This is a genomic window from Sorangium sp. So ce693 (assembly GCF_051521375.1).
Classification (GTDB): Bacteria; Myxococcota_A; Polyangia; order Polyangiales; family Polyangiaceae; genus Sorangium; species Sorangium atrum.
In genome coordinates this window covers 4,787,744-4,845,414 of record NZ_CP150347.1, presented here as the reverse complement: position 1 = coordinate 4,845,414, position 57,671 = coordinate 4,787,744, and the positions used below count along the sequence as shown (strand labels likewise).

35 protein-coding genes (2 of these 35 running past the window's edge) are annotated in these 57,671 nt (G+C 67.2%); 8 read left to right on the top strand and 27 right to left on the bottom strand.

The annotated features are described in order from the left end of the window. Positions 1 to 2,594 carry the 5' portion of a hypothetical protein gene (locus tag WMF14_RS18235; protein ID WP_437802533.1) on the bottom strand. The gene continues 814 nt to the left of window position 1, outside the view, so 2,594 of the gene's 3,408 nt are visible here — the first part of the coding sequence; the start codon lies at positions 2,592 to 2,594; the stop codon falls past the left edge of the window. Between the two features lie 493 nt (positions 2,595 to 3,087). On the opposite strand from WMF14_RS18235, the gene WMF14_RS18230 reads away from it, so the two are divergent. Further along, positions 3,088 to 8,706, top strand: coding sequence for a protein kinase domain-containing protein (locus WMF14_RS18230; RefSeq protein ID WP_437802531.1), 5,619 nt, complete (start codon positions 3,088 to 3,090; stop codon positions 8,704 to 8,706). A gap of 170 nt (positions 8,707 to 8,876) precedes the next feature. Here WMF14_RS18230 and WMF14_RS18225 read toward each other — a convergent pair whose 3' ends face one another. From WMF14_RS18225 to WMF14_RS18185, 9 genes are all read right to left on the bottom strand, one after another. Continuing rightward, positions 8,877 to 10,442 carry a phospholipase D-like domain-containing protein gene (locus WMF14_RS18225; RefSeq protein ID WP_437802529.1) on the bottom strand — a complete coding sequence of 522 codons (1,566 nt, stop codon included), beginning with the start codon at positions 10,440 to 10,442 and terminating at the stop codon, positions 8,877 to 8,879. Continuing rightward, positions 10,435 to 11,754 (bottom strand): hypothetical protein, encoded by a 1,320-nt coding sequence (locus WMF14_RS18220; protein ID WP_437802527.1) that lies wholly within the window; start codon positions 11,752 to 11,754, stop codon positions 10,435 to 10,437. The genes WMF14_RS18225 and WMF14_RS18220 overlap by 8 nt, the downstream gene beginning before the upstream one ends. Continuing rightward, a complete protein-coding gene (locus WMF14_RS18215; protein WP_437802525.1) occupies positions 11,751 to 14,546 on the bottom strand; it encodes an AAA domain-containing protein in 2,796 nt (931 codons plus the stop codon). The genes WMF14_RS18220 and WMF14_RS18215 overlap by 4 nt, the downstream gene beginning before the upstream one ends. An 830-nt stretch (positions 14,547 to 15,376) precedes the next feature. Further along, complete coding sequence (locus WMF14_RS18210; RefSeq protein ID WP_437802523.1) at positions 15,377 to 17,944, bottom strand: hypothetical protein; 2,568 nt, start codon at positions 17,942 to 17,944, stop codon at positions 15,377 to 15,379. Beyond that, the gene (locus tag WMF14_RS18205; protein WP_437802521.1) at positions 17,934 to 19,571 is read right to left on the bottom strand and encodes a hypothetical protein; all 1,638 of its coding nucleotides are present in this window, start codon (positions 19,569 to 19,571) and stop codon (positions 17,934 to 17,936) included. The genes WMF14_RS18210 and WMF14_RS18205 overlap by 11 nt, the downstream gene beginning before the upstream one ends. Positions 19,572 to 19,773: 202 nt before the next feature. Next, complete coding sequence (locus WMF14_RS18200; RefSeq protein ID WP_437802519.1) at positions 19,774 to 20,976, bottom strand: restriction endonuclease subunit S; 1,203 nt, start codon at positions 20,974 to 20,976, stop codon at positions 19,774 to 19,776. Continuing rightward, entirely contained in the window at positions 20,973 to 22,487 is a 1,515-nt protein-coding gene (locus tag WMF14_RS18195) for a type I restriction-modification system subunit M (RefSeq protein WP_437802517.1), read from the bottom strand. Before WMF14_RS18195 ends, WMF14_RS18200 begins: the two co-directional genes overlap by 4 nt. Further along, the gene (locus tag WMF14_RS18190) at positions 22,484 to 25,900 is read right to left on the bottom strand and encodes a DEAD/DEAH box helicase family protein (RefSeq protein ID WP_437802515.1); all 3,417 of its coding nucleotides are present in this window, start codon (positions 25,898 to 25,900) and stop codon (positions 22,484 to 22,486) included. The genes WMF14_RS18195 and WMF14_RS18190 overlap by 4 nt, the downstream gene beginning before the upstream one ends. A 49-nt stretch (positions 25,901 to 25,949) precedes the next feature. After that, entirely contained in the window at positions 25,950 to 27,452 is a 1,503-nt protein-coding gene (locus tag WMF14_RS18185) for a sigma-54 interaction domain-containing protein (RefSeq protein WP_437802513.1), read from the bottom strand. 140 nt (positions 27,453 to 27,592) lie between these two features. Here WMF14_RS18185 and WMF14_RS18180 point away from each other — a divergent pair, with 140 nt between their 5' ends. Next, positions 27,593 to 29,305: a hypothetical protein gene (locus WMF14_RS18180; RefSeq protein ID WP_437802511.1), complete on the top strand. Its 1,713-nt coding sequence runs from the start codon at positions 27,593 to 27,595 to the stop codon at positions 29,303 to 29,305. A 128-nt stretch (positions 29,306 to 29,433) separates the two neighbouring features. On the opposite strand, the gene WMF14_RS18175 is transcribed toward WMF14_RS18180, so the two are convergent. The 16 genes from WMF14_RS18175 to tssI all read right to left on the bottom strand — a co-directional run bounded on the left by WMF14_RS18175 (position 29,434) and on the right by tssI (position 51,341). After that, complete coding sequence (locus WMF14_RS18175; RefSeq protein WP_437802509.1) at positions 29,434 to 30,189, bottom strand: hypothetical protein; 756 nt, start codon at positions 30,187 to 30,189, stop codon at positions 29,434 to 29,436. A gap of 961 nt (positions 30,190 to 31,150) precedes the next feature. Next, positions 31,151 to 31,516 (bottom strand): hypothetical protein, encoded by a 366-nt coding sequence (locus WMF14_RS18170; RefSeq protein WP_437802507.1) that lies wholly within the window; start codon positions 31,514 to 31,516, stop codon positions 31,151 to 31,153. Positions 31,517 to 32,094: 578 nt separating this feature from the next. Then, positions 32,095 to 32,613, bottom strand: a complete 519-nt coding sequence (locus WMF14_RS18165; protein ID WP_437802505.1) for a hypothetical protein — start codon at positions 32,611 to 32,613, stop codon at positions 32,095 to 32,097. Between the two features lie 13 nt (positions 32,614 to 32,626). Then, positions 32,627 to 35,329, bottom strand: coding sequence for a DUF3560 domain-containing protein (locus WMF14_RS18160; protein WP_437802503.1), 2,703 nt, complete (start codon positions 35,327 to 35,329; stop codon positions 32,627 to 32,629). Positions 35,330 to 35,464: 135 nt separating this feature from the next. After that, on the bottom strand, positions 35,465 to 36,001 hold the full coding sequence (locus tag WMF14_RS18155; protein ID WP_437802501.1) for a hypothetical protein: 537 nt from the start codon (positions 35,999 to 36,001) through the stop codon (positions 35,465 to 35,467). Between the two features lie 82 nt (positions 36,002 to 36,083). After that, positions 36,084 to 37,451, bottom strand: a complete 1,368-nt coding sequence (locus WMF14_RS18150; protein WP_437802499.1) for a hypothetical protein — start codon at positions 37,449 to 37,451, stop codon at positions 36,084 to 36,086. Between the two features lie 273 nt (positions 37,452 to 37,724). Continuing rightward, entirely contained in the window at positions 37,725 to 38,180 is a 456-nt protein-coding gene (locus tag WMF14_RS18145; protein ID WP_437802497.1) for a hypothetical protein, read from the bottom strand. A gap of 155 nt (positions 38,181 to 38,335) precedes the next feature. After that, a complete protein-coding gene (locus WMF14_RS18140; protein WP_437802495.1) occupies positions 38,336 to 39,304 on the bottom strand; it encodes a hypothetical protein in 969 nt (322 codons plus the stop codon). 943 nt (positions 39,305 to 40,247) lie between these two features. Beyond that, on the bottom strand, positions 40,248 to 40,919 hold the full coding sequence (locus tag WMF14_RS18135) for a hypothetical protein (RefSeq protein WP_437802493.1): 672 nt from the start codon (positions 40,917 to 40,919) through the stop codon (positions 40,248 to 40,250). Continuing rightward, a complete protein-coding gene (locus WMF14_RS18130) occupies positions 40,919 to 41,467 on the bottom strand; it encodes a hypothetical protein (protein WP_437802491.1) in 549 nt (182 codons plus the stop codon). The genes WMF14_RS18135 and WMF14_RS18130 overlap by 1 nt, the downstream gene beginning before the upstream one ends. A gap of 37 nt (positions 41,468 to 41,504) precedes the next feature. After that, entirely contained in the window at positions 41,505 to 41,906 is a 402-nt protein-coding gene (locus tag WMF14_RS18125) for a hypothetical protein (protein ID WP_437802489.1), read from the bottom strand. Between the two features lie 1,506 nt (positions 41,907 to 43,412). Continuing rightward, complete coding sequence (locus WMF14_RS18120; protein WP_437802487.1) at positions 43,413 to 45,188, bottom strand: hypothetical protein; 1,776 nt, start codon at positions 45,186 to 45,188, stop codon at positions 43,413 to 43,415. A gap of 10 nt (positions 45,189 to 45,198) precedes the next feature. Further along, entirely contained in the window at positions 45,199 to 45,615 is a 417-nt protein-coding gene (locus tag WMF14_RS18115; protein WP_437802485.1) for a PAAR domain-containing protein, read from the bottom strand. A gap of 142 nt (positions 45,616 to 45,757) precedes the next feature. Further along, positions 45,758 to 47,044, bottom strand: coding sequence for a hypothetical protein (locus WMF14_RS18110; RefSeq protein WP_437802483.1), 1,287 nt, complete (start codon positions 47,042 to 47,044; stop codon positions 45,758 to 45,760). A gap of 187 nt (positions 47,045 to 47,231) precedes the next feature. Then, positions 47,232 to 48,362 (bottom strand): hypothetical protein, encoded by a 1,131-nt coding sequence (locus WMF14_RS18105; RefSeq protein ID WP_437802481.1) that lies wholly within the window; start codon positions 48,360 to 48,362, stop codon positions 47,232 to 47,234. Positions 48,363 to 48,740: 378 nt separating this feature from the next. Next, the gene (gene tssI / locus WMF14_RS18100; RefSeq protein WP_437802480.1) at positions 48,741 to 51,341 is read right to left on the bottom strand and encodes a type VI secretion system tip protein TssI/VgrG; all 2,601 of its coding nucleotides are present in this window, start codon (positions 51,339 to 51,341) and stop codon (positions 48,741 to 48,743) included. Between the two features lie 1,002 nt (positions 51,342 to 52,343). Between tssI and WMF14_RS18095 the strand changes: the two genes are divergently transcribed. The 5 genes from WMF14_RS18095 to WMF14_RS18075 all read left to right on the top strand — a co-directional run bounded on the left by WMF14_RS18095 (position 52,344) and on the right by WMF14_RS18075 (position 55,279). Next, a complete protein-coding gene (locus tag WMF14_RS18095) occupies positions 52,344 to 52,496 on the top strand; it encodes a hypothetical protein (RefSeq protein WP_437802478.1) in 153 nt (50 codons plus the stop codon). A 358-nt stretch (positions 52,497 to 52,854) separates the two neighbouring features. Then, positions 52,855 to 53,307 (top strand): hypothetical protein, encoded by a 453-nt coding sequence (locus WMF14_RS18090; protein ID WP_437802476.1) that lies wholly within the window; start codon positions 52,855 to 52,857, stop codon positions 53,305 to 53,307. Between the two features lie 17 nt (positions 53,308 to 53,324). Further along, entirely contained in the window at positions 53,325 to 53,915 is a 591-nt protein-coding gene (locus WMF14_RS18085; protein ID WP_437802474.1) for a hypothetical protein, read from the top strand. A 360-nt stretch (positions 53,916 to 54,275) separates the two neighbouring features. Beyond that, entirely contained in the window at positions 54,276 to 55,097 is an 822-nt protein-coding gene (locus WMF14_RS18080) for a hypothetical protein (RefSeq protein ID WP_437802472.1), read from the top strand. A 35-nt stretch (positions 55,098 to 55,132) separates the two neighbouring features. After that, positions 55,133 to 55,279, top strand: a complete 147-nt coding sequence (locus WMF14_RS18075) for a hypothetical protein (protein ID WP_437802471.1) — start codon at positions 55,133 to 55,135, stop codon at positions 55,277 to 55,279. Between the two features lie 246 nt (positions 55,280 to 55,525). On the opposite strand, the gene WMF14_RS18070 is transcribed toward WMF14_RS18075, so the two are convergent. Further along, the gene (locus WMF14_RS18070) at positions 55,526 to 56,224 is read right to left on the bottom strand and encodes a hypothetical protein (RefSeq protein ID WP_437802469.1); all 699 of its coding nucleotides are present in this window, start codon (positions 56,222 to 56,224) and stop codon (positions 55,526 to 55,528) included. 826 nt (positions 56,225 to 57,050) lie between these two features. Here WMF14_RS18070 and WMF14_RS18065 point away from each other — a divergent pair. Then, on the top strand, positions 57,051 to 57,671 hold the beginning of the coding sequence (locus WMF14_RS18065; protein ID WP_437802467.1) for a hypothetical protein. The gene runs 717 nt beyond the window's last position; the window shows 621 of its 1,338 coding nt (coding positions 1-621); its start codon is at positions 57,051 to 57,053; the stop codon falls past the right edge of the window.

Below are 57,671 nucleotides of genomic sequence, written 5' to 3'. Positions count from 1 at the left end.
ACGAAGCGGTCCAGCCACACCTCGAACGCCGGCGGATCGGTCGTCATGTCCTCCAGCGCGCGGAGGATCTGCGGCTCCTCCTTGGACCACAACCCCTCGTCAAGCGACGAGAGCGCGCGCGGCGGGACCGCCTCCATGTCGAGGGGTATCTCCACCAGCACGCCGCCCGAATGGCTCCTCACGGGCGAGCGCGCCGCGTCCGCCAGGAACACGATCCACCGGCCGCGCGACGTCGGCAGCGCGCTCGCGGCCGCTGCCGCCTCGAAGCGCTGGGGCTCGACGCTCTCAAGCCCGCAGGCGACGATCGCCGGCTCATCGAACGGCCGCAGGACATCGAAGCAGGCCAGCGCGGGCTTCTCCGGTAAATCGCGTTCGTCAAGCAGCAGCTTGAGTACGAGCTGCCCCGGGCGCGCGACACGCGAGGGGTGGTGCATCCGGGGAACGACTACCTGGAAGCGGTAGGCCGCCGGATCGCCGTCGACGCGGGCGGCGACGACGATCGAGCTCTTGTCTGGCCGGAGCTTCTGCCGCACCACATCGCGCAGCGGGACCAGCGCGCGCCCGAAGCGATCGGTGCGGCTCGTGACGAGGCGCGCCCCACCCTCGTCCTCCAGCCACACCTCGCGATCGGGCTCGGAGCGCACTTCCACGCAGGCGTGCGTGAAGACCATGCGCTCGGTGAGGATCGCCGTCCCGTCGAGCGGCGCTTCCTCCCTGGACACGACGTCCTTCCACAAGCGCACGTAGCGCCGCGCTAGCGGCACGCAGGCACGGAGGATCTCCCCCGAGTTGAGCCCCAGCGCCGTCGCGACCTCCTGCGCGTCCGCGGGGGCCTGGACCTCGAAGCGGCCTGGACCGAGCGCCGTGACCACCCCGTGCCGGCTGGTCACATGGGCCAGGAGCTTCGATCCGAAGACGACCCGCCGCGCCTCGACGAGCTCCACGAAGTGCGACGGGATCACCGTCCAGCGGGCGTGGAAGCTCCGCCCGTCGCGCGCCGTGAGGCGCACCCGTACGGTGCCGCACGCGCCTCGGAGCTGCGGGATCCCGCTGAGACGGATACGCCCCGCCGCATCGCGCGCCACCGTTTCGAAGGGCGCGTGCGGCCCGGCGCTTACGACCACGTCGACCCCATCCCGGGCGTCGTTCACGGTCAGATCGGGCAAGCGCTCGAAGGCGCTGGTTGCGCGCGAGAACTGGGACGGCAAGCCGCCCTCGATGCTCACGGAGAGGACCCGATGCCGGCACTCGATCACCGTGATCTCGCCTCCCGCGGTGAGCACGCGGACCTCCCCTTCCGTGGCGGCGTCGATCGCCCAGGCGGCGGCTGCTCCCCCGGACAGCTCCGCGGCGGTGACGCCTCCCGAGGTCTCGATCACGATCTCTTCGCGCGCCAAGAGGAGGCGGCGCTCGCCGGCGGCGATGATCTCCTGATCCGCGCGGAGCATCCGGCCCTCCCCGTCGAACCACCACAGCGCCTGGTCCGGGAGCACCAGCGTCTCGACGGGCACCACCTGCGCCGCGCCGCCCCTCGCCGCGTAGCGCGCCACCACGATCGCGGTCGGGCTCCCCATGCCGAGGAGCCACTCCAGACGCCCCTTGACGGCGTCGTCGCTCTCGAACCGCCTCTCCCCTTCCGACCACGCGATCAAGCGCGCCCCGTGCGTCCCGGGCTCCAGGGCCACGGTCGCATACGTCACGTCCGCCGGGATGCGCCCACGGAGCGCTGGATGCGCCAGATCCAAGCTCGCGCGGAGCTCGATTCGACGATCCGGTAGCAGGATCGCGCGCAGCTCCAGCGCCGCGCCGAAGGACGCCGCCGGCGCTCCGCGCGGCGACTGCGCCGCGTCCCGGAACGAGGCCAGCATGGCCGCTAGCAAGCGGGGATTCCTCGTCGCCGGCAGCTCGATCCCGTGTTGATCCAGCGCGCACCGGACATCGTCCGCGCTGCCGAGCGAGGTCGGATCCACCCCGCACCGCGCCAGCCGCTGGCGCGTCGCCGCGGCGTCTGCGAGGATGTCTTCCAGCGCCTCGGCGGCCTCGCTCGCGTCGAGCAACTCTCGGAGCCGCCCCTGCGCGAGCAACTTGATACGAGCCACGGCGAAGCGCCGGGCGGCCATGCCGTCCTGGCCTGCGAGCGCCTCCCAGCCAATCTCCCGGCCCAGCGCCCCCACCAGCTCGGGGAGGTTGCCGATGTGCACGGGGAGCCCGCCTTCCCGGAGCAACGTCGCGAGAAAGCGCCTGCGGCCCTGGCGCGTCACGACCTGCCGATCGAAAGAGCGCAAAGCGTCGACCACGGCCTCGTACAGCTCGGGATACCGCGGCGCCTCCTCGGCGCTCACCCCGATCGAGCCGAGGATGGGCCGCCACTCCAGCGCGTGCCCCTCCTGGCATAGGAACTCGGCGGCGTAGACCACGAACATGCGGGCGCGGTCCGATGCCCGCAACGCCGCGATCCCCGTGCTTCGGACTCCTTCCGCAAGCTCCTCCCGCAGTGCGGAGAGCTCGGCCGCCGACATGTTGAGCGTGAAGAGCGGGCGCCCGCCGTGGTGCCGGCGCAGCGCAGCGTTCACCGTCCGTCCTCGCACGCTCACCAACGCACCTCGCACAGGAAGTACCGGACCGCGGTTCGCTTCATCGAGACTTCCCCTTCTCATCGGATTTGGGCACGCCGATAACTTTGCGAAGTGGTCAACCTTCCTCCCACGACGACGCGAGCCTCATCCTCGCGCCAAGGCGCGCTCATGTAAACGCCGCCCCGGAAGCAGCTCCAGAACAGGTCCGCGTATATCACCTACAGCTTCAGCGGCGAACACCAGCCACGGCGTAGGTCCCCCCGCCACCATGGAGGGAGATGTCCGTCGGCCCAGCTCTCGCTCCGGCGCGTGCCGCCTGCCGCCTGCCGCTGCGCGGCGCTGGGCCCCTCATCCCGTCTACCAGGCACCCGCGCAACCATGTACGCTGACGCCTTCCGTCCGTAGGCAGCGCCCGTCGGGAAGCCGGAAGAGCTCCCAGAGGGTTCCATGATACGAAGCGCAGCTTCTTCTCGAGTAGCGGCGCTATCGCCCAGCCCGAGCAACGCACGCGATGACGACTCACTATCTTCAGCTGACCGGAAACGCCGTCCGCAGAGAGCCAGAGTTCCGCGGGCCCCAGGGCCTCCGCTCCGGCCAGCACGTCTTCGACGAGCTGACCCATCGGTGGGCCAAATCGGGGGGTAAGAACTACGTCATCGTGGCGCGTGGGACGGAGGCACAAGAGCTGGTCTTGTTCTCCGATCTCTGCAGGGCTACGGCGAGGATCTCACCGCGCGGTGATGCGCTGCTCATCACGGACCTCCTCGCGCCCGTTCCGGCCCCGCCAGAGGCCGTCCGCTTCCAGGCGTCGTTCAAGCGCGTCGATCCGAATGCAGGCCCACCGCCCGCTGATCAGCTCGACGGCTTGCTGCTCCTCCTCGCCGCGCCGGCGGCGCGCGTCGCGTCCACGTCGCTGCATGCGAAGCCTGTCGCGCCCCCGCCGCCGAAGCCGGAGACGCCCACGCTCCCTCCGCTCCGCCACATTGCCGACGAGGATCTCCTCGTGACCGCGAAGCCCTCCGGCGATGCGTCACTGCATGCGAAGCCTGTCGCGCCTCCGCCGCCGAAGCCGGAGACGCCCACGCTCCCTCCGCGCCGCCGCATCGCCGACGAGGATCTCCTCATGACCGCGCAGGCCCTCAGCGAGGACGTGAGGCGCCGGCTCTCGGGGGTGCCCCCCGCCACGCGGAGGCGCTTCTTGCCACGGAAGGCCCCCCCTATAACGGACGTCCTCACGCCCGCTCGAGAGTTCCTGAACGCGCAGGGCGTCCGGACGCGCGCGTTTCTGCCCGAAAAGCTCCGGGCACTCGTGGCTGGCCCTCTGCCCGGTGATGTCGAGATAGACGAGCGCGTGCACCAAGCCCTGCGGCGCGCGCTCGGCGTGCCGCTGCTGAACACGGTGTGCAACCCCGCGTCGTTCGGCAACCAGAAGCTCCAAGCGTTCCTCGCCGCGCTCTCTCAGCTGCCTTTGCTCGACGAGGATCGCGCGCAGATCTGGCTGGCCATGGCGAGCGGAGTTCGAGCTCGGGACCGACTGGTCGAGCTCGAGGAGAGCGCGAAGGACCTGAGCCACGCGGCCAACGCCCCGGAGGCCGCCTTCGCCTGGCGTCGCGCCGTTCTCACGTGGCTACGCGACGGCCTCGGCCACCTGACCGGCGACGACGCGTTCCTGGAATCGCCCGTGGAGCGCCTGTTGGACGCGGAGCGCGAGGCGAACGCCGCCGCAGTCCTCCTCCGCTGGAAGGACTACCGTGCACCAACCTCAAAGCACCGTGCCGCCCCGCCGGAACTTACGCCGTCGGGGGAGACGCCCGCGGATACGGCGCCGCCTCCGCGCTCGGGGCGAGTGCCGAGCCTTGGCGTCGTCTCGCCCACGCCGTACATCGGCTCGCCTATTGTCAAGCTCAAGGCGAAGGGCAGCGAGGCCACACAGAAAGCGGGCGAAGCCGCGCCCTACCCTCGCGAAACTGCGCAGGGCGCCAGCCAGGAGGCGTTTGTCACAGGCGTGGATGCCGTGGGTGCCAGCGAGGGCTCGCAAGGCACCGGCGAGGATGCGCCGGGGGCCGGCGACGCTGCGCAGCGCGCCGCCGAGACCGCACAGGGTGCCCTCCATTCCACGCAGCAGATCAACCCCCACATCAGTTCGCCGACCGGCATGCCAGACCGTTCGGAGCAGCGCGTGGGCGGGACGCAGCCACCGTGTGTCCGCACCCTTCTGGACGCGGCGCGCGCACGCCTTTGCACGGGGGTGAGCGAGGTCCTCCGCACGCTCGAAGCCCTGCGTGAAGTCGAGGAAGGGTGGATCGGGGCGCCCCTCAACCCGGCGCGTCCACTCCAGGTAGCGGCCACGCTGAGTCAGGCCATCGCCGCCCTAAACGCCCAGCTCGCACGGCTGCCAGAGCAGAACGAGGTCGCCGCCGTCGCGACCTCGGTCGACGAGATCGCAACCTGGCTCGGCACCAGCATCGAAGCCCCCCTCGACGACAGGCTCGTGGGCCTGCTCGGCCGGCCGGAGAGCCTCGATCAACTCCAGAGCGCGCGCGCCCTCGCGACCCGCATCGAGGCACATCTCCCCGACTGGGTCTGGCGAGGGGTGACGGACCGCGCCGCGCGTGCCAGCCAGGTCATCGATGCTGGTGCGTTCGTCGACGAGGTCCAGGCGTGCTTGCGTTGGGTGGAGGAGCTCCCGGCGGCGGAGCAGGAGCACGTCCGCGATCTCCCCGACCTGGGTGCCGGCACGCTGGCGGAGCGACTCCGGCAAGCGTTTGAAGAGCGGGCCGCACAGAACGAACGTGAGGGTCGACTCGTGCGGATCGCAGAGATCACCACCGACCAGGATCGTGCCCGCCTGTCGGCCGGGTGGCCTGACACCGAGGCCGAGGTCCTCGAGCGAGAGGGGATCCTGCAGCGGTTCAGGGAACTCTCGGACTCGCTCGGTAAGGAGACGCTCGACGCCGTCCGGGAACACCTGCGAACAGCATCCCTCGACGACTGCAGCAGCACGCTGCGCGACATCGACCTGGTCCGCGCTCTGCTCAACACGATCTCCAACCTCACCTTCCAGCAAATCCGGGAGATCGCCCGGCGTTTCTTGCCCACGTCTCCTGACGTGCGCTCGACCCCCGCATTCTGGTTCGATCCCCCGCTGTCCTCGAAAAGCGACGGCAGCGCAAGCGCCGCAGTGCACCATGCGCGAGGCGTCTACAAGCAAATCGACACGCTCGACTACGGGACCGTCTGCCTCCCGGTGCAGGTGCGCTTCAAGTCACCGCTCCCAGCGGCCATCCAGCTCCGCGTCAAGCTAACGAAGCTGCTCGTGAGCTTCGTGACCCCACAAGCGCATGCGTACCGCGAAGAGATCGAGCCGCTCAAGCTCACGGCGGGAACCATCCAGCACGACTTCGAGATCACGGTGGTCCTCTCCCGACGCTTCGCCGAGGACATGGCGGCGCGCAAGAAGGAGCTGCAAGTGTCGATCACGGGCACCGCGCCGGACGGCAAGAGCGAGAAGACCACGCTGACCTGGAAGGTGCTGGCGTTGACAATGCCGGATCTGCGCGATCCCATCCCCCAGAACGTGGAGCCGGAGGACATGCTGCTCTGCCGGCTCGGCGTCGAGCGCCGCTACGACGCCTTGCTGAGCATCTTGCGCCAGGGGACATCGTCCTTTTTCGTCTACGGACCCCGGAGGTTTGGCAAGACGAGCTTGCTCCGTGGCGTACAGAAGTTCATCGGCGCCGGCGACGTCGTCCTGCTGAACCGCGTCGCGGCCAGCCAGCGCACGCTGACAGGCCTGTGGGAGGATATCGCGAAGCAGTTCGAGACCAAGTTCAGCCCCAGGAAAGTATACCGGGATCTGGAGGATGGGCTCCTGCCCGTGGCGCATGCATACGATTCCGTCCGCGAAGAGGCGGCAGAGCGCGGGATTCGCGCCATCTACGTCCTCGTTGACGAGGCGCAGGCAATGTTCGCGCAGTCGCGACGCGAGCAGCTCGCGGAGCGGCTCAAGGAGCGGATGGAGGACTCGTGGGCGGTGGTCAAACGCGACGGGAAGGTGCAGCGCGCGGCGGTGCTCTTCGGGTTCGTCGGTCAGGGGCATCTGCCGAAGCTGATCAGCACCAACCTGCGCGCCTCGCTCAAGGAGTTCCACCGTTTCGAGTTCAGCGATGACGAGATCATCGACCTGCTCCAGCGCACCAGCAGCGGCGGTGGCCTGCAGAGCTCCCGCGAGGCGCGCGAGCACCTCGCGAAGCTCTCCGGGAACCTGTTCATCCTCGGCAAGCTCCTGGCGGAGATCCTCACGCTCTGCCGGGAATCGCATCGAACGTGGTTCATCCGCGCCGACGTCGACGGGGCGAGCGCGAAGATCGAGACGGACTTCCGCAACGGCGACACGGCGATCTGGGACTGGGTACGTGATCCGCTCAACGAGAGCGACAACCTCAACGACTGGAAGCCGAGCACCGTCTACCCGCTGGCGCTCGCCTGGGCTGGTGCGCGCGCGCAGGGACCAGCCGGAGGGAGCGCCGGCCGTGCCGAAGCCAGGGCGCTGCTCCGCAAGCTCTGCCCCGGCGCGGAGCCTCTCGATGAGCGGCTGAACGAAGCCGAGGGAGAGCTCGAGACCCTGCGCGTCCTCAACGAGCACGGCGAGTTCAAGCTGCCGATGCTGGAGCGCCTGCTCGCGATTCGTGCGCTCAGTCCGCGCCCGCTCCATGACGATGCCGAGCGCGAAGCCGCGCAGCGCCTCGGGCTCCACCGGGTGCGACGGCCGCCGCGCGTGAGCAGCGACGCCGACGAGGCCCCTGATTTCCAGGGCAGCCAGGCCCGGATCTGGCGCGCAGAACGGAACAACCGCGCTGTCGCGGTGAGGGCCATCTCCCTCCGTGAGACACGGGCGAGGGCGCGGTTCATCCACGAGGTCGCGCTCCTCCGGAAGATCGGCGAAGCGGGCGACCAGCGGGCTCGGGAGCATCTGCCCCGTATCCTGGAGATGGGCATCGCGGACGATGACCCTCAGCAGGGGCTCGTGGTCTACGAGTGGATCCCGGGCTACCCACTCCCCGAGGGCAGCATGATGGAGCCCACGGTCGCCGAAGTGGGCCTGCAGATGGCAGAAGTTCTGGCAGTGCTGGAGCGTTCGGGCGTGGTTCACCGCGACATCCGGCCCGCGAATGTCCTCCTTCGCGTCCCGCAGGACGACGATGCTCGTAAGGTAGAGATCAACGTCGTCCTGATCGACTTCGGGCTGGCGCGGGCGGTCGAGCAGCTCCGTGGCGGGCCAGTTTCCATCGTCGAAGGCGTGGCGGAGTTCATTCCTCCCGAGGTGCTCAACACGAGCGATTCGTCGGCTTGGTCGACGGCCGGTGACGTGTACTCCACCGGCACCATGCTGCGGAAGCTTCTGAAGACGGACCTGGGCGCCGCCACGAGCTCGTCCGCAGCCTCCCACCAGCTCCAGGATCTCCTGGGCCGGATGGTGGTATCTCGATCCGATGATCGCCCGAGGGCTGGAGAGCTTCGAGAGCGCTTTCGCGCCATCGTGCAGAGCATGCGGGACGAGCACCGATCGACCGGACTGGCGGATATCGCGGCAGCGCTCAAAAAGCGGATGTTCGGCCTCCCGGACCCGGTGCAACAGGCGGCCCAGGACTCGATGAGAAGCCTGACCTTCATCCGTGCCGGGATGCTCCAAGGCACACGCCGCTACGCAGCCGTGGCCGCCATGCTCGAGGTCGCGTTCCGGAGGATCGTGAAGGCGCGGCTCCCCCGCGGCTATGCCGCCCCCACGAGCGTGTACCTGCGGAGCGCTCGTTCACTGCTCGACAATGCGAGGCTCCGAGCTCCCCAGTGGCTCGACGACACGCTGATGGACGTCGCGGGCAGGCTGCGCAACGCCGAGCATCACCCCGACGCGTTCAACGAGATCGTCGACCGTGCTCTCCAGATGGTGGGCACGACGCTCGCGGCGCGGGATGCGGACACCAAGCTGATCGATGCGCTGGACCACGCCGCGCGACTTCTTGACGAGCTCACGCAGAGCAAGGCGGTCGCCCCTTTCATCAAAGAGACCCTCCACGCCGGCGCGCCCAACGGCGGCCCGGAGCGCGCATCCTGGGTGCGCCATCCTTGAGGCGGAGGCCGGGGCCGAGTGGTTGTCGTGTACGCGTCTGTCCAGCAAAGTCTGGCCTGCGATAACTATCCGACTGCTGCGGCGTCAAACAGCCCGTCGGTATCCCGATCTGTCAGAAAGGCATCTACCAGGGGACAGTAACTTTTACTGTTGCTCTACCCCCTCGGCCATTAACCTCTGTCTCTTCGCCTGCTCTTTCGTTTCTCGGGCCTCGCCGTCTCCCTCCCCCCACCCGTCACGGTTAGGCGGCATCCCCGGAGGTACCCGTCGAAATGCGCTCCGTTGCTTGACCTATCGGACGAACGTTCTACACGAAGGGTGCGCCGCTGCACGTCAACGCTGGTAATCAACTCTGCGGCCTCGCCGATGCGAACGATCAGCTCGGAACTACGGCGGGTGAACGTGACCGGTACTGAGCGAAGAAGCTCTATCAGGGTGGCAGGGGACCAGAGCGAGCCGGGTGGGAGGACGAGGGTCCACTCGCCGGCGAGAGGGCTCGGGTCACCGTATGCGCCGGCGAGGGTGTCAAGTGTAGGGTTGAAGACGGCGCGGTGGCTCGCGGCGAGGGCGAGCGCAATCACGTAGGCGCGCGCGGCGCTGGCGACGTCGGGGCGGGATGTTGCGAGGCCGACCTCGAAGCCGTCCTGGTAACCGTGCCGTCCATCGAGGTTGCCGGTCCACACAAGGGTATGCGACCCATCGGCAATCATAGCTTTCGCGTGGGTCCGGGGACAGCCTGCTACCGTGACGGCGCCGTCTGGCGCGTCACCGAAGAGCCAGGCACCGGTCTCGCGGCGATCGGAGCGGCGATCGTCGGGCGGGAAAACGGCAAGAATGCGAACCTTGCGCGCAATGGCGGCGCGCAAGGCGAGCCCGACGGGGTGATCGCGGAGGTCAACTGCGCTGAAAGCGGTGAGGATCAGTTCGTGGCGGGCACGGTCGATGAGTTGCAGCGTGGCATGCAGGAGAGACGATTCGTCACGGCCGATGGTGGCGACGACAGTATCTGGACTGCGGAGGACCATCGGTCTCCAGGGTGGGCCGGGGTCGGGATGCAGCTTCTTCACATCGAGGTCAGCGGCTGGCGGCGACTGATGCGTGAAGCGGTGGAGGAAGACGCGGGCAAAGGCGCGACCGAGTTCCCGTGCGAGCGTGGGCTCGCGTACAAGCAGACCGTTCTCGGGATTCTTCTGGTAGGCCGCCTCCGTGGCGTTCGCGGACGTAACAAGGGCGACGCGATCATCGACGACGCAGAGCTTCGCGTGCAGGTCGGCTGCGCTGCGGAGCCATGCGCCTGCCCTGGCAAGCGTACGAAGGTTGTCAAAGTGCTGCAACCGCCGGTTGCGGTCGATCTGCTCGCGCTTTCCCGGCTCATCATCGTCGGGTTCGCCGACGTCCATAGGGAAACTGCGATCGAGCGCGGTGAGCACGTACACGCCTCCCCGAAGACGCTCGGCCTTACGGGCGAGCGCTTCCGCGACGGCGCGATCGGCAAACAGGAAGCTGGCGAGGAAGACTTTCTCCTCGGCGCGCTCGATGAGATCGAGCAGCGCAGCGCGCAGGGGCGCGTTTGGGTCCGGGCCGGTGGTCGCGACGTGCGCGATCGGACCTGCCGCCGTCGGACCGGGCAGCGGATCTGGTTCGATCCACGCCGGGAGCATGGGCGCCCCTGGCACGAAGAACATGCCCGCGAGGCGCTCAGCGCCGAGCGCGACGGTGCGAGCGGCGTCAATCATGCAACACCTCGCCGAGGTACGGGGCGACGAGGTCCCGCTCGAGGCGGCCAGCACAGAGGACTCCCCGCAAGGCAAGGTGCGCCCAGAGGCGCTCATGGACCGTAGCGATGTCGGGCGGTGCCGCGTCGCTCCATGACCAGAACGAGCAGAGTTTTTCCCAGGTCATCGCGAGGGCGCGCCTGAGGCCCGTGCGTAGAGCGTTCGGACGGCGGCTGAGAAAGGTGAAAAGGGCCTCATGGGCCGCTTCGGTCGACGCCGGGATCGCTCGCAGGTGGACGCGCGCAAGGAAGCCAGCTCCGGGATTCGGTAGCGACCGCCACACCGGCGCAGGCTCGTCTCCCGGACCGAGAAGCTCGATGAACTGCGCGCCGTCAGCGAGGACTGGAAACGGAGACAAGGGTGCAGGAGAATGAAGGCGCATCCCGGCATCGTGGAGGATCTTGTCAACATCGCGAAGAGTCTGAAGCCACGAAGGGAGAGCAGCAAACGGGTGAATGTGAACGAGCGGGCGGAGATCGGTGTCACCGCGCCGAAAGACCGCCGTGTGGAGCCGGGGTGTCAACGGTTCCGTTGGCGACGTATGCACAGCGATCAAGAGCCAAGCTTCCAGGTTCTCCGACGCCAAGCGAACCTCGTAGGGTGCTCCTAGCGAGCAGCCGAGAAGGCGCCCCTCAATGCGCTCGCCACCTGGAATGTCCGTGAGCGTATCTGCGAGTCCGATCGCCTCGAAGCGGGCTTGCCGTGAGGCACGAAGGGCCTCATCCAGCGCTTGAAGCGGCTTTGGAACCTCCGTCGGAGGCAGCGGAAGAGCACGCCGTGCGGGCGCGTGCATCGGTCGCGAGAGAACGCTCACCACGACGAGAGGATCGGCGCTCATCAGAAGACGAAGGGAACGCTGGCGAATGACAACGCGAGCGCCGGCGGCAAGCGCTTCAGCGCCCGCCTCCGTCAGCGAGAGGCCGGGCTCGCGATCGACCTGTACAGGCTCGACCTGGCGCGCGGAGGTACCCCGCGCGGTGATGCTGCTCGCTCGCAGCAGGCCGTTCTTCGTGAGGCGCGCGACGATGTGCGGGGACAGCTCTGGGCCGAGGCCGAGATAGGCCCTGACATGGCCCGCAGTGACCGTGCCAAGCGCCCGAGCGAGCTGCAGAACGGCACGGTCGGCTGGCGGGAGTTTCTCCTCTACCGCGAGGTCTACCGAAGACAGCTCGACCTCGTAGAGCTTGAGTGCGCGCCCGAGAACCAACGCCGGAGCATCGGGTCGCTCCTCGAGCACACGTGCAGCGGTGATGAATTGAGCCGGATCCATCATTGCCTCTCGGCGCCAGGCCGCCGGCCGATCCGCTTACCCCATGCCTGTTTATGCTCGCAGTCGGCGAGAAGCTCGCGAAGTAGATCGCCCGGCGGACGCTCCTTGTTGCCTCGCCTTGCGAGCGTGGAGGTGTCGCCGACCACGATCCGCTTGTGGTGGGCGCGAGTTACCGCGACGTTGAGCCGGTTGAGGTTGTTGACGTGACCTCGGCGGTGCATCGGGTTGCTGCGCGTTCCCGAGAGGATGATCACATGCTTCTCCTGTCCCTGAAAGCGGTCCACCAGGCTCACGTGAACATCAATAACCCCGCCGGCCGCTGTGCGACGGTGAGCGGGCCCGCGCCACTGCGACTTTCCAGGCCGATACAGCGAAGAGAGCGCGTCGATGAGCTTGCGGGCTTGTGAGAGGTAGAAGGTGATGACACCGATCTCGAACGGATCGTCGTAGCGGCGCTCGCCACGGTAACTCCGCTCAGCCCAGGCGATACATCTCTCGACGACTTCGGCGGCGACATCGGCCTCCAAAGGGTTTACATACTCGCCGCTGTCCCATTGGTTGTCTCGCGGATGCTCGTAGCGATCGGCGGCCTCGGCCCAAGCCGTATCGATCCAGATCGCCGGAGCTTCCAGCCCAGGAATTGGCAATCCGAGGCTTGCAGTGTGGCTGGCAGACTTGTAGCCGAGGTTCTGTGGCCCGTAGACGCAACGTCGAGAAAATTCGGCGAGCTGCGGATGCATGCGGTGCTGACAGTCGAGGCTCACACGTCGCGAGGCGAGCTCCGGAATGCCGCGAATGAGCTCGAAGGCGCTGCGCATGGCAACGTCTTGCATGTCCAGCATCTCCGCGAGAAGGCGAGCGCGTGGGTAGAAGGCGGCCTCGTCGGTCAGAGGCGCCCCCTCCAGTGCGGCTGGGAGTTCCCCTGACTGGAGATGGGAGTCAGCCAGGTCGCGCCATTGGTCATCCGGAACGGTGGCGAGGCGGGTGATGACGTTCTCCGCTTCCCCCGGGAATGCGGCCGCCAGCAGATCTTCGCGTACTCGCTGCCGGATACGATCGCTGGGATGCATTCGCTGCTCGAAGTGCCTGCGCAGCGTCCACGCGAGGTCCTCGATCTGTTCGTCATCTGCGTCGGCCTCGCCCCGCTCGGCACGTTGAGCGGCGATCGCACGTATCTCCGCGAGATCGGAATACGGAGCGAGCTGGAGGTGGTCGCCAACGACGATCCAGCGGCGCGCTCGGGTCGCGGGCACGAGCAACTCGGGGACCGTCGCCTTGCTGGCCTCGTCCATGATAAGCGCGTCGAAGATCGGCTCCGGGTCGCGGAACGCGGGCACCATGGCGATGCCGATGGGGGTCGCGCAAACGAGGTTCGCGTTCAACAGAAGCATATCGCCAAGCTTCGCGTCGTGCTCGATGGCGTCGTGCCACCCCCGCTGCGCCGCGACGACCGGATCGGCGGGGTCGGTCCCATCAAGTGCCACGTCGAGGCTTCCGCGCAACCGCTCGCAGAGCGACGCTCCGCGGCGGTCGACGAGGAAGCGGTGAGCTCGCTCGTCGACGGTATCCGGCCAGCCGAGACGCAGCGCGAAAATCCCAGCCTCGTCACCGATGCGCTGGAGCACGTGGTCGAGAGCCACGTGGGTCGGGGCAACGAGCAGGACGCGCTCTCTGCGAGCGACCAGGTTGCGGATGATCTCGCAGATGACCGTGGTCTTGCCTGTGCCGGGTGGCCCGTCAATCACACACAGGTCCGGGCTCGCGAGCGCAAGCGCGACGGCGCGGTGCTGCGCGTCGTTCTCGGGTCCCCGGGCGCCCAGCCGGGGAAATGCAGCTGCCGCCAGCTCGAACGCCGGCAATTCATCGGGGCGGACGAGTGTGTCGAGCAGCTGCACGTGCTCAGCGTGACGTCCTTCGGCCAGCGCTTCGAGTGCTTCGAGCATGCGCCGAAGCGGGCCGAGCGCGCTGGCGAGCCTTGCGTGCCCTTGCTCCGCGATCGGCTCGTCTCGGTCGTCCTCCCCGTGAAGCGTGAGCACGAGCCGCTCGTCGTCGACCTCGGCCACGTCAAGGCGGCACATCCCGCCGCCCAACCGCGGCAGATCGACCTGCGCACGCGGCAGGGAGAAAGGAAGAGGCCACCCTTCGTCCTCCCCGCGGACTTCGAGCCGGATCGGCTTCCTGGAGACGAGCTCGTACGCGACGGTCGACGACAGGTTCCGGAGCCGATCGCGCAGGGCCTCCAGGTAGCGCTGGTACGGCAGAAGAAACGCGCGGTCCGCCCGCTCGATCGGGTCAACCCGCCGCGCGAGCCCCATGACCTGCACACGGGCGGCGACAGCCCGGAGGATGGTGTCCCCGTCAAATCCCGCGATGGTCCCGTGCCGGAACCGGGCGTAGAGGAGCGGTTCCGGTAGAGGTGCCTCAGCGCCGGCGTTCTGGTAGAGCGCCTCGATCACAAGGAAGCCGCCCTTCACCGGGAGCATCACAAATCGCCATGAGGGCGTCGTCAGCACCAGGGCGCACCTGGGCGGTCGCGCCGCCCCACGCGCGAATGCCCTCACCGCCTCCCAGTGGCCGTCGCCAGGGCGCACCCCCGCACGAATCTGCCCACCGAGCAGCGCGCCCACATCCAGGCCTGGCCCAAGCCTGCCCTGGATGTCGGAGCGCACCAGAAACGGGATCTCGGGCTCGATGCGCAACGTGCCCGCCAAGCCCTCACGCACATGGTTGTCGGTGAGCACCGGCAGGGAGATCCCATGAGCAGCGGCGTAGCGAGTGATCCGTTGGGTCAGCATGCAGCACCTCCGCCCGAGTGACGCGCTTTCGCCGTCTGACGCGGGCGACCTTCCGATCGCGCCGATGGTCGCCCGGACTTCCGGCGGACGAAGCGAACAGCGCGCCTCCGCCGGTAGCAGGTGATGAGGGCGCCGCCGTCGCCCACCACGAGGATCCAATCGCGTGCAAGTCGTGCTGCTTCCGTGCCGCGCAGGTCGACCGGGAGCCGCCGCTCCATCACGACAAGGTGGGTGGCTCCCGCCGCGCGGATATCCACGCCGTGGCGAAGGATGAAGTCGCGCACATTGTCGCGGAGATGTCGGTGGGAGGCGCGATCGAGGTAGTGACGTGTTGAACGCAGGGGGAACGATGCGGTGGATCGAGATGAGTTTTTCATGCTCGACCGTATTGCAGCGGGTGTGCCGAGCATCTTCCCCTCGACCGCGTGCCGGCTTGATCGAGCCGGTGGGCCCCTCCGGGGCATCCCGTTCGCCTTCTTGAGCCTGCGCGGCGTATGAACCGAGGTCCCTGCCGGGCTCCTCCTCCTGCCGGAGATCACCCTAAGCGGGCTTATGCCGCCAGAAAGATCCTTCTGCCGCACGGACCGGCGGCTACGCATCGCGAGGGTCCGCCCCCCGATCGACCGTCTCGAGCGCCGTGTCCCGCGGCATGTACGGGTCCCGCAGGCCGGCGCGAGCATCCAACCATGCCTCCACCACACGCCCAGCCGCCAGGCGGCTCGCGAACCAGCGGAGCGTCTCCCGAGGCGCTCGCCGCACACGAGCGCTTCGACCGCTCTATGCCTCCGCAACGCGACGCAGCAAATCGTGTTCACGAGGCCCTTGCCCCGCTACGCCGATGCGGCAACACGACCGCCGCGCTCGGGCTCCCACGGGAGGCTCGCGACCTTCGACGCCAGGAACTCGCGCCGGCCGCTCTCGTCGCCGGCATCGAAGAGCACCGCCTTCGCGTCGCCGACGATCGCGTTGACGTCGAGCACGACGCGGACGCGCGGGGAGAACCGCTCGGCCAGCACGACCAGATCTCCGGGACGCGGCCGGCGGGCGGGCCTGGCCGCGCGCGCGGGGTCGACGAGGACCTCTGCCAGGCGCTCGGCGAGGTCGAGGTGTACGATGAACCACCGATCGCTGTCGACCCGGGGCTTGGGTGTGCGGGCAACGCTCTCCTCGAGGATCGAGATCGCTTCTGGGTCAGCCGCGAGCCAGGGCGCGAGCAAGGCGTAGAGCTGCGCCGTGACCCAGGAATCGTCCTCGACGCCCCGCTGCCCTCCCCGCTCCGAGGACACCTCGACATCGAGGCCGACCTCCCAGGCAAGCCAGCCGAGGAGGCCGATCACCATCGAAAGCTCCTCGAACATCTCGCCGTCTGCTTCGGTGAGCGCACGTTGCGCCACCGGTTCAGCGCCCCACACGAGCGCGAGCGCCGCCGCCTCGTAGAGCCGCCATGCGTCATCCCGATCGACCAGTTCAAGTCGCTTCCGGCGCCATTCCGGCCGCTGCTCGATCAGGCGCAGGGCGCGGAGCACCCCGAGGACGGCGGCTAGCTGAACTACCGCTCGCCGGGCTCGGTCCGGTCCGGCTGCGAGCTCGAGCTGCTCTTCCATCCGCTTGATCAGCCGGCGCACCTTCCCGCGGCAAGCTTTCGCGAGGGCCTCGTGGTCGGGGGCCTCGCGCGCGAGCTCGCCGCCATCCTCCTCATCCACGCCGATCTGCTCCTGGTCGCTTGGCGGGCGCGGGCCGGGCGCGGCCGATAGGCCTTCGCCAAGGCGCCGCATGAGCGCGTCGAGCAACACCAGGACGTCGCCGCTCGCGAGCCGGCGCCGGCGTCTGCCAGCCTTCGGCCCGGCGGCATCCACGGCCAGAGAGGCCGGTCCCATGGACGGCTCCGTCGTGGCGGACGCCCCTCCGGCGGACCCCGATGGCGTCGTACGCACGACGTCATCGGAATCGAAGATCACCTTCTCGGTGAGCTTCAGGAGGGTCTCGAGCTGACCGGGGTCCTCCTCGAGCGCGCCGAGCGCCTGCCGCAGCGCCTTGCGCGTGTCGCCGCCGAGGTTCTTCGCGATCTCTTCGGTCCGGTGGACGATGACCAGCATCGGGTCACCGGGCGATCGCGCCTCGAGGAAGTGAGCCCCGTCACGTACGCCCTCAGGCGCCTCGATCGAGGTCCCGCTTCTCTCCCCCCGGACGACGGCCTGGCCGAGGACTGCGCCCTCCTCGCCGATGCCGTGCAAGACGACGCCCGCGCGGATCGGCGCCTGCGCCAGGAAGCCGTGGGCGGTTGGCGTGGCGATCCACACCTTCCGCCCAGGAGCATCGATTCGCGCCTGCTGGTTCGCCCGCCGCTCTGCGATGACCGACCAGTCGGCGTCCGTGATCGGCGGCGCTGCGCGCAGGACCTCGACGCCAAGCGCAGTGCCCGCGCCGACCCGCCTGTCGGCCACCACGGCCTCGGCGTTGCGGCTGGCCGGTGGCGCGAGGAACGCCGCGACGCTGGGGTTCGCGCTCCCGACCACCAGGAGCTCGCCGCCCGCCCCCTGGAACCAGAGCACCTTCGCGTGCAGGTAAGGCACAACGCCGTCGCGGCGGTGTGGGAGCTTCGGGACGCCGGCCACGTTGACGAACCGGACGCCGGGGAGCCTCGCCGCCTCCTCCGGATCGATTTCGACCGACGCGGGGTCGATCCCGATCACGGCCTCACGCGGCCGGACATCCGCGAGCAGCCGGCGCGCGAAGGCGAGCTTCGGATCGAAGAACGGTCCGCAGACGAACACGGTCGCGACGTCGCGCGGCATGCGGGGCGCGATCTGCGACCAGAGATCGGCGCCCGTCGCCGAGGACGTCAAGATCACGCGGTCGCCCGCGTCGGCGGCGACCGGGCCCTCCAGCCACGGAACGCCGAGCTTGAGGCCCTCGTAGGCCTCGACCACGTCGGGCAATCCGGAGGGGACGTGTCCGGCGAGGAACTCGAACGCCCGGCGGAACGGGGCCGCGGCGCCGCGGATCGAGGCGCCCTGGGCGCGGAACACGGCGGTCACCTCGTCGTTCAGCCCGAAGCCGGACAGCGTCAGGTTGTGGCTGCCGACGAACAGCGCCCCCTTCGACTTGCCGACGCGCAGCAGGATCTTCGGGTGGAAGGCGCCGCCGACCTCGACGGGGATCAGCGTATAGTCCCTCCCCGCGCGGCGCGGGCGGAGGTCCTCGCTCGCGAACGCCTCCGCGCACCGGGCGCCATCCATCATGAGGACGTTGTGCGTGCACCCCGCGGCGATCAGGCGCCGGAGCACGACCTCCTCGTAGAACGGGAAGTAGCAGTTGTAGGTCGCGATGACCGAGGCCCGGAATCCCGGCTCGGAGAGGTGTTCCATCAAGGAGATGGATGCGAGCTCATCCTCCACGGCACACCTCCAGCGCGGCGCGGCCGCGCTCGGTCAGCACGAGCCCATCGTCCTCGAGGTCGATCAGGTCGAGGTCCCTGAGGATCTGCACTGCCCTGGTGACGCGGGGGAGCGTGAACGTCGGCGCCGGCGCCTCGACGACGCGCAGCTCGCCTTCGAGCGGCCGGATGCGGAAGGTGTCGCGGCGCTCCGCGCGGAGCTTGCGGAGGGCGACCCGGAGATGGCGACCGACGCACCAGTGCACCGCGAGCCATCGGATCCACGCGCCGAGGCTCATCGCGGCCCACGTCGTGCGCGACGCCTGCCGGAGCGAGAGCAGGTGGACTTCTTGGGGGTCGAAGTACTCCGGGTCGAGCTCGAAGTCGGCGTACGGGTACTCGTCGACGCCGCGGGCGAGCAGGGCCAGCAGGATCTCGATGCTTTTCTCGGCGACCTCTCCAAGCTGATCGTCCTCGAGACCGAGGTCCAGGAGCTCCCATCCGAGCTGCAGCTCGTGCTCGGCAGCAGTCCAGTTGGCGAGCGGCGGCAGCTCGCCTCGCACCTGCGCGATCTCGTCGACAAGCGGCCTGGTGAGCCTCGCGCCGAACGACGAGAGCAGGCGTTCGCCCACGTCCGCGGCGTCGGCGGATTCGCGGAGAACGCCCCGGTGGTCGCGCTCGATGGCGCGGAGGATCGCCGCGAAGAGGCCCTGGACGGCGATCGAGAGGAGCTCGTTGCGCTGGTACGTCCCCCACCCTCCTCGCGCGCGAAGCAGCGCCCCGTCCAGCTCCCATGGCGAACCATCGGACAGCGCTCCGGCGTAGGAGGCGCCGCGCAGCAGCGCTTCGTAGTTGTACGTTGGGTTCTTTCCCTCGCGATGGACGAGGTCGAGCATCAGTCCGAGCGACGCCCGGCGCGCGGGGCCTCCATCGACCTCGTACGCGGCGGTCCTGGTCAGGAACAGGTTGAGCAGCAGCTCGTGCTCTCCAGGGCTTCCGTGGAGCCCGCAGGGGCAGAACGAGGCGAGCTCGTCGAGATCCGACCAGGTGATCGCGGATGCCTCCAGGAGGCGGAAGAACGCATCCTCCGCGACGCCCTTGGCGAAGGCCTCGGCGAGCTCGCGCCCTCGCTCGCGGTCGTACCCGGGTGGGTAGTCGTTCCCCTCCGGCGAGTGGTCGAGGATGCGGAGGTCGCGGAGTGGCCCGAAGTAGTACTGTCCGAGCCCGCCGAGCTTGTTCTTGAAGTAGCGCCTTGGTCCTTCGAAGGCCGCGTACTCGTCCAGCGAGATCTCCTCGACGTCGTCGCCGATCCGGAGCAGCTCGAACCGGCCGACCATTCCGATGCCGTGGCGCCTATCGTCGGCGTCGTCGAGCTCACGAGCGTGTCGGATGGCGATGAGCGCGAAGAGGCACTCCGCCCGGCGCAGCACGCGCCGGAACTCAGCGAGCGAGTGGTCGTCGTACCGGCGCTCGAAGGACCAGAGCAGCCATGGGTAGAAGGCGTAGTACCGCGCCCGGTCGGTGACGTTGGTGATGCCGGGAAGGAGCTGGGTGTAGAGGGTCGTGCACGGCGCCTGGACGCCGAGGTGATCGAGGCCGCGGATCGGCTCCGGTGGACACACCCAGGCGATGTTCTCCACAACCGTCATCCGTCCCCTCCCCCGACCTCGTGGTCAATAGTCACCCTGTCATCGGTAAGGCGACATAACATCGAAACATGCGCGACAGAAGCACCTGAGCACTGCACGCAGCACAGCGATTCAAGCCGGTTGCTCGCCGAGCTCCGCATCATCGACTACCCATGGATCGCCGCAGACGACGGCCGCGTGACGCAACCGCGCTCTTGGGCCGTCACCTGGATCCCGTCTCGGCAAACAGCTGCATCTGCCCAGCTTTCGAATCGATCCTTCGAGCGAGATCTCCCTGAAATGCGTGCCGAACAAGGGAGTCAAACAACTCCTCGCCAACTCGACTCGCATCAATCTGTCTGGCACGTGCCTCGTAGACGCGCCACACCAGGCTGGAGAATCGTCGCTGAAGCAGAAGAGGCGGGGCTGGCATCGCCACTGAACGAACCTTCTCCATTGAAATATTCAGCATCGAGCCACTCGTCCCGGTTGCTCGCTTCGTGAGCTCGAAACGAAATCCCGGATGGCTTAGCAAGGACTTCAAAAATTCGGCCGTAACCACCTCGCCCTCAGGCACAATCCGCCAGAGTTTGTCGGGTAGGAACAATCTGGGATCGTCCTGCTCTACCAAGCAGCATGCCGCAACGAGTTCTTGCGTGTTGGCGCGGCTAAAAATGAGGTCCCCGCGGCGGGGCGTCACGAGCTCGCGGTCGACATTACCGGAAAAAACTGCCTTATGCTCCTCTGGGCGGAAGTACCCCGAAGTCACAGAGCTCACCTTAAGGACGCCATACTCATCGTCGTTGCGGACGCGCGGTTCGCCGTTAGCGCTCCATCCGGCTTCGAAAGACGAGATCGCGTCACCCATGGCGATCACGGACCATTTCTTCGGGTTCGCCACTGGGTCCCCGAACATCTCCAGGAACGCCGACCGCAGCAGCTCCTCGGTGAGGGCGATGGCCTCCTTCCGCTTGCGTCGAATCGCGTCGGCCTTGTCGAGGATGTCGGCGATGCGACGTTGCTCTGGGATTGGAGGCCATAGAACTTCAACAGGGTGAATATTGTTTCGATTCAGCGTTGGATTTGAAGTACTGGCCTCATAATCACCGATCGGGAACTGCCCAAAGAAATGATACACAAAACGCGGAACATTTCCCTTAAAGTCTTTGACCCAGAGTGTCGTATCGTGTGGCCAGTAAGGACCTTCGACGTAATGGACTGCACCAACCGATCCCTTCCGCCCGAGTAAGACACCCGGACCGTCGGCAATGGAGGTATCATGGTACGCGGTGACACCTCCAGAAGAGACGACCGGAATCGATCCTGGCCGACATGTCGCCTTTGTAATATCCACACCTCTTTGAAGTGTAATTTCATCTCCAAGAAGGCATACTCGCCACCCCTTCGGGATCCGCTCAAGCTTCATCGGAGCATCTCCTCGAGTTCCGCGAGCTCACGGCTGATATCTTGCTCGATTTTGCGCAGCTTTTGAATGACATACCGAGGCGGATCAATCTTAACATCTTCGCGCACCGCTTCCTTGTAGCGGTTGATAGACAAATCAAAGCTCTTGTCTCGGATCTCGTCAAGCGGCACCATGAAGTGCTTAGCCGTTCGCTCAGTATCCTTCTTGGCGCTCCTCTTACGCCATCGCTCCAAAGCTACCGGAAGATCGTTCTCTTTCACGGGATCGCGCTTGTCGTCGAGCGAGAACCCGTCGGCCTCCACGTCGTAGAAAAAAACATGGTCCGTCTTGCCGCCCTTGGTGAACACGAGGATAGCCGTGGAGACGCCGGCATACGGCTTAAACACGCCCGAGGGCAGCGAGATGACCGCCTCGAGCTGATTGTCGTCGACGAGCATCTGCCGGAGCGCCACATGAGCTTTCGACGAGCCGAAGAGTACGCCGTCCGGCACGATCGTCGCGCTATGCCCCCCCTTCTTCAGCATCCGCAGGATTAGCGCCACGAAGAGCAGCTCCGTCTTCTTGGTCTTCACCTTCTGCGTGAGCGACGGGTGTACATCCTCGGCGTCGAGGCTTCCCTTGAACGGCGGGTTCGCCAGGATCACATCGAAGTACCCGTTCGCCTGCTTGCCAAACCTCTCCGGGAAGGAGTTCGAGAGCGTGTCCTGGTAGTGGATATCCGGGTTATCCACCCCATGAAGCATTAGGTTCATCGACGCGATGCGGAGCATCGTGCTGTCGAAATCGAACCCGTGGAACATGTCGTTCTGGATATGGGTGCGGTACTCCTCGAGCAGATCGCCGGTATAAACCTTCTCGCCGCCCGCGCCCTTGAGGATGCCCTTCGGCGAGGTGTACTTCTCTGTGAGGTACTGCATCACCCCCACCAGAAACCCCGCCGTCCCGCAGGCCGGGTCGCCGATGACATCCGTCGGCTTCGGATCCAGCATCTCCACCATGAACCGGATGATGTGCCGCGGCGTCCGGAATTGCCCGTTGATGCCCGCGGTCGTCAGCTTGCTGAGCAGGTACTCGTAGAGGTCTCCCTTCGCGTCCCCCTCGGTGATCGGCAGCTGATCGATCATGTTCACGGCCGAGACCAGGAGGCTCGGCTTCTGGATCATGAGCTGCGCGTCCTGCATGTACTCGGCGAAGGTCGTCCCGCCCTCGAGCGTGCGGAAGTGCGGGAACACCTCGTCGCGCACGATCTTCAGCATCTTCTCGGCCGGCGTCACATGCTTGAGCTGGTTCCAGCGCAGCAGCTGCTGCTTCTCGGAGAAGATCCGCTTAAACGGCTTCTTCGTCCGGGCCGCCTTCTTCTCGTTGAGGGTCTCCGTCACATCGAGCAGGCGGGCGAACATCAAGAACGAGATCTGCTCGATCACCGTGAGCGGGTTCGTGATGCCGCCCGTCCAGAACTCGGTCCAGAGCTTGTCGATGTCGTTCTTTTGCTTCGTGGTCAGGTTGCTCATGAGGCTCGTCGGCTGGCAGGCGGCGGTTCGGAAGGCGCCGCCGCCTTCGTCTGGAAGGTTTCGAGAATGGCGATGATCTGGTCGACCTCGCCGGAGTTCGGAAACACTCCATCCACGCTCTCCGCGTGGACCGTGGTGAACGGCGGCTCGTAGAGCCGCTCCAGTTCGATGCCCCCGTGCTGGGCGATGTGGTTCTGCAACACCTGCAAAAAGCGGAGCTGCTGCGCCGACAACCGCGGGTGGTTGTGCACGAAGCCCGCGAACGCTCGCTCGACCGCCGCCGCATCCAGCCCCACGAGGCTCCGGAACACCGCGAGCAGCGATCGCCGCGCTTCCGGCTGCCGCCCGACGAGGTGCTTGATGTTGGCCTTGTCGTCGACCTGAAGGACGAGCCGGCAGAGCTCGTCGAGCTCCTCCTCGCGCACGGCCTTTCCGCCGCGGATCCGCGCCAGCGTAGGGTTCTCGGCGAAGTGCGCCGCCAGCACCGACTCAACGCGCCGCTTGTATTCGACATAGTCGAGTCCGTCGAGCTTCGGGATGTACGCCTCGCCCGCGACCTCGCCGTCGGAGACGTCGTAGACCAGAGGCCCGACCCGCCCCCTGGGCGCCTGCTGCTGGTACTTCATGATGCCGCGCAGCTCGCGCCGGATCTCCTCGATCTTCGGCACTGTCACCGATTCCCAGAACCCCTTGCTGCGCACGGCGGTGATCTCCGCCGCCTTCGCCTTCACCGGGTTCTGGTTCTTCATCAGGAGCTCGACCTGCTCCTGCACGTGCCCCTTCAGGTCCTGCACCCGCGGCGCGCCGACCCCGCCCTTGAGCAGCTCCAGCTCGAGCCGGCTCGCCAGCAGATCGAAGCGGTAAGCGTCCTCGTCCCCCCGGATGTTCCGCCACTGCATGAGCGGCGCCGCGATCGACAGGAGGTCCGCCTTCGTGGCCGCGGCGAACTGCGCGACCAGCTCGCGGTCGGAGAGGAGCTCGAGCTCCTTCCAGCGGTCACGCACCTCAATGCTGCCGGCGTCCTTGACCGCTCGCACGTCCTCCACGATCAGGTCGACCGTCGCCTGGAAAACGGGCTCGTCCATCCCGTCGAGCGCAGCCTCGGCGATGGCCACGCGGGTCTCGAAGAGCTGCTGCAGGAGCGACTTCTGCGGCGCTGGCTGCTTGTCCGTGTACTTCTCGTCGAAGAACCAGAAATTCGACCAGTGATCGAAGATCAGGAACTCCTTCTTGTCCTTGCCCGGGCCGAACAGGCCTCGGCAGAGGCGCGTGCCGCGGCCGATCATCTGCCAGAACTTCACGTACGACTTCACCGGCTTCGCGAACACCAAGTTCACCACCTCGGGCACGTCGATGCCGGTGTCGAGCATGTCGACCGAAATGGCGATGGTCAGCTCGTTGTCCTTGTTCTTGAAGTCGTCGATGAGCTGCTCGGCGCGCGGCTCTTGGTTGTCGATGACCCGGCAGAACTTCGCGCCGTACTGGGGGTAGATCGCGTAGAAGACCTCGGCGAGGTGGACCGCGTGCTTGTGGTTCCGGGCGAACACGATCGTCTTCCCGACGCGGCTCCCGGTCTCCTCGCGGATGCCCTGCTCCATGAGCCGACGCCAGAGAGAGCGCGTCGTGCCCTTGTTGAAGACGCTCTTCTCGAACACGCCGGACTCATGCTCGACGGCCTCGGGGTTCTCCTCTTGGTCCTCGAGCTCCGCGCGCTGTTGCTCCGTCATTTGGGAGTACTTGAAGCCCTCTTCCCGGAACTTGTTGGGGAAGCTCAGCACGCGGAAGGGCACCAGGTACGGTGGGTTGGACTCGATCGCCTGCTTGAACCCGAAGTGCGAGGTCGGGTCGTTCCCCTCGCACGCGAAGAGGTCGAACGTATCGCGATCGATGAACTTGACCGGCGTCGCCGTGAGGCCGACCTCCAGCGCATCGAAGTACATGAACAGGGCGCGGTACTTCTTGTAAATGCTCCGGTGCGACTCGTCCGCGATGACGAGGTCGAAGAAGCCGACGTCGAAGTCCTCGTAGTGCTTCATCATCGCCGGGTACGTGGCCAGGTAGATCCGCTTGCTCCGATCCGACCACGTCGAGCTGTTCACGATGACGCGGGGCTCGTCCGGCAAGAAGTCCTTGAAGGCGTTATCGGCCTGCTTGCGAAGTTCCCGCCGGTCGCAGAGGAACAGGATGCGCTTCGCACAGCCGGCCCGGAGGAGCACGTCGCACAGCGAGATGGCCACGCGGGTCTTGCCCGTACCCGTCGCTTGCACGAGGAGCGCCTTGCGGAACTTGTTCGTGAACCGCTCGCAGACCCGCTTCACCGCCTCGAGCTGGTACATGCGATCGGCGATCTGGAGGTTCGGCGCCACCGTGGCGAGCGGCACCTTGTTCTTCCTCTGGAGGAGCAGGTATTCGAGGCTGTCTTTCGAGTAGAAGCCGTACACCTTGCGCCATGACGGATCCTGGGCGTCGTCCCACACGAAGAGGTCGAACCCGTTGGTGAAGAACGCGATGGGCCGCTGGCCCGTCTCCTTCTCCAGGCACGCCGCGTAGAGCCGGGCCTGCTCGGCGCCGAGCCGCGCGTCCTTCACCGTCTTCTTCGCCTCCACGACGGCGAGCGGCCTGCCGTCGTCGCCGTAGAGCACATAGTCCGCGCGGCCGTCCCCCGAGGAGGTAGGCATCCCGAAGACCGGGACCTCCTGTCGGACCTGCTCCGTGTCGGCCCCGTTCAGGCCCACGTCCCAACCCGCGTCCAGCAACATCTGATCGATGAGCCGCCGACGGGTCGTGAGCTCGTTGAACTGCAGGACCCTCGCGACCTTCTGCCCCTCGGCCTTGAGCTTCTCCAGCTCCTCGGCCGACTGGCCGGCCACCTGCTCTGCCTCCCGCCGCTTTTTCCGCTCTTCTTCGAGGGAGGCGAGGACCTTCTCGTACTGCGCCTCGGCAAGGCGCAGCTTTTCGAGCGCTTCCTTCTCCTTGGCGCCGTGGGCCTGCGCCCGGACGGGTGGGGTGTAAGTCGGGCAGTCCTTCCGCGCGCCGTGGTCGACCTGCAGGTGAAACCACTGGGCGACTTCGAAGGTCTGGTACAGGCGGTCCAGCGCCACGTCGCTGGTGATGGGCTTGCGCGGATGGGCGGCGTGGTTGCCGGCGACGCGCACCGCGTGGAGCTTCTGCAGCACGACGTCGGGGACGGCTTGCTTGAGCTCCTCGGTGCGGAGCAGGTCGTTGAGGTTGTCGCTGAGCGGCAGGCGAAGGCCGTACCCCTCGTAGATCGCGAGCACCGCCTGTTCGATGAGGCCCCGCTGCTTGATGAGCGAGCCCGCGGGGTCGGAGTGCGCGTACGCCTCCGCGAACGCGCCGAGCTCGGCGAGCTCGGGATGCTTGCGTCGCAAGAATTCAAAGTTCTGGGAGTTCAAGATGGCGTCCTTGGGCAGCATGCCCACGCTATGTGCAGAGCCTGTTCCATCACTCGGCCACCCCGTACTTCTCGAGCCAGTTCTTCAGCGTCTGGTAGTTGGAGAGCCCCACCAGGGAGGCGGCCTTCGTCTTGTTCCCCTGCGCTTCGACCATCGCGCGCGCCAGGTAGTGACGAGCGACGTCGCCGAGGAGGTCCGCCAACCGGAAGCCATCCCCCAAGGGGCGCCCGAGGACTTCTGGTCCTGATCCCGCCGCGGGGACCCCAACGAGCGCTTCGCGCGCTTCGCTCTCCTCGATGGACGGCCCCTTCGACCAGACGAAGGCGCGCAGCAGCGTGGCCTCGAGCTCGCGGACGTTGCCAGGCCAGTGGTGCTGCAGGAGAATGTTTCTTGCGCCGGCAGAAAGTTTTTTGTGCACGCCGGACTGCGCCGCCATGTCCGCGTTGAGCTTATCGAGCAGCCGCTGGAGGAGAAGGCCGATGTCGCCTTCACGTTCGCGGAGCGGCGGCACCTTCAGAACGAGCACGGCCAGCCGGAAGTACAAATCCTCTCTGAAGCGACGCTCGCGAACCTCGTCCAGCAGGTTGCGGTTCGTTGCCGCGATCACGCGGACATCGACGCCGACGTCGGTCTTGCCGCCGATGCGCCGGACCATCTTCTCCTGCAGCGCACGGAGTAGCTTCACCTGCGCGTCGAGCGGCAGCTCTCCTACCTCGTCGAGGAAGAGCGTTCCCCCTTCAGCCTGCTCGAAGTAGCCGGCGTGGTCTGCGGCGCCGGTGAACGCGCCCTTCGTGTGCCCGAAGAACTGCGACTCGACCAGCTCCTTCGGGATCGCGCCGCAGTTCACGGTGACCAGGGGCATGTCCTTACGCGGGCTCTCCTTGTGGATGGCCGCCGCGAGGAGCTCCTTGCCGGTCCCCGACTCGCCTTCGATGAGGATGGCCGCCGAGTATGGCGCAGCCTGACGGGCGCGACGCACCAGGCGCTTCATCGCGTCGCTGCGGTGCAGGATGTCCCCGAACTTCGGCTCCTCGGGGCGAAGCCCGCCGCTCAGACGCTCGAGGTCCTCGTCGGCGCGCCGGATCACCTCCGGGATGAACTCGGCGGCGAGCTCGAACGGCACGTCGGCCGTGCGGACGCCCGCCTCCTTCGACGACTCGATGAGCTCGGCCTCGAAGCGCGTCTTCGCGACGATGATCCAGATGGACGCCATCGCCGGGGTGCCGGGGCTCAGGTGGAAGGTCAGCTTCGCCTTCTTGCCGTACTCGTCGACCGCCCACAGGACCGACGCGGTGACGGCGCGGTAGATGTCCGCGTAGTGCGTCGGGGAGGACAGCTTCTCCTGGCGGACGACGAGGCTCGCCTTCGTCTTCTTCTTGAGCCACCGCTCGACGAGCGCGGCCTCTTCCGCCCGGTAGTTGTTCAGCAGGACGACGTGGTCGAAGTCGCGGTCGACGAGGGCCTGCGCGAGGGGACCATCGCCGACCGAGGCGTCTCCAGAGGCCGCCTTGATGTCGGTCTTCCCGATCCACGCAAGGAGAACGCGCGCCATCGTGACGGGCAGCGTAACAAAACTTCTGGCAGCAGAGACATTCTTCTTCTCCCTCCGGCCTGTTCCTCTCGCAACGCAATCGCGTCGGCCGAGCGTGCGACTCCGCGACGCATGGAACGGGACATGAAGAAGGGTGGCGCATGCACATGCAAGCCCCGCTCACCGTCCTCGTCACCGTGAACACCAGTGCCATCGAGGCCCATATCCACGATCACCGCGACGACGTGCTCGCCGCCTTCGGCCCCCTCAACGATGCCCAGCGTGCGGTCCTCGGCACCGATGCGTGGACCATCGGGCTGCACGCGCTCTTGAACGCGCACCGGCAGGCCGAGGAGTCGCGCCTGTACGACATCAGCAAGACGCTCAAGGAGGACCTCGACCAGCAGCTCGCCGCCTACATCGAGCGCCAGCAGGCGACCCTCGTGCAGGTGCTCGCGCGCTACTTCGACCCCCGCGATGGCCAGGTCATCGCCCGCCTCGAGGGCTTCCTGCGGGACGAGGGCGACCTCGCCCGGACGATGGAGCGCTTTCTTTCGCCGGAGCACGGAGCCCTGGCCCAGACGCTCGCCCGCGAGCTCGGGCAGAACAGCCCGCTGCTCCGCCGGCTGAGCCCGACCGACAGCGAGGGGATCCTCTTCCTGATCGAGTCGAAGCTGCGCGAGGTGCTCGAGAAGAACCAGGCCGAGGTCGCCCGCGCGCTCGATCCTGTTGCCGATGATGGCGCCGTCGCCCGCTTCCTCCGCGCCCTGCGCAAGCAGCTGGAGGATGCGGACGAGGACCGCAGCAAGCAGCTCGCGCTCGCGACGAAGGCTCTCGACGCGAACGACGAGAACTCGCTCCTGAGCCGCCTGGCGCGCGAAACCGCCGCGGCCCGGACCGCCCTCCTGTCGGCGATGAACCCGGAGCTTCCCAGCTCGCCGATGGCGGTTCTGAAGAACTCCCTTTCAGCACTTCTGCGGCAGCACGGGGAGTCACAGCGCGAGGCGATGGCCGCGATGCAGGAGCGCCAGACGAAGCTCGAGCAGGCGATCCGTGAATCGCTCGTCCGCCTCGAGGAGCGCAAGCGGGGCGACGCCAGGTCGGCGCGCGGAGGCTTCAACTACGAGGAGGCCGTGCTCCTCTTCGTTCAGCGCGCCGTGGAGGGGGCGCCGGTCACCGTAGACACGACCGGGAACACGGTCGGCGCGAAGCCGGGCTGCAAGGTCGGCGACCAGGTCATCCGCTTCACCGAGGAGAGCGTCTACGCAGGCGGCTCCATGGTGATCGAGGCGAAGCGTGACGGGGCGTACACGGTGACCAAGGCCCTGCAGGAGCTCGAGCGCGCCCGCGGCAACCGCCTCGCGCACAGCGGCGTCTTCGTCATCGCGCGCAGTCACGCCCCCGCGGCGTTCCCGCGTTTCGCGCGCTACGGCAACGACATCCTCGTGGTGTGGGACGAGGAGGACAAGGAGACCGACCCGTACCTGCACGCCGCGATTCTCCTCGGACTCGCGCTCGCGAGCCGCCAGCGGCGCCCCGAGGACGCGGGCGACATCGAGGCGCTCGCTGACATCGAGCACCGTATCCAGAAGGAGCTCGACCGGCTCGACACGATGCGCAAGCTCAGCGAGTCGATCCGCAGCGATGCCGAGAAGCTGGGCGAAGAGGTGCGCAAGGGCGGCGACGCGCTCGGCAGGCTGCTGCGTAAGGCGAAGGCGACCCTGAAGGCGCTGAACGTGGAGCTCGCCGAGGCCGAGGACGCGAAGAGGGCGCCCGTGGTGTTGCCGGCTGGGTCTCTGGAACAGGCGCGCGCGGCGCTCGCGGAGCACACGGCCGAGCCGGACGGCAAGCTGCCCGTGCGGCGGAGCGCGTAGCTCTGCGGTGCACCTGCGTACACTGTCATCGAAAGCAGCCCCCTTAGGCGTCTCAGTTCAGATTGGCCGCCCGCATAGATCCCGGTGAGCAGGAGCATCGCAAGATTGTCACACATCGGTGCAGGTCACTACAGCGTCACGTCTCCCTCGATCTTCTTCCTGTCCGTAGAGAGCCAGATCACCTTTACGCCTATATCCGCGAGGAACGCACGCGCGGACTCTGTTGGATCTGAGGGGAAAAGCACCGCGAGGTCGACGCCGGCGCGACGACGGAGCCTACGCCGATAGTCGAGGAGCTGCCCCACCGCCATGCGGCAAAATGGTGCAGCGTCATGCGTCTTGGCCTCCACAAGGAGATCACGCTCCGTCCCCCGGTAGCGACGGATAAGCGCGTCGAACATGCACTCTGGGTTGTTACCCTGCTCCACGACTAACCCACGCCCCCTACAGATGGCGAGGAGCGCGTTCGTCATCGTGTTGTGGAGGCGCTGATGCGTAGCCGATAGAGCGAGACGAATTACCTTCACGTCGTGGTCGTCGCGAGGGAGCAGCGGCGTGCTCCCGTGTTTTCTCTGTCGCTCGGGGACTGAGCTCGCGGGAGGCGCATCGAGCGCCTCGCCGAGTTCATCATCATTCGCCGTGTCGAGCGCAAACGCGCCGTCCATGCCAGCCTGGTTCAGAAGGTTGACAAGACCATCGAACTGCTCGACGAGCGTGGAGTGCGCCAGTCCAAGCCTGCCCAGGCGTCGTCTGACCGTCTCTCTCGCGTTGATAACCGGCGAGCGCTCACGAACATCGAGGCACGCGACGACGGGCGTCAGCAGGTTGAACGCGGGCAGATTTCGGCCCCCCGGACGCGGAATCGGCGGAAGCCGCTCGATCATCTCATAAACCTTGCGAGCTGCTGGATCCGACGACGCGCTGCGCGCCCTTCTGAAGACGCTCGCGACCTCACGCCGATGCGCACGAACCCAGTCGAGACTCGTATTGCGAAAAGCCGCATAGAAGTTAACGAACCCGATCTCGAACGAGACTGGTTTGGCAACATCACGGGATACCCGGAGGCCACGAAGCTCCTCTACGAGTGCACCTCGACTCGCAGAAACGAGGTCAACGCGAAGGATCGCAGAGAGCGCGGGAGCAACGACTGTACGTGTATTGTCCGCCGTTACGCCACCATCGAATCCCTTAGTAATCCAACATAGCCGGCAGAGCGCATGAAGCTGTTCCGGAGACGGCCGTGGGGCTGCGAGCTCCCAGCACGCACGAACGAGGGTCGCCGTGTTCCTCTCGCGATCTATCCAGTCCACCGATCCGAGCATCCTTTTTTGACGGATCGAGGTCAAGACCCAAAGATGTGTGTAGCGCCCTCACATGGTGAGGCTGGGTGCGGCGAAAAATCCAGTGAGATCGCCACCACCTGCGCCGTCAGCTCTGCTTTCTGCCTCACGCGCTCGATCGCGGCTCGCAGCGCTGGGTCACGCGGGCGAGGATCTCCTCCCCCGCGAGGTCAAGCAGCGTCCGGAGTGTTAGCAATGACTCCCACGTATTTCAGCCGGTCGCGGCGAGCCGCTTCTTACCACTCGGGGCTTATTGGAAAATGGCCTGATCCAGCTCGCGAGGAGTCAGGCACATCGCCAGATCGTTCTGGGAAATCGGCGCGGCGTTCCGCTCAAGGAGCGTACGCACGCCGTCGCTCGCCCGCAGATCGCTTGACAGCTGGGCCCAGGCGGCCTCACGGAGAGATGGCTTCGGCTGGGCGGCCAGCGTGGCGCTCGCCAACTGCAAGTCCGACATGCCCCCACACGCGAGTTTTCGGAGACGCTGGCCGTAGAGCAGCCGCGTTCACCAGGTCGCATTCGCGCGCATCGCGGCGACAATAGCGCCCACGAGTTTATGAGCATTGCCACCGTACGTGGCCGCGATAGTTGTCGCCGATAACTCCCAACGTGCCGCACCAGTGCTCGGTGCCATGACCCCCTCCGGGCGCGGCTGAGCTCCGAGTGCCTGAGCGACGCTCGCGTCCTTGAACGCGACGGACCCGTCGTGATCGATCACGATCCGCGCCGTCTTCGGATCCCGCGGATCGTGCGAAGGCCCGAATACGTTGACATAGCCGCGGGAACTGGCGCCACGCTTCGAGAAGGCGATGTGATCCTGGCCGTGCTGGCTGTGCTCGATGAATGCGAACAACAGGTCGTTCTGAGACATCCTAACCTCCGTCCGACCGAAAGTTACACTGCGACGGCTACCAGCGGCAACGCCACGGTCGTCATCGCCCCAATGCACCGGGATCGGCGACAGGCTGGGGGCTGGGGCGCCGTGAACAGGCGGCGGGCGACATGCGCCCGGGGGCGCTGTAGACGACCTCAACGCAGGGAAGGGAGACGGCGATGCCACCAGGGTTCGTTCGACGAGCTCATACTGTGCGCGATCCACCCACAAGAGTTTCGCGTACACCAAGCGGAGCCATGCAGTTGACGTCTCGGAGCTCCCGTAGCGGGTCGCCTGCTTCATGATCTTCTGGACGATCCAGTTGTGACCATGGTCGCGAACAGTCGCGAGGCGTATCCACGCGGACGAGCGTTTGCCCTTGCTTCGCAAGCTGAACCTTCAGGTTGTACTCATCGCTGGGTTGGCGTCTGCTCTCCAGAGCTATCACGACCTCGACACCACGACCACGAACCAGCGACCAGGTTGGACGCAAGCGTTGCCGCCGCGCGGCGCTGGATGTAAGGGACGTGAAAGGCGCGGGCGAGGCGCCCTTCACAGAGGCGGGCTCGCGCTGCTCAGGAAGTGCGGTCAGGAACGGTCACGACCCGGGTCAACTCGCCGATCGGGTACATGCCGCCGCACTGCACGCAGGAGAGCCGCGTGCCGTCGTCGGTGCTCGTGATGCAAAACGTCTCGCCGCTGTAGGCGACGCAGTGTGCACGCGGCGGGTAGGACGACCTGCGCGATCCGGCCGACATGGTGGGCTTCCTGAACGTCGGGGCCTCGCGATCGACTACATCACTCGCCCGCCTGGCTGCCGCGTTCCTCGCCTTGGCTTCAATCGCAGGAGCCGACTGCGCGAGCGCAAGCAGGGATCGCACAACGCCCTCGGGCAGGACTTCACGGTAGTACCGGAACACGTCGGGGTGTCCCGCGGCAGCGTGCAGCGAAGCGCCCAGCACGCGCTGCAGGTTGTGAAGCTGCTCCAGCCGTGTACTCCCCGGAGTCGCGTCCAGCAGCGCACGCGCGATAATCGAGAGATCGCACATGCTCTCGTCGTCCTTCGATCGTGTCTGCTCGTCATCCTTGTACATGTTCCTCCCGTCCTCACATGAATCGCAGCCGCGTTTGCGACGGCACGTTTCGTTCGCCTGGAGGAGGAGGCACCGGGCCGGCCGGTCCAAAAAGGCTTCCGGTACGCTCCCAGCTCGTCAGCCGCCAGTCCGGGGTCGTTGTGGGATCCAGCGCCTCCTGCCGATCCGGAGCAGGAGCAGGCGGCACGGGACCACCCGCGCCGAAGAGGCTGGACGTGCGCTCCTGCGCCGTCGACGGCCGCGAGGCCTGGACGGCGGTCCCCTTCGGTGCCGGCGACGTGGGCTCAAGCTTGAGCTCTCCGCCGTCTCCGTGACGTCGCGAGTCCTCGAGCAGCGCCGTGCCCTCGTTCGTCGCCACGGGTGGAGGGTCCCCGCATTCCGCGCAGCACGCCTCAGCGTCCCCGCTTCCTGCCGCGCATGACGCCTTGCCGGCGTGGTCCTTGAGGATCTGACGCGCCCAGTACCATGCGGCCGTCGACGCCTTGCGCTGCCACACCTGGATGCTGGGCGCCCAGCGGAACCCGTGCCCGCCGAGCCGCTCGCGGAGCGCCTTGGGCGGCTTCCCGTCCTCGAAACGGATCCGCACGCGGTTGTCCTCCTCGTAGATCCGCGCGTCGCCGAATTGCGCGGCGGCCGGCCTCGGAGCGGCCGCGCGCTGCTCGAGCTCTTCGATCCGGCGCCTGAGCCGCGTGAGCTCGCCGGTCGTGTTCTGCCGCACGGTCGAGACCGCCCACCTGTCGAGCGGCGGGTCCGGCGTGAGGCGCGTGATGTAGACGGGGGCGAACCCGAGCGCAGCAAGCGCCGCGCGCGCTGCGTTCCGGTCCTTGGACGTCTTCAGGACCTTCTGCGCCTGCGGGAGCAGCGCGCGGACTTCCTCGAGCGCCTCGCGCTTCGCCTTCAGCTTGACGATCGCGTCCGGGTCGTCGCTGGAGATCGCCGTGTTGCGCTCGGCGGCGGCTGCTCGGCGCTCGAGCTCCTCGGCCCGGTTCATCCCCTTGAATGCTTCGTCGTAGGTCCTTCGGATCTTGTCCCGGTACCGCCTGTCGCGACCCTCGCTGTGGTGGCCGACCAGGATCGGCTGCCCCAGCGGGATCACCTCCCCGAGCTGTCGCGCGCGCTGGTAGGTTGACTCGGCGCGCCGCCTCTCCCGGGCGGCCCTGCCCTTCATCCGCTCGATCCGCTCGCGGCGCTTCTCCTCGTGCGCCGACGCCGCGGGTGAGGTCTCAGCGAACGCGCGGGCCTCGGCGATGGCCACTTGTCGGGCGCGGTCGCTCGCGGGCGCTCTCCACGCGCCGTGCTGGTTGCTGATGGTCGCCTCCCACCAGCGGAAGCCGGCAGTTTTGAGGCGCTCCCTGATGGCCACGCAGGGCTTCTCGCGGAATCGAAGCAGGATCCAACCATCCACCTCCTCGATATGGGTTCCTGCAACTTCGACGTCCTCGTTGACCTCATCGAGCGCGCGCAGAGCGCTTTCCTCGTCCGCGCGCGCGTCCGCTAAAGGGCGGGCCGGTTCCTCCGGCATGTGCGCGGGCAGCGCCAGGACACGGAGCGGCGGCGGAAGCTGGAGGATGCGCACCGGCGGCGGCGTGGATGTGCGGCCGCGTGCACCCCTGCCCTTGCGGGGCTGCTTCGGAGACTTCGGCTGCTTCGACGGCTTGGGCTGCGCAGCCTTTGCCGCCGCCTCCTTCGCCTTCAGCCACCCCTCGACGGCCTGGCGCGTGGTGCGCCCACCCATCTCGAAGGTCTCGACCGGACCGCCGGCCTGCGACACGTGGATGACGCTGGAGCCAGGACCAGCGAGCTGCTCCTGCAGGATCTCCAACTCGCCCACGCGCCACGCCAACCAAAGGCGATCCTCCAGGGCAGCACGCTCCGCGCGCTCTTCCAGGGAGGGATGCCGGAGGACGTGAACACTTTCGACCTTCTTGCCCTTCACCATCGAGAGCTTCCAGCCGCGCCCCTTGGGCACCGGCGGAGGCCGGCGCTCGTCCTGCTCGATCTCCGCTTCGAGCTCGCGCTGGGCGCGCTCCGTTTCCGCGCGGCGCGCCTGCTCTTCGGCGAGCTCGCGGTCGAGCTGTGCCTGTGTGGATGCCTGACGCTGCGCGTGGAATGTCGCGACCTCGCTCGGATTTGCGTCGACCCAGTCCAGGAACGCTTCCCAGCGGGCCCGATGCCGGTTCGCCCTGAGCGACCCCTTGATCTGGTTCCACAAGCCGTGGAGGTGCTCCGGGATATTCTGCAGCGCGAGGTCGTTCGCCTCGGAAAGACGCTCCCCCGCGGTGCGCCTGGGCCGCTGCTTCGTGTCAGCGACCTTCTCCGCGCGCTGCACTCTGAGCCGGTCCTTCAGATCGACGCTCTTGTCGTGGTGCGCGCGGAACGGCTCCACGGCTCCCCTGAGGTACTCCGGAATGCTCGCCGGATCATGCGGCCCAGCCAGGATCCCGCGGAGAGCGGGCGCGTTGCACGGGCTCTTGATCTGCTTCTTGACGGCTCGGCGGTCGGCACGAAGGCTCTTGACGGTTTCGTTGAAGCGCGCGTCTTGGTCGTCGAGCTGCGGCCGCTTGGACAGCAGGCAGGCCTCTCGTGCCTTCTTGATCTCCTCATTCGCGCCGGCTCTGAGCTGGCGGATCTGGGCCCGGAGGTCCTTGATCGTGTTGCGGTCCTCGCGGGAGATCTGCTGCCGCAGCTCCTTGCGCGAGAACCTGTGTGATCCCATTCGAGGCATGGCTGGTTACTCCCGTTTCTGTGAACCCGCATCCGAACCGGACGACGCCCTCACGGCGACGCCCAGAAGAAGGTCGGAGCCGATGATCAGCCCGGAGATGATGAAGGCGTCCTTGCCGTTGCTCTGTCAGCCATAGGTCACCCTTGGCGCCGTCTTGACGGCGATCGCCACACTGAAGAGGGCCAGCGCGATGCCCAGCCCCATGAGCGTGGGCAGTTGGGCACCGACCTCCTGGAGCAGCGGTTGTGCCGCTTCCTTGAGGTCGTGCCCGGCCTCTTTCACGACTGCGCTCACCTCCCGAGCAGCCTTGTCTGCAACGGCGGCCGTCTGCATGAAGCGGCTTGACCCCTCGATGTCGAACGGCGTTCCAATCGGCAAGGATCGGAAGGTGCCGCCGCGCGCTTTGTCGTAGTCCTCGGCGTAGAGCTCCATGGCCATGACGTCCGCCGATGCCGCGCCGATGGCGGTCACGTCCGGAGAGCGGTCCCACGAGGAGAGGAACTCCTGCACGGCGCGTTGCTGGCCGCGGGTGTTCGGGAGCTTCTCACGAACGCCCCACGCCTGGAGCCTACCCCAGCGTTCGCGGATCTCCGCGACTCTTGCCTTGGACTCGTCGCTCGGTCCGAAGACCCACTCCTCGATGCCGTCGCTCTGCTCGGGCACGCGCGCCACGGGGGGACGGCCCCGTCGTGTCCGGGGCGCTCGGGTCCTCTCTGTCGGCTGTCGCTTGCGCGTGACTCGCTTCTCATTTGTAGACATCAAGCCACCTCCTATCCATGCCTTTGCTTTGCAGATAATCGAGCAGATCCACCGCGTTCCCCTGTCGATCGCGAGCGACGCGCCGCACGAGAACGCACGTTTGGGAGTAGTCGTAGTGCGCAGCGTCGTGGCGCCCGCCGACCGACTGGATCGGCTTGGCGTTGCCTGGTTGGATCCAGCCGTAGTTGACGGCGCCACGCTCCGCGAGGCGCGGGTGCAGGATCCACCCTTTGCCCACATCGCGAATCAGGACACCGTCGCGCGGCTCGTACGCGTCGATGTTGGCGGAATGGTCGACCGCTCGACCGACGCTCGACATCAGCCGATCCGGCGGGAGAGCCTTGGGCTGCACCTTGATCGGCGCGGCCTTCCACGCGCCCTCCCAGAACTCGACCGTGGGCGAGATCGCGCCCAGGGTACGCGCGATCCTCATCTGCTCCTGGTAGCTCACGGGCAGACGCACAGCGGGACAGTGCCGCTCCTCCCTCCCGAGCCGGAGCGTCACCGGCGCACGGAGCGCATCCGCAGTCACCTCGATCACGAGCTCGCCGACGTCGACCGGGACCCACACGGGCGGAAGCACCCGCCCCTCGGCCAGGGCCCGCTCGAGCAGACCGGCCGCTGGCTGCTCGGGCGTGAAGACCCACGGTCCCCCGCCATTCGCCCGGCTGGTAGCCGGGCTGCCGTTCGCGACCGTTGGGGTTGTAGGGGCAGCTGCGGCGGCTCCAGGCGACGCCGCCGCGCCTGGCGAAGGCTCCGCAGCTGCGACAGCCGCGGGCTCTGGAGCAGCCGGAAGGGCTGGGCCGGTCGCACGGGCGATGCCCCCCTCCCCCAGCGCAGCCTCGAGGATCTGCCCGTCGACCGTAATCCGGCGGCCCCTGGCCCCGCGGCAGATCACCGCGGCGACCGCGTACACGTCGCCGATGGTGAAATACCCTTTCTTCTCCCGATCGAAGCCCCGGTTGACCGCGTACACCTTGCCGCGCCAGTCCTTCGGCTTCGTCTTGGCGACCGTCGCCTCCTTGTCCTCGATGCCCAGCTTGAAATCCTCGGGGTTGTTGGCATCCGCTGGGAGGAAATTAAGCATGTACAAGTGGCCCGGATTCGCGCCGCGGGCGGCCTTCATCCGCGCATAATAGGGCTTGATCACGCGCTCGATCTGTTCCTCCGCCGACATGCGAGCCACAGAGAGGATCGCCTCTTTGGTGGTGAACCCATCCAGCTTTGCCCCGGTGGTAAGCTGAATGAGGCCGGCTGCCGGAAGCGGGTTCAAGGCAGCCGGATCGAATCCGATCGACTCGTTGCTGATGATGGCGGCCAACGAGTCGATGGGGATCCCGAGCTCTTCGCACATGTCCAAGAGCATCCCGCGGAACCGTGGGGTCATCTTCTCCAGCCCACGAGCGAGCAGAATCGTGTTCGTCGGCGCGCCCCTTGGTTCGGGCCGTGCCCCATGCCAGCGGAGCCATGAGGCAGGAAGCGGTGCGATCGGCTCGATGCCGGGAGCGTACCGCGCCAGCTCGAGTGAGGAGCTGCTACGGCCTGACTTGCGCCAGGATCGGACGATATCGCGGCCGAGATTGGCCGCAGCAGGTAGTAACGCTAGGAGAGCACCCAACATGGAACTTCATCCCCACCACTCGGAGATCAGAGTGATGCTTGTCGGCGCGAGACCGGAGATCCCGCCGCCGTGAGTAAGGTTGAGCACGGGCTCAGGACCATCGTTCAGGTCCATCACTGCGTCGCCCGTGACGTGAATGGGCGTATGGTCAAGCCTGCCGGCGTTGCCACCTACCCTGAACCGCACACCCGGGTCCGCGCTGCGGACGCGGCTGTGATATGCAGGCACGACGAACCGCGCGCCGGTGACGCGCGTAGTGAGCGGGTGCCACGAGGGGACGGCAGATCCGCACTCACTGAGGGAGGTCGAGAGCTCGTAGGTCTCCTCCGGTGAGCCACCGGTGAGGTAGAGAGAGCCCGGCAAGTTGAGATGGATCTGACCGTTGAGGTCGAACTCCACCTGCATGGACGAGTCCTGTTCCTCCCCGCCAAGGCCGACGACGGCCGGCCTGATCTTGCCCACGTCGGTCACGTACAGCGCGTGAAGATGCCTCCCCGTGCGAGGGTGCGGCCGAGCCGCACCGCGGATCGAGCAGTGGATCTGCACTGGCCTGCACACGTCCAGCAGCTTGATCTGGGCATCGCCCTGACCTCGGATGCGCCACACGGAGAACGCACCTATTCCTCGTCCTCGAGGTCTTCGTCGTCGCCGTCGGCGTCCTCGTCGTCCTCGTCGAGCTCGCACGCGCCAGAGGCGCAACCGCCCGCTCCCTCGTCCTCGTCCTCGTCCTCGTCACCGGCGTCCTCGTCGTCGCCGTCGGCGTCCTCATCACCGTCAGCGTCCTCGTCGTCCTCGTCCTCGTCCTCGTCGCCGTCGGCGTCCTCGTCGTCCTCGTCCTCGTCGCCGTCAGCGTCCTCGTCGTCCTCGTTCTCGTCGCCGTCAGCGTCCTCGTCGTCGCCGTCCTCGCCGCCGTCAGCGTCCTCGTCGTCCTCGTCCTCGTCCTCGTCCTCGTCGCCGTCAGCGTCCTCGTCCTCGTCGCCGTCGTCCTCGTCGCCGTCAGCGTCCTCGTCGTCGCCGTCCTCGTCCTCGTCCTCGTCGGCGTCCTCGTCCTCGTCGCCGTCGGCGTCCTCGTCGCCCTCGTCCTCGTCGTCCTCGTCGCCGTCGCCGTCGCCGTCGGCGTCCTCGTCCTCGTCGCCGTCGCCGTCCTCGTCCTCGTCGCCGTCGGCGTCCTCGTCGCCGTCGCCGTCGGCGTCCTCGTCCTCGTCGCCGTCGCCGTCGCCGTCGCCGTCCTCGTCCTCGTCGCCGTCGCCGTCCTCGTCGCCGTCAGCGCCCTCGTCGTCCTCGTCCTCGTCGTCGCCGTCGGCATCCTCGTCTCCGGTGCCGTGCGCTTGGCTCGCGCGCCTGGCCTTGCCGCTGGCGCACACCGCGCAGCAGGCGCCGCCGCTGCCCAGCTCCTCGGGCTCCTCGTCGGCCTCCTCCGAAGCGCTGACGAGCTCGTCCTCGCTGGCGTGCGGCTGCTCGATGGCTGCGCGTGCAACGGCCGGATGAATCGGCAGACCCGGAGAGAGGGCCACCTGGGCGAGCGCGAGGCGGATCGCCACCAGCGTTTCATTGGGCGCGCCGTTCTTGTCCTCGAGCGGCTGCATGAGAGCCGAGGCAACCGCCTGCTGGGCCTTGGGCGAGCCGGCTTGCATCGCCGCGACCAAGGCGAGCGCGGCCTGCGCCTTCGAGATCGCTGCGTCGTCCGTCTGCTGTGCGAGCTGCGGATCCCGTTTGGCGAGCACCTTCCGGAGCCGGCTCGCCTTGGCCGCGAGGATTCGCGCCGTGGCCCTGCGGCGGGCCGCCGGGCGAGCGGGGGCTTTGGCCTGCGCCGCCGGCTGCACCGGGGCGCGCTGGACCTTCGCGGCGCGTCGGTCCTGCTCCGGGCCAGGCGGCGGGGCGCGCCGGGCCTGAGCTTTCCTGGCGTCGGCCTCGGCGGCGCTGCCGAACAGCCCTCCGATGGCACCGAGGCCTACGGAGAGCGCGCCGGCGATCGCGCCAGCGGGCGGGTAGACAGCGACGAGCGCGCCGGCGGCTGCGCCCGATACCTGAGCCGCCGTGCCAAATCCTTGTGCAGCCTGTGCGTTGGAAATCCCACCAGAGCCGAGCTCCGGGCGGTCAAACATATCGGGTGTGATGAGCACTGAATAGGCCTCCGCGTTGTATTTATGTGGATTCATGGGCTCCATTCCCGCGCGTACGGACGGGTCATTGATGGTGCCGTCCGACTCGCGCAGGAAATAGTGCCAGTTCCGCCGACCCGTCCTGGAGATACACAGGTAGATCGGCCGCTTTCTGCCGAGCCAGACGGCCCAGCGGATCGCGAGGTCCTCACAGTCGCCGCGCCGAAGCGCGTCGGTCTGCTCGGGTCGCTGCCACTGGTCGTCGCGGCGGAACCGGCGGTTGCGACGCCGCGAGTCCCGCTCATACCGCAGATCTGCAGGCGGCGCTGCGGTGATGGTGGACGAGACGACCATCCGCCGCATGACGTAGAGAGAGTCTTGTGGCGTGAGCGGGATCGCGGGGTTCAGCATGACATGAGCGCTCCTCTCAGCGCACGACGCCCTTACGGGCAAAGATGTTTCGGAACCCGCTCGAGAGCGAGCGGAACGAGAGAATGGCGGGCGCCGGTTTGCCCTTCTTGGTGCTGCCGCAGTCGGTACTGATCATCCAGGCTGTCAGTCCACGGAACCGCTGCGGCTGGTCGGAGATATTGCGCACGGTGCACTCGATCGTGGTGCCGCCGTCGAACACGCGACCGGTGAGCGGGCCGGGCCGATCAAGCCGGTGGGTGGTCGTCAGGAACGACGCCAGATTGATCGGACTGCCGCCGATGACGTCGTACCCGGCCACTTTCAGCGAGGTGACGACGAAGTTCGCGGCATCCTCAGTGCAAGCGACCCAGTAGACGAGGAAGGCGTCGTTGGGCAGCGTGATCCGGAAAGAGTCGGTCGCTCCTGCGTTGATCGGCGTGGCCGGATCGGCGCCGATCAGCGAGTAGGCCCTGTTTGGCCGGGAGTTTTCCATCGCGGCCATGTTGGCCATCGCGCCCATGTATGCACCGACGCCGCGATCGACGACGGTGGAGGACTGAGCGGCGGTGGTCCGCTTGCCCACTTGGATCGTGCGACGCTTCAGCGCTTTGGGCACGATGCGCTTCAGCTTCTGCTTGGCGACCTTGGCCCTCGACCCCTCGCCGAGTTCATTCAAAATGTCGTGCATTACTTCCTCTCTTCGTCTGGAACGTTGTTGACCTGGATGTGCTCCGTGACTTTCGTCAGGAGCTCAAACACGAGATCGGTGCCTGCCTCGGCCTTGAGCTTCTCGACCGTTTCCGGGGTGAGCCGAGGCCAGATGTCGGCGATCACGGCCTCGACAGACCGCGACGGCTCGGAGTTCGGCTGCGGGAGGGCGCCTCCCCGCTTCTGTCCGATGTAGTGAACGGCGACGGCCCCGCCGACGTCGCGCAGCGTGTTGAGCAGCGCGTGAACGCGCTGCTCCTTGAGCGCGAGTTCGGCGCGACGGAGCTCGAACTCGAGCTCCAGGCGCTTCGTCTCGACGCTCGCGCGGCGCAGCTCACCGATCTCCTCCTGGAGCGAGGCGATCTTGAGGTTCGCATCGGTAAGGAGGCTCTGATAGCCCTCCACGATGCGCTGCTGCGCGCTGAGCCCGCCGTTGAGCTGGGCGATCGTGTCGTTCGCCCCCCGGGTGATCTCGCGCGCCAGGCGCGTGAGCTCCTCGGTCAGCACAGCGGCATCGACAGCGCGCACGCCGCGTTTCTGGCCGTCGCCGTTCACGCGTCACCCTTCAGCGCTTGGCAACGGCGGTGGCGTTGTTCGTGGGGGCCGTACCGGGCGTGGAGACGGCCTTGCGCTCGCCCCACTGCCGTGCGGCCTCGTAGAGCGGGCCGGCGACCAGACCGCGACCGGCGGCGCTGAGCAGCTCGGCGCTCAGGACGTCGTCGACGAGGACGCCGCCGAGGGCAGCGCCGAAGCCGGCCAGGCTAGTGATCTTGGCGGGGCCGATCTTCTCGCTGCTCTTGGCGGTGAGATAGCCGTCGAGGGCGCCGCCGACCATGGCCGCGCCCATGGTGGTCGCGGTGGACAGGCCCATGACGACGCGCCCCTTGGTCGTCTGGACGGTGAGGGAAGCGGAAAGCTGCTGAAGCTGGGCCTCCTTGTCGTTGGCCAGGCGCTTGAGCCCTTCCATATCGCGCCTCATCAGCGCGAGCTTGTTGTCATTCGATGCCTGGACGAGCGCGAGCTGCGCCGACGCAGGCGAGAGAGTCGCTGTTGCCATACCCCAAACCTCCATTGGTGATTGGGTTCGGGAGGAACCCTGAACGAGAGCACGCGAGAACGCCCGAAAGTGTATCTCGGAGAGAAAGGTATCTCGGCGCGAGATACGTTTTTCGCGGTCCGCTCCAAGGACCTTTCGGTTCGCGCACTTAGCCAGTAACGACGGGGCTCTGAAGGCGCCGTTCCGGGCCGTTGGAGAGGGGTGTTTTTTGTATCTCGGAGCGCCCGCTGGACGCCGCGGAAGCGGTTCCTTTCGATCGTCCGGTGGCGCCTCACTCTTTCATGCGGCACCTCAGGTCCTGCCGCGGCTTAGGCGCTCTACATATCGGACTTTAATACGACCTACCAACGCAAGAAGAAGACATCATCGTTTGATACACTCTTTAAAGAGCACAACATCCACATCGGATCGACTTGGCACCTTCGCGCACATGTGCATGATCAGGCGGCATGAGTTCGCCGCGGCGTTGGTACGAGCTCGCCTGTGGGATTGTCCGCGCACCGAGAACGGTGCTGGAAGAGTGCATCCAGGTGAACAGGCAAACCCGGTGCTCCCTCCGGGCCATCGCACGCCTTCATCCCGAGATCGGTAGGCTGGCCGACGACCTGGAGGCGCCCTGGAACGTCATCCGAAAGATAGCGCACGCGCCGGGTGCGGCGGCGCAGTGGGAGCGCGCGGGGCAGCTCCTGGGCGAGCTCGCCGAGCGCCGGGCCGCACGTGCGCCGCGCCGGTCGCGACTCGAAGCGGCCCGCGTCGAGGCGCTTCGGCGCATGGGGCCGCCGGAGGGGGCGATGCTGGGTCGCCGCCAAGAGCGGCGCGCGACCGATCCGGGGTGGCCACGGTCTGCGTGATGCAGTAGGCTGACCGGTTGAACTTTCGGCATTTCCAGGGGTGGGGTCGGAGTCAGAGGGACATGACGAACTGGTCGGACCGCGTCCGAAAACTGCGGCGAGCGCTAGACGTCACCCAGCAGCGCTTCGGGCTGATGTGCGGTGCGTCACTGGTGACGGTGAGCCGATGGGAGGGCGGCCGGGCGCAGCCCGCCCTCAAGGCGCCGGATCTCGCAATGCTCGAGACCGCGGTCCGGCATCACGGTGCGAGCCTCGTGCGGGATCGGATGCTCCGCGTGTGCGGGAACGAGGTGAAGCGCCGGCGCGAGCTCGTGCGCCTGTCGGACGTGGAGCCCCCCTCGTCGTGGGCGAAGAGCTCTCGGGTCCCCGACGCCGCCGGCGCAGGCGCGTCAGGTGCGGCGTCTTCGCCGGCGTCGCGTTCGTCCGCGCGCCCGCCGACGAGCGCCGGCGGATAACTGGCGACGGCAGGGCCGAGAACACGGCCGTGCGGCGGGGGTCTTCAAGGACGTTGAGGAGCTGGCGGAGCACTCCCGTGCTCCGCACCACATCGATCAGGTGGACAAGATCAGCCGGGCGTACCCCGCTTTGCGAAGTGCGCATGGCACCGGCGGAACATCTCCTGCCATCGAGCGTACTCCGTCGGGTGCTCGCGGAGCCGCTCCTTCCAGGCTGTATCGATCGCTGACCGCTTCTCGGCGGAGCCCAGCCCGTATCGCCGGAAGATCTCCTCGGCCGCGTCAGGGAACAAGGCCAGCTCGGCACAGAGCGCGGCGTATCGGGCGAGCGGCAGGACGATGTCGATCGGCTCGGCGAGGTGCGCTGGACCGCTCGTGCCAGCTTTGCTCGACGGCGAGGGAGACAGCGGCGTCGTGGAACTCTGGGAGGTGCCTCCGGTCACCGCAGCCTGCGCGCTCGCGGTTTGCCTCAGCAGCTCACGGGGGATCTCGAGGCTCAGGGACGTCTCTCCGAGCTGAGCCGGAGCTTGCGGAGCCCGTTTCGATGAGGCCGGCGCTCCGGCAGGCCTCGCCGGAGCCGTTTCGGCAACGGGAATCGCCGGGCCTCGCGGGAGCGCCTGCACCGGTGATGTCTCCGCGGCCTCCCGAGGTGCCCGTGGCCGCTGCGGCTGGGCTGTCGGCGTGGGTGGCCGAGGAGCCGCCGATGCCTCGGGCGCGAACGGCAGAGCTGGGCCGCGGGGGACGTCCACGAGCGGCCCGGTCTCCGCGACCACGGGTGGCGGGGGCTTCACCGCCGCCGACACGGTGGACCGCGGGAATGGCAGCGCCGCCCCCCGTGGAATGTCGGGCAGGGGCGCCGTGCCGGTGAGCGACTCCGCAGCGCGCGGAGGCTTCGGTTCGGCCCTCACGATCGCGATCTCGCCTTGCGCGGGCATGAAGGGGATCACCGCTGCTCGGGGCACGTCCAGCAGGGGTCCCGTGCCCTGCAGCGCCTTCGGGGTCGCCGCCCCACCGGAGAACGGCGCGGACGGCGCAGGCAAGACGGCGAGCGGTGCGATCGAGCCCTCGACGTCAGCGACGTCCCGCGCCCGGGCGAGGAGCATCTCCAGCCGGTGCGCGTGGTGCGCCTCCAGCCGCTCGAAGTCCTTCGCCAGCACCACATCGCGCCCCAGCACCGCCCGCCACCCCTGATGAAGCGCGGCGAGCGCCGCCTCGTCCCCTAAGCCGTGGCGCCGCAACACCCCTTCGCGCTGCTCGGGCAGTGCCTCGAGCTCCGCGCACAGCGCCGCGTACTCGGCCAGACCCAGACCGGGCTCGCTGGGCATCACCGCCGCGGTGGGATCGTTTGTGGGCGCGTTCGCCGCTCCCCGTGCGTCGGCCATCCTCGACGGCCTCAGCACACGGGAGCCGACCCGTAGCGGTCCAAGCTTCCCGGGTTTCGCGCGAAGCTCCACGAGGAGCTCGCCGAGCTTCGCATCCTCCTCCACGCGCCGCGCCCAGCGGCGGCGGAGCCGGGAGACGTCGTTCATGCCCAGATCATTCCCGTGCAGCAGCTCGAACGGCGCCGGATGCGCCTCAAAGGCAGCGAGGAAGCTGGCCCAGGCGGCCGCCTCCTCCGCGAGCGGCTCGACCGATCGCTCCAGCCAGTCCTCCGCCTGCGCCAGCTCCAGCTCGTACGCCGCGAGCAGCTCCGGCTCGGCGACCAGCCGCTGCTTCCAGGCGAGATCGGCCCGCGCGAACGCACGCGGCGTCAGCCCCTCGACTGCGAGCACGTCCGCGAGCGGGAACCCCTCGGTCACCGCCGCCGTTACGGCCGCAACCTGCGCCAGCGAGACCCCTCCGCTGGCTTCCTGCGCTCCCGATGCGGGCTTCGTGGCTACCGCCATCCCCTGGCCCCTAATCGCCGACCAGCACGGTGCCGGACGCGAGCACCCTTCCGTTCGGCGCGTCGGCCGGGTCGTTGCAGGTCAGTGCCGGATCGCCGAGGTGCGCGGCCGGCTTGTTGTTGATCAGCACCGTCTTGCTGCCCGCCTGGATCCGAGCTTGGTTCGACGGAGGACGCTGAAAGGCACCTCCAGTGGGCAGGTGCGCGGGCGCATTCGCTGCGGTGCTCCCCTGGACCGCGGCCGGCTTGCCCTCGACGAGGACATCCGCACTCAGCTCGCCGGACAGGTCCCCACTGAACGGCATCGGCGTCGGCGTCGGCACAGGGCCGCCGGGCGAGGGCACCATCACTAGATGCGTGTCGACGCCGATGACCTTGTCGCCTTGCTTCGCGGCGGGTTTGCCTGGCTTGGGGGGCTGCGACCGCATGTTCTCTCCGAGCTATCCTGCGCCGCTTACGGCACTTCGTGGTCGAGTTGAGGAGAAGCCACGAGTGGGAGTGGCTCGCCGGTCTGATTCACCAGAACGGACAGTACGTTGCGCGCTGTCATTGTTCCGCTCTATTCCCCTATCAACGGTACCCGAGGGCCTCCCTGAGCTTGGAGGTGTCGATGAAACCCCGGAGCGGATCTTTCTTTTCATCCGTGCTGCGCTTGTTCTGGGCAACACCCTGCCACTTTCCTTGCGGAAGCTGGATCTTCTTGCGCTCTTCGGGGCTGAGGTTCGCCAGGGCCTCGTTCCACCCGGCCTCGCCGTCGTCGTCACGAAAATCGAAGGATTTCCCGTCCAGCGTCATGAATCGATAATGCGGACGCTGCCGTTGCTTATCAGATGGGGCGTAGAACGCTTCGGGCTCACAGGATGCGATAATGGATATGTGACCTCCGGCTTTACGGTCGGCCATGAAGATATCTCCCGGCTTGGGCGCATACCCGTCCCCCGGAGGATGCCAGACGAGGAGGCCGGTGGGCGTGCCCTTCGCTTTCTGGTTCTGGTGGAATACCTCCAGCGAGAGCCCCTTTGCATAGGCCTCCACCATGTTCAGGTTCTGTCCGAACGTCCACACACCGTTGAGGGCTTCACGGTTAAGGAATTTGCCGAGCTCCACGCGCGTGATCTTGTCCTCCGGACTGCCACGCAAGACCCAGGCCTTCCAGAACACCCATGACACGAAGTCGCCGCACCAGGAGTGAAAGTCATTCGGAACCATGTTCGATTCCTCGCGCGCCTTAGCATTGGCGAGCTTCTCTTCCATTCCCTCTTTCTTCAGCCGCTCGAGCGCTGCGGTGTACTTCGCCTCTCGTGCCGCTGCCCTCGCCTCGTGCGGTCTCTGGCACTTCCCCTTCTCCTTGACCCCAGGGAAGGTGGGCAGCATGCCCGGGCACGCAGCGCCGCTCTGGCTGCCGTGTCGGTTCTCGGTGATCTCGAGGACCAGCGGGCTCCACTCGATGCTGTTGACGGCTTGCCAGGCGATGTCGACGAGCCAGTCCTTGGGGCTGATCACGGTGACCTGCCCTGTCCCCTTGGGCACGTGGCTGCTTCTTCCCGGCTCCTCCGGCCGCTCGGCCAGCGGTCGTGCCTGCGTGGGGGCGGCCCCGTCGGCGGCATCCGCCTCCGGCTCCGGCGCTGGGGCCGGCTCCTTCCTGCGGTCCACGACGTAGGTGGCGTTCACGTTGCTGCCCACCTTCGGGCCTTGCACCTTGGTGAGGATGTAAGCACCGCCGGGGGTGGCGCCGTAGTCGTTGCCGCCGACGAAGGGGTTGTTCCAGTACAGCGTCACCGAGCCGCTCGAGCCGCGGTAGGTCACGCGGCCCTCGGTCCCGGTCATGAAGCCGTCGGACTCGGCCGACCAGACCACTGTCGCTCCGCACGTGGGCGGTGGTTCTTGGCCCGGGGTGAGGATCCCGTGGTCGAGCTGAGGAGGGCCCACGAATGTGAGCGGCTCGCCCGTAGAGTTCATCAGAGTGCACAGTACGCTTCGTGCTGCCATATCCCTGCTCGCTTCCGCCGACGCCCGCCCGGTGCCAGCTCGAAGAGATCGCTGATCAGTGGTGCAGTGTACCAGGAGCCGGGGGGCGGGTTGCAAGGATCGCCGGCACGTGAGTATGCATTGGGCCACCGAATTCTCTGCGGAGCTGGCTACCGGTACCGTGGGTCGGGCTCGCGCCCGGCGCGAGCCCGGTCAGGCGGTGGGAGCGGAAGAGGGCGAGTCGATGATCCTTTTCACTCTTCTCGTGAACGCCTACGACCCAGATCTCGGACAGCGACCGCACCGCGACGCTTTCCGGCATGTACGCTGCCTTCGCCTCTGGATCGACGGGCATCGGTACCTGCATCCAGGCGCCGCCTCGCGGGAGAGCCCAGACCTCCACAGCCTTCCCTCCTCGGGAAGCGTCTCGCGCCAGGCCGAGGATCACCAACGTACCGTCCTGCCCGCGAGCGGCATTTAGGATCCTCCTTGTCGGCGGAGCAGGCATCTCCGCAACAGCGGCCCCGTCGAAATGGAAGAGCATGGGCGGCGGCTTATCCTCCGCTGGGTAGAGCCCATATACCCCATAAGGCGCATCCATCCCGAGCTCATGATTACCGACGACGTAAACGTCGGTCGGACTCTCTCCGAGCAGGCGGATGTCCCATGGGTAGAACTTCCGCTTGTCGCGCTGGATCTCGGACGGCAGTGGGAGGAGAATCTCGGTCCTGTTCGGAGGCCCCGGTCGGGACAGGACGAGCCGGACCGGAACTGGTTCGCCTTCCTTCATTGCAGCGTGCGCCTCGATCGCCAGCACGTCTCCCGAGTGCCAGCCCCGCGCCGCGGTTATCCCGTATTTCTTATCGTTCGTCGCCTTGTACGAAGGACGCGGCACGGGTTGCCCAGGGCAATCGAGCACCTCCTCGTGTGCCGTCCAGGCGTCGGTGGCCTCCTCCTTGTCCACGAGCAAGCCGACCAGGCACCCTCGGCCTTGATCCCACAGGCCCTGGTAGAGGTCATCGGAGTAGTCGCCTTCTGGTACCTGGTGGACCATCTTCCAGCGAGTGCCCCCGAGGCGGAACACGCTCTCATGGTAGAAGGGATAGGTCCGGCTCGAGTTGTCCGCTGTGCGCAAGACCATCCACACCGCATCGGGCCAGCGCCCGACGAGGGTTCTCACCTCTCCCTCTGGTACGGAGGACTCCATAGGCAGACCTTCGACTATCTCTGCCGTCGACCCTACATGATCGCCATCGATCAATGCAAAGGAGGTGCCGTTGCGCTCCAGCAGGATCTGGCCGCCCTCCAGGGGCCACAGACGGGCCGTGCGGCCGGGGAGATCAGCGACCTTGTCAAACGAACTCTCTGGTCGCGAGGAAGATGGCCCCGCGGCGCCCGGTGCACGCTGCGCGACGTCTCCGCCGCGCGCGGGGGTACCAGGCGCAGCGCTCCCTGGCCGGCAGGAAATAAGCGAACATGCCACGATGACAGCGGCTAAACGAGCACCGTTCTCGGATCTCGGCGAACGCATGGGTTGAGTTCCTTCTTCGTGGATTCATGCCGCAGCATCAAATCATCGGTCCGGTCAATGGCCGTGCGCCGCCTCGATCCGCCCGCGCGTCTCGTCGTCGAGGATGCCGGTGGGCTCAAGGCCCTGATCGCGCTGGAACGCCTTGATCGCAGCGACCTCCGCTCGCTCGGTCTGTCCCTCGGTGATCCGGTAGTAGCCGAGGTTCTTCAGCCGCAGCCGGATCCCGTGCGGCGTGTCCATGGGCGGCAGATCGCCGAGCTTCAGCCGCCACTTCAGCGTCGGCTCCTTGTCAGGCTCCTTGAGCCACACCACGAGCTCGCCCGTCTCCGCCGTCGGCGGCAGGTCCTGCTCGACCATCCCGTCGTCGGTCGTCTGGCCCTCGTACTTCACGCCGTCGACCATCAGCCGGTACTTCTTGCGGGCGTACGGCTTCTCGTAGACGTCCGCCACGCGGACGCGGAACGACTTCAGCGGCTCCTTCTCCTGCTCGGGCTCCTCCCCGTCATCCACCGCGTCGCAGTTCAGCTTCACCAGCTTGCCCTGCAGGCTCGCGTCCTCGTCCAGCTTCAGGAACGACTGCGGCGTCTTGATGGTGATCGCCTTGGCGTCGACGAGCGCCTTGTCCGTCAGGTAGAGCGCCGGCCCCTTGCCGAGGAGCGAGACCGAACTGCCGCCCAGGATGGTGATGGCCTTGGCGTCGAGCTTGATCTCGTCCGGGGTCAGCTCGATGGTGCTCGCCCCGCACGAGAGCCGCAGCGACTGGGTGGCCTTGACGCGCACGCTGCCTGTGGTCGCCAACGCGCTGTCGCCATGCACGTCGAGCGTTGCGACGGCCTCGTCCTCTTCAGTGCCGACCGTCGCGCCCAGGCGGCCCTTGATCGCGACGTCCAGATCCCTCCCCACGACGCAGCTCGAATCGCCGTCGACCGCGACGTGCTGCGACCCCTGCACCGCGAGGAGCCGGTTCTGGCCGATCCGTTCGATCGCCGACCCGGCGGCGCTCTCGGTGCGGCTCCCCTGCACGGAGGTCGTCTGGTCCCGGCTCACGGTGACGGTGCGATCGCCCTGCACCGTGATCCGCTGATCGTGACCGACCATCGTGGTGTGGTCGTGCTGGACAACCTCCTCGAGGTTCCGCTCGGCGAAGAGGCAGATGCGCTCCTCGCCCGCACGATCGTCGAAGGACAGCTCGTTCGCCCCGCCTGCGCCGGGCGAACTCTGGGTTCGCAGGCCGCTCTTCAGCTTCTCCGCCGGCAGCGGGAACGGCGGCGGATGGGTCGCGTTGTACAGGCACCCGAGCACCACCGGGCAGTCGGTGTCCCCGCCGAGGAAGCCGACCAGCACCTCCATGCCTACGCGCGGGATGAACTGCGAGCCGAACGACGCTCCCGCCCAGCTCTGAGCGACACGCAGCCAGGCCGAGCTCTTCTCGTTGCGCTGCCCATCAAGGTCCCAGTGAAACTGCACCTTCACGCGCGCATGCTCATCGGTGTGCACCTCGTGCCCTGCCGGCGCAGTGACCACCGCGGTCTCGAGGACTTGCCTCGGCCTGCGCGCCGGCGCACGCGGCCGGAGCAGCGCCGTTGCCGGGACGCACTCGAAGCGGTTGCGGTAGGTGCGCTCCGCGGGGCGCCCGGACAGGTCGGGGGTGTGCCCCTCGTGCACGACGCGGGTCACGGCGTAGGCTCCCTCGATCCCGGGGGAGGCCTCGGCGCTGAGCTCGAAGCGGCGTCCAGGAGCGAGCGCGCGGACCCAGCTCTCGCCGCTGCCCTCGACCGATCGGCGCTGGGTTTGCTCCAGGAAAACCCGCGCGCGGTCTGGCGTGACCTCTGGTGTGTCGTAGTCGGCGTGGTGCTGGTACACGTCCAGCGCAGGCGGCCCGCTCGCCGCGTTCCCAGCCCGCTCCCTCAGGACCAGGTTCGGCCGGCGGAAATCGTAGTCCCGGAGATGCACCGAGCTAGGCTTGAGCGAGCGCTGCACGCCGAAGGCGACGATCTCGAGCCCTGTGGGTGTCAGCCCCTCCTCAGGACGCAGGACGAGGACGCCCGGCCCGTTGTCGAACGCCGCGGGGTAGTGCGCCGGGTCGTCGAGCAAGATCACCGGCGCGCGGGCCACGCTGCCTGGAACCCCGACCGGCGCGTCCGCGAAGCACAAGACGATGCCTTCCTCGGCAGCGAGCCGCCGCACGAACGCGAGGTCGCTCTCGCGGTACTGCACGCAGTAGCTCCGGACCGCGTACGTCCGCGAGAGGCGGAGCTCGACCGGAAGGGAGGCGGCGGCGAGGACGTGCTGGAGGATCTGCGGCACGGTCTCGTCCTGGAAGATGCGGCTCGTGGTTCGGCGCCTGAGCAGCGCGAGCGGGGGGACGAGGCGGATGTGCCAGGTGGGACCGGTTCGCGGGGTGAACGTGGCGTTTGCCCGCACCTGGTCGACAAGGGCCTCGATGCGGCGTTCGGCGCCGCGGCCGTCGCGCAGGATGAAACAGGCGAGGCGGCCAAGCAGCTCGGCGTCGCGGCCCTCGAGCTCGGGGGCGGCCTGCACCACGAGCTGGAATGAGAACAGCTCAGAGAGCGCCTCACGCCCGCGGAACGAGACGACGCGCAGGTCCGAAGGAGTGAACGGCCCGGCGTGGAGCTCGATGGAGTCGCTGATCACGGGCGCAATCTATCAGACATCGCGGTGCTGCCAGCAAAGAGCAACGGCGTGACGCACGCGCCCCGAGCGGTGTGGGTCACGCGGGCCTACTCTGCCGAAGGCACATTGACAAGGACAGGTGCTCGCCGTCGTCGAGGGCGCGACACCGGGGCCGGATGCGCTGGACCATCATCGAGCGCTCGCACCCCCGGCGGCCCCTTCCCCGAGGTCGAGCTCATGCCGCCGGGCGTGGGGCCACTCATGTTCCGGCGCAGCACCCGGGACGTCCTGCGCTCCGCCACCCTCAACACGTCCGGCGCGCTGATCTTCGACGGCTACCGCTACGAGCTCGCCCTCAGGTATACGTCGGCGAGTGCTGCCATGCGGCGCTTGTGGAAGTCGGCCCGGCCGTGGCGACGCCGGGCAGCGCTGCCTCCGAGCGGTGCCCGAACACCTGCCCTGCGACCGCGCGCAGCCCCGAGGCGATCACCCGTCTGATGCCGCGCACGCCGCTCGGCCGGCTCTCGCCGAGCGAGATCCCCGCCCCGCTCCGCGCGCAGGCATCTGGCGCGCAGGACGCGCCCGGTGCGCTCGGCCTCGCCTACGTCGCGCTCGACGGCGACTGGCTCCACCCGCGGCGGGGTGTACAGGGCGAGGGCTTCGCAGGCCGCGGCGGCTTTCGCGTCGTCACGGTGTGGCCCCAGGGCGCTCCGCGCCCCTCCCCTGCTCCGCCGGACAGCGCGCCGGCCGAACCCACCACGCGGCCCGAGCTCGCGCCACCCCGACCGCTGCTCGATCGGGATCTGCTCGCTGCGGCCGCGCGGCTTGACTATCGGCCGATCGGCGGCGGTGCGTGGGGAACGTTCGCGCCCGACGGAGACCTGAGCGTCGCCCTGTCCGTCGTCGAGGGCCCCGGGCCGGGACAGGCGCGGTGGACCGGCCCTGGAGTTCCCGAGCACCCCGCGCCCGGCCACCTACGAGGCGCTGAGGGGCCGCCAAGAGCCCCCTGGCCTCGGGCCGGTGATGTTCTCGCGCGAGGTCTGGGCGGCGCTTCGCGCCGGCACGCTCTACGCCGGCGGCGCTCTTCTGCACGAGGGTCGCCTGCATGACCTGGGATGGTGGTTCAACGGGCGCTTCTTTGCCGCGCGCCTGGTGCCCGCCGACGAGGCCGTCTAAGCCCCGAGTTTCCGCCGCGACGCGCGGGTGTACACCGGTCCGGGAGACGCCGCGAGAACCGCTGCGCTCGGAGGCTCACGCGCGGCGCCGCCGTGGAGTTCGGCGAGCTCGACGCCTGTTCTGCGGCCAGGGTGCCGTCTTCCGGAGCCTTCTCGTCGCGTACTGCTGATAGAGCGCGCGGAGATGCACGCAGAGCCGCGCCTATTGTCCGCGGAGCTCGGTCGCTGTGTTTGCGTGCAACATTCCAGAATGGAATTTAAGCAAGCAAGTGGTCCATGCTAGCGTTTACCGCAGTGGACGCTGGTCCGCTTGGGTATCGATACCCAGTCTCTTCCACCACGCGCGCGAGGAGATTCGCATGAAGAAGATGGTCCTGATGGCGGCTGTGTTCGTCACGGCGTGCGGCGCTATCGACGACGGCCCAAGTTCGGGCGATGACGGTATTTCCGGGGTCGGCACAGACGTCGGCGACGATGGCTTTCCAGCGGACGGTGTCGGATTGGTCAGCGAGGAACCCGTAGGCGAAGCGCAGCAGGCATTGAAGCTGTCCTGCGACGTGGTCTGTGGCATTGGGGGTGTGGGGGTCCAATCTGCGCCCATGGTGGCAAAAAGTGCGATGTCTTCGGAACCCGGAGCCGACTCCTATGCGGCCTGGGAGGACTCGCGGCTTGCCTGGTGGCGTGCGACCCCGGGACCGAGCGTCGATGCGTCAAGCACGGCGAAAATGGCAAGGTTTGCGTCAATCGCACTAATTTTTGGTGGTGCGACAACCAGGTCGACGGCAATAGGGTCCGTGCCTGGTACGAGCTAAAGAATAAGCCTGGACTGGTGAAAACAGTATATGCGCCGAGCGACGGGTGCTGGTTCACCGGTTATCCGAGAATCCAGTATATAAAGCGCTTCCAGGTGTGCACCGAGCGAGAAGGATGCAGCGGATGGGCCACTCCAACAGGCCCCAGCGCGAGCGCGTCGGTATTCGACAACGAGCAGACGTCCGACATTAGCCTCACGCCGCTCTGGAGGTACTGGAACGATTCGAATCTCGATCACTACTATACGATCAATAGAAACGATGCTGGCTTTGCCTTCTTCGGATACAGTTTCGAGGTATCCGAGGGGTCGATTCTGCGCAACGCTGAAGAAGGAACCTTTCCGATTTACCAGTATTGGAACGAGAGTCTTGGCGATCATTTCTACACGACGAATTGGTCCGAATTGGGCGGCGGCGCGTTGAACTATACCTACGAAGGCATCGCCGGACATATTCTTCCCAAGCAATATGCCGGCACTGTGCCGCTCCATCGATATTGGTCTGAGAGCGCCGGCGATCACTACTACACGAAAGCCTATCATCCGAACGGTTTCTGCTACGGGCAATGTTGGGCATACGAGGGAGTTCTCGGGTACGTCTATCCGTGATGCGCAGCTCACGTCTTCGGTGGCCGGCGGGAAGCGCCCGGTCATCGCCATGGGCGCCACCCCCTTGCGGCTGTTGCCGGGGTCGATGCGCAGCGGCCACAGGGTCGAGGTGGACGCCGGCGAGCTCGAGGGGCGGCTGCGATCCCGCGCCTGCTTCGCGGTCGCCGTGCTCCTCGCGTGTCAAGTGGGCCGGCCCGGCTCAGAACGTGGGAGCTCCGCCAGCTCGCTGCGCTCGCCCTGCCCGCGGGCGGCTGGCCTTTGGCCGCGCCACGGCCCTCGGTGCCGCGGCGCGCGGCGAGCTCGTCGGTCGTGTAGCCTGGGTAGCGCTCCCGGACGAGCGCCGGGGCGGGAGGTTTCTCGATGCGAACGCGTGATGTGATCTCGGCGCTGCTCGGCGGCAGCGCGATCTACTTGGCGATGGTGGCCTGCGCGGCCTCCGAGAAGAGCTCGCCCGGTCAATTGTCGCAGCAGACTGGGGGAGGTTCTGGCCAGGGCGCAGCGGGCGGCGCACACGCGCAGCAGTCCGGGGGAGGTTCTGGCCAGGGCGCCGAAGGCAGCACCACCGCGCAACAGACCGGGGGAGGTTCCGGCCAGGGCGCAGCGGGTGGCGCGCACGCGCAGCAGACCGCCGCGAGCTCCGGCGCACACGGCAACGGGGGCAACGGCGGATTTGGCGGCTTTATGGACCCCGTACCGGACGCCTCAGCAGATCCGGTGAGCGGGTCTCGGCTGAAGGCGCGGTATCGGACCACGGCGGATGGAGCCAAGGCGTATGACCCATTTCGTTGGTTTGACTCCGAGAGACGAGAGACTTGTTTCTTCTATATCGCTGGAGACGGCCGAGAACGCTGCCTTCCAGGTATTGGGGATGGGGCGGCCATCTACCAACCCAACATTTTCGCGGATGCAGGCTGTACCCAGGCAGTTGCGCTTTCCACCATCAAGGGGTGTACTGCCAAGTACGCGTACCAGACCTTCCAAGCGACCACGACGTGTGAATCATCAGCGGGCTTTCGATTGTTTTCGGTCGGAGCGCGGCTCAACCCCACATCCATCTACGCCGTAGACAGCACCGGCGCATGCAAGGCGCAGGCGCCCACGGCAACGTTCGATTATTTCCCTCTCGGAGACGAGATCCCACCGTCCTCGTTCGTCGCTGCAACGTGGTCCGTCGACCCGTAGGGAAACGGACCCGCTGCGGCGCCGCTCTGGTCGGGATGTCCCACCCTGACCGGGCGCTCCGCGCCGGCACGCTCGACGCCGGCGGCGCTCTTCTGCACGAGGGTCGCCTGCATGACCTGGGGTGGTGGTTTAACGGGCGCTTCTTTGCCGCGCGGCTGCTGCCGGTCGACGCGGCCCTCTAAGCTCGAGCTCCCGCCGGGATGCGCGGGCGCACACCGGTCTGGCACGTCGCGATGAGCTCCGTGCTCGCCGCTGGCGCGACGAGGACTAAGCCTCGATCCGCATGCGCACCGTGAACGGCAGATGAATCGCCCTCTGCGCGGTGGCGTAGTTGCGCTCGACCACCCAGAAGGAGGGCGTGTCTTCCGCCATCGGCGCACGTAGCGTAAAACGTCTACCCACCGCATCGGAGGGCCCGCACGCGAGAGTCATGCGGTAACAGCATTGCGCTCGGCCTGGTCGTGCTCGTATTGGTTCCGATCTTGCGCGCGAAAGATCTCCCTCTCTGCAGGCGTCGCATCGCGAGCAAGACCAAGGCACTCGTGCATCAAATGATTGCCGACCTCATCGAAGCCATCCCCCTCATCCGTGATCAGGGTCAGGAGCCCGAGGACGCAATCCACCACCCGGTGATCGTCACCCGCTGTGGCTCCAGCAAAGAAGAAGCTCCTGTCAGCATCTCCGAAGGCGAAGTTCTCCGCGACAATCTGGAGCACGGTTCCAGGAGCCGTGGCGCGCCGCTCGGCGTGACCGTGTTTCTTCCAGTGAGCAAATGCTGCTGCGAAGTTACGTTCGCCGAAGGCCACAACGAGATCTGGATGACTATTGAGATAGAAACCAAGATCAAAAACACGAGAACCCCTTCGCCCTTCTCCGATCCCGCATTTTATCCAGTGAGTCGCCGCTGCGGCATAGTTTTTGTCTCCGAACGCCTGCCGCAGATCTGGGTAATTTTCAAGATAGAACACGGGGTCGAAAAACGGGGTCGCGGTCCTTCCTTCTCGTATGCCGTTCATCCAGAAGTGTCGGCGGGCTCCAACAACATTCGACGGACCAAAGGCGTTGCGCACATCGTCGTATGTCCGCAAATAGAACAGTGGATACATCGTTTGCATGCTGAGGTGCATGATATTGGGTCCACCCACCGACGTGCCGCCATGAACATCATTCACAACGGTGTCAGGAGTAAGCCGAAAGAATGGCTCATGACGCGATGGACTCTGAGGCGGAGGTTCGTGCGGTCCGCGGTCCGCGCCTGTCCCCGGCTGATGATCATGTCTCTCCGGCATAGTTCCTCGCTTTCCCACTGTGGTGGTGATTATCGGTTCGTGTGCTGCGCACCAACGCGCGTTCTTCCTTCTCTTGCCTTGCTGCGTATCCGTCCGGCACGCTATGAGTCAGCCACAACGCCCTCACCAGTAGGGAGCGTCCTTCTTTGCCGCTAAGCAGGGACAGAATTCCGATGCCGGAGACCCGCAACGCCCGCGCCGGGTCGGTCGGTTTGAGCACTTGCGCCGGGAGTGCGTAGCGGTACGGCAAGTGGACGAGTGGGTGGGTCCGCTCGGATTGGGGTACTTCGTGGAGAAGGCGGGCAGGACGCCAGCCCTGGAGCGGCGCCGGCGACGAGGAACGTGGGCGCGAACTCGGTGCTGAGCTCGCCGCGGCGGGCGTGAGGGTCGAGGGACACGTCGCGCATGCATGCGCGGATGCTCTCGCCACGGGGCGAGCAGGCGGAGCAGGCGTCGAGGATGGATTCGAGCAGGAGGTGGGATAGGTCGACCAGCACGAGGAAGGAGTTCTCCACGGCGAAGGGGGCGCGTGCGGGCGGGTAGTGCTTGATAAGAAAAGCGTCATCGCGCACCAGCCTCGGATGGACAGCGCTACGAGCTCGCCCTCAAGCACGGAGGGCGGTTCTGCTACGTCGAGTTCGTCGACGCCGGCGTGGGGCCGCTCATGTTCCGGCGCAGCAACTGGGACATCCTGCGCTCCGCCACGCTCGACACGTCCGGCGCGCTGGCCCCCCTTGTCAGGGAAGTTGTCGCCGCCTCGGCGCCGCGGCGCACGTCGACTTCTTGCTGTGCGTCGGCCGAGATCGTGCCCCTCGACAGCGACCTGCGCGACCTCGAAGCGCGCGCGACGCGCACGCACGGTCGGCACCGCGGACACACTGGCCGGCCAGCGCTGGCGGCTGGCCGGCCAACACCACCCCTAGTGCGAAGCCCCTTGCGCAGGGCGGGTGCCCCGGACATCCTCTATGGGATGTCCGACCGGTCGATCCGCGACGTCACAACGAGGGGCCGTAACCCCGTGACCCTCTCGCGCTCCGCGCAGGAAGAGGGCGAGTCCACCACACGAGATCTCGGGTGCCCACGCGAGGACCGCGCGCCCGAGCAGGCCACGATCCGTGGGATCAATCATGGGCAGCCTGCAAGCCTTAGCCCGCCGACGCTGGCCGCCTCGGCCTGGGCGGGCGGTTCTCGTCCAAACGGGCAGCTCGACTGCCCGATCGCTCCCGTAGACCGCCGTCCGGTGTTCGGCGGCGTCTCCGACCTCGCGGTGACGAAGCGATCCCCG

Excerpts from the sequence above, each read along its gene's own strand:
- WMF14_RS18230 (WP_437802531.1), top strand. The coding sequence starts at position 3,088 with ATGACGACTCACTATCTTCAGCTGACCGGAAACGCCGTCCGCAGAGAG.
- WMF14_RS18225 (WP_437802529.1), bottom strand. The coding sequence starts at position 10,442 with ATGATTGACGCCGCTCGCACCGTCGCGCTCGGCGCTGAGCGCCTCGCG.
- WMF14_RS18220 (WP_437802527.1), bottom strand. The coding sequence starts at position 11,754 with ATGATGGATCCGGCTCAATTCATCACCGCTGCACGTGTGCTCGAGGAG.
- WMF14_RS18215 (WP_437802525.1), bottom strand. The coding sequence starts at position 14,546 with ATGCTGACCCAACGGATCACTCGCTACGCCGCTGCTCATGGGATCTCC.
- WMF14_RS18205 (WP_437802521.1), bottom strand. The coding sequence starts at position 19,571 with ATGACGGTTGTGGAGAACATCGCCTGGGTGTGTCCACCGGAGCCGATC.
- WMF14_RS18200 (WP_437802519.1), bottom strand. The coding sequence starts at position 20,976 with ATGAAGCTTGAGCGGATCCCGAAGGGGTGGCGAGTATGCCTTCTTGGA.
- WMF14_RS18195 (WP_437802517.1), bottom strand. The coding sequence starts at position 22,487 with ATGAGCAACCTGACCACGAAGCAAAAGAACGACATCGACAAGCTCTGG.
- WMF14_RS18185 (WP_437802513.1), bottom strand. The coding sequence starts at position 27,452 with ATGGCGCGCGTTCTCCTTGCGTGGATCGGGAAGACCGACATCAAGGCG.
- WMF14_RS18180 (WP_437802511.1), top strand. The coding sequence starts at position 27,593 with ATGCACATGCAAGCCCCGCTCACCGTCCTCGTCACCGTGAACACCAGT.
- WMF14_RS18175 (WP_437802509.1), bottom strand. The coding sequence starts at position 30,189 with ATGATCGAGCGGCTTCCGCCGATTCCGCGTCCGGGGGGCCGAAATCTG.
- WMF14_RS18170 (WP_437802507.1), bottom strand. The coding sequence starts at position 31,516 with ATGTCTCAGAACGACCTGTTGTTCGCATTCATCGAGCACAGCCAGCAC.
- WMF14_RS18165 (WP_437802505.1), bottom strand. The coding sequence starts at position 32,613 with ATGTACAAGGATGACGAGCAGACACGATCGAAGGACGACGAGAGCATG.
- WMF14_RS18160 (WP_437802503.1), bottom strand. The coding sequence starts at position 35,329 with ATGGGATCACACAGGTTCTCGCGCAAGGAGCTGCGGCAGCAGATCTCC.
- WMF14_RS18150 (WP_437802499.1), bottom strand. The coding sequence starts at position 37,451 with ATGTGCGAAGAGCTCGGGATCCCCATCGACTCGTTGGCCGCCATCATC.
- WMF14_RS18140 (WP_437802495.1), bottom strand. The coding sequence starts at position 39,304 with ATGCAGCCGCTCGAGGACAAGAACGGCGCGCCCAATGAAACGCTGGTG.
- WMF14_RS18135 (WP_437802493.1), bottom strand. The coding sequence starts at position 40,919 with ATGCACGACATTTTGAATGAACTCGGCGAGGGGTCGAGGGCCAAGGTC.
- WMF14_RS18125 (WP_437802489.1), bottom strand. The coding sequence starts at position 41,906 with ATGGAAGGGCTCAAGCGCCTGGCCAACGACAAGGAGGCCCAGCTTCAG.
- WMF14_RS18120 (WP_437802487.1), bottom strand. The coding sequence starts at position 45,188 with ATGGCGGTAGCCACGAAGCCCGCATCGGGAGCGCAGGAAGCCAGCGGA.
- WMF14_RS18115 (WP_437802485.1), bottom strand. The coding sequence starts at position 45,615 with ATGCGGTCGCAGCCCCCCAAGCCAGGCAAACCCGCCGCGAAGCAAGGC.
- WMF14_RS18105 (WP_437802481.1), bottom strand. The coding sequence starts at position 48,362 with ATGGAGTCCTCCGTACCAGAGGGAGAGGTGAGAACCCTCGTCGGGCGC.
- WMF14_RS18095 (WP_437802478.1), top strand. The coding sequence starts at position 52,344 with ATGTTCTCGCGCGAGGTCTGGGCGGCGCTTCGCGCCGGCACGCTCTAC.
- WMF14_RS18090 (WP_437802476.1), top strand. The coding sequence starts at position 52,855 with ATGAAGAAGATGGTCCTGATGGCGGCTGTGTTCGTCACGGCGTGCGGC.
- WMF14_RS18080 (WP_437802472.1), top strand. The coding sequence starts at position 54,276 with ATGCGAACGCGTGATGTGATCTCGGCGCTGCTCGGCGGCAGCGCGATC.
- WMF14_RS18075 (WP_437802471.1), top strand. The coding sequence starts at position 55,133 with ATGTCCCACCCTGACCGGGCGCTCCGCGCCGGCACGCTCGACGCCGGC.
- WMF14_RS18070 (WP_437802469.1), bottom strand. The coding sequence starts at position 56,224 with ATGCACCTCAGCATGCAAACGATGTATCCACTGTTCTATTTGCGGACA.